Origin of the sequence: Streptomyces sp. NPDC093261, from assembly GCF_044753645.1 — a bacterium.
Taxonomy (GTDB): domain Bacteria; phylum Actinomycetota; class Actinomycetes; order Streptomycetales; family Streptomycetaceae; genus Streptomyces.
This window is the reverse complement of the sequence record NZ_JBIVNO010000001.1, coordinates 622,770-678,392: the sequence shown is the minus strand read 5'-3', so window position 1 is coordinate 678,392 and position 55,623 is coordinate 622,770. Positions and strand designations below refer to the sequence as shown.

At 70.7% G+C, this 55,623-nt stretch carries 53 protein-coding genes, 1 tRNA gene and 2 pseudogenes (2 of these 56 running past the window's edge); 31 read left to right on the top strand and 25 right to left on the bottom strand.

Features of this window, described 5'->3' with window-relative positions:
• Together ACIP94_RS03150 and ACIP94_RS03145 are read right to left on the bottom strand one after the other, a co-directional pair.
• Positions 1-996: the 5' portion of a zinc-binding dehydrogenase gene (locus ACIP94_RS03150; protein WP_402418706.1), read on the bottom strand. The gene continues 9 nt to the left of window position 1, outside the view; the window shows 996 of its 1,005 coding nt (coding positions 1-996); it begins with the start codon at positions 994-996; the stop codon falls past the left edge of the window.
• On the bottom strand, positions 993-2,150 hold the full coding sequence (locus ACIP94_RS03145; RefSeq protein ID WP_402418703.1) for a mandelate racemase/muconate lactonizing enzyme family protein: 1,158 nt from the start codon (positions 2,148-2,150) through the stop codon (positions 993-995). The genes ACIP94_RS03150 and ACIP94_RS03145 overlap by 4 nt, the downstream gene beginning before the upstream one ends.
• 200 nt (positions 2,151-2,350) lie before the next feature.
• On the opposite strand from ACIP94_RS03145, the gene ACIP94_RS03140 reads away from it, so the two are divergent.
• A complete protein-coding gene (locus ACIP94_RS03140; protein WP_402418700.1) occupies positions 2,351-3,136 on the top strand; it encodes a hypothetical protein in 786 nt (261 codons plus the stop codon).
• A 153-nt stretch (positions 3,137-3,289) separates the two neighbouring features.
• On the opposite strand, the gene ACIP94_RS03135 is transcribed toward ACIP94_RS03140, so the two are convergent.
• A complete protein-coding gene (locus tag ACIP94_RS03135; protein WP_402418697.1) occupies positions 3,290-3,742 on the bottom strand; it encodes a MarR family winged helix-turn-helix transcriptional regulator in 453 nt (150 codons plus the stop codon).
• Positions 3,743-3,837: 95 nt separating this feature from the next.
• Between ACIP94_RS03135 and ACIP94_RS03130 the strand changes: the two genes are divergently transcribed.
• The gene (locus ACIP94_RS03130) at positions 3,838-4,860 is read left to right on the top strand and encodes an NADP-dependent oxidoreductase (protein WP_402418694.1); all 1,023 of its coding nucleotides are present in this window, start codon (positions 3,838-3,840) and stop codon (positions 4,858-4,860) included.
• 133 nt (positions 4,861-4,993) lie between these two features.
• Positions 4,994-5,797 (top strand): EI24 domain-containing protein, encoded by an 804-nt coding sequence (locus ACIP94_RS03125; RefSeq protein WP_402418691.1) that lies wholly within the window; start codon positions 4,994-4,996, stop codon positions 5,795-5,797.
• Here the strand turns inward: ACIP94_RS03125 and ACIP94_RS03120 are convergent.
• Entirely contained in the window at positions 5,784-7,049 is a 1,266-nt protein-coding gene (locus tag ACIP94_RS03120; protein WP_402418689.1) for a pyroglutamyl peptidase, read from the bottom strand. The genes ACIP94_RS03125 and ACIP94_RS03120 overlap by 14 nt on opposite strands.
• Before the next feature lie 95 nt (positions 7,050-7,144).
• Here ACIP94_RS03120 and ACIP94_RS03115 point away from each other — a divergent pair.
• Positions 7,145-7,405, top strand: a pseudogene (locus ACIP94_RS03115) (fibronectin type III-like domain-contianing protein); the annotation flags it as partial.
• 71 nt (positions 7,406-7,476) lie between these two features.
• On the opposite strand, the gene ACIP94_RS03110 reads toward ACIP94_RS03115, so the two are convergent.
• Positions 7,477-8,448 carry an aldose epimerase family protein gene (locus ACIP94_RS03110; RefSeq protein ID WP_402418687.1) on the bottom strand — a complete coding sequence of 324 codons (972 nt, stop codon included), beginning with the start codon at positions 8,446-8,448 and terminating at the stop codon, positions 7,477-7,479.
• A 71-nt stretch (positions 8,449-8,519) separates the two neighbouring features.
• Positions 8,520-9,422 carry an SGNH/GDSL hydrolase family protein gene (locus tag ACIP94_RS03105; protein WP_402420343.1) on the bottom strand — a complete coding sequence of 301 codons (903 nt, stop codon included), beginning with the start codon at positions 9,420-9,422 and terminating at the stop codon, positions 8,520-8,522.
• 248 nt (positions 9,423-9,670) lie between these two features.
• Here ACIP94_RS03105 and ACIP94_RS03100 point away from each other — a divergent pair, with 248 nt between their 5' ends.
• Positions 9,671-10,165: a DUF3145 domain-containing protein gene (locus tag ACIP94_RS03100; protein ID WP_311698275.1), complete on the top strand. Its 495-nt coding sequence runs from the start codon at positions 9,671-9,673 to the stop codon at positions 10,163-10,165.
• Between the two features lie 131 nt (positions 10,166-10,296).
• Here the strand turns inward: ACIP94_RS03100 and fabF are convergent, their stop codons facing one another.
• The 5 genes from fabF to fasR form a co-directional block, all read right to left on the bottom strand.
• Entirely contained in the window at positions 10,297-11,568 is a 1,272-nt protein-coding gene (gene fabF / locus ACIP94_RS03095; protein ID WP_402418684.1) for a beta-ketoacyl-ACP synthase II, read from the bottom strand.
• Between the two features lie 121 nt (positions 11,569-11,689).
• Positions 11,690-11,938 carry an acyl carrier protein gene (locus tag ACIP94_RS03090; protein WP_043440034.1) on the bottom strand — a complete coding sequence of 83 codons (249 nt, stop codon included), beginning with the start codon at positions 11,936-11,938 and terminating at the stop codon, positions 11,690-11,692.
• A gap of 103 nt (positions 11,939-12,041) precedes the next feature.
• Positions 12,042-13,106, bottom strand: a complete 1,065-nt coding sequence (locus tag ACIP94_RS03085; protein ID WP_402418681.1) for a ketoacyl-ACP synthase III — start codon at positions 13,104-13,106, stop codon at positions 12,042-12,044.
• A 16-nt stretch (positions 13,107-13,122) separates the two neighbouring features.
• Complete coding sequence (locus tag ACIP94_RS03080; RefSeq protein WP_402418678.1) at positions 13,123-14,037, bottom strand: ACP S-malonyltransferase; 915 nt, start codon at positions 14,035-14,037, stop codon at positions 13,123-13,125.
• An 89-nt stretch (positions 14,038-14,126) separates the two neighbouring features.
• Positions 14,127-15,332, bottom strand: a complete 1,206-nt coding sequence (gene fasR / locus ACIP94_RS03075; RefSeq protein WP_402418675.1) for a fatty acid biosynthesis transcriptional regulator FasR — start codon at positions 15,330-15,332, stop codon at positions 14,127-14,129.
• 85 nt (positions 15,333-15,417) lie between these two features.
• On the opposite strand from fasR, the gene ACIP94_RS03070 reads away from it, so the two are divergent.
• Complete coding sequence (locus ACIP94_RS03070) at positions 15,418-16,074, top strand: pirin family protein (RefSeq protein WP_402418672.1); 657 nt, start codon at positions 15,418-15,420, stop codon at positions 16,072-16,074.
• Positions 16,075-16,090: 16 nt separating this feature from the next.
• Here the strand turns inward: ACIP94_RS03070 and ACIP94_RS03065 are convergent, their stop codons facing one another.
• Positions 16,091-16,912 (bottom strand): serine hydrolase domain-containing protein, encoded by an 822-nt coding sequence (locus ACIP94_RS03065; protein ID WP_402418669.1) that lies wholly within the window; start codon positions 16,910-16,912, stop codon positions 16,091-16,093.
• A gap of 19 nt (positions 16,913-16,931) precedes the next feature.
• Positions 16,932-17,402, bottom strand: a complete 471-nt coding sequence (locus tag ACIP94_RS03060) for a GNAT family N-acetyltransferase (protein ID WP_402418666.1) — start codon at positions 17,400-17,402, stop codon at positions 16,932-16,934.
• A gap of 95 nt (positions 17,403-17,497) precedes the next feature.
• Between ACIP94_RS03060 and ACIP94_RS03055 the strand changes: the two genes are divergently transcribed.
• Both ACIP94_RS03055 and ACIP94_RS03050 read left to right on the top strand, forming a co-directional pair.
• Positions 17,498-17,974, top strand: a complete 477-nt coding sequence (locus ACIP94_RS03055; RefSeq protein WP_402418663.1) for a MerR family transcriptional regulator — start codon at positions 17,498-17,500, stop codon at positions 17,972-17,974.
• Positions 17,971-18,987 (top strand): aldo/keto reductase, encoded by a 1,017-nt coding sequence (locus ACIP94_RS03050; RefSeq protein ID WP_402418660.1) that lies wholly within the window; start codon positions 17,971-17,973, stop codon positions 18,985-18,987. The genes ACIP94_RS03055 and ACIP94_RS03050 overlap by 4 nt, the downstream gene beginning before the upstream one ends.
• A gap of 12 nt (positions 18,988-18,999) precedes the next feature.
• On the opposite strand, the gene ACIP94_RS03045 is transcribed toward ACIP94_RS03050, so the two are convergent.
• From ACIP94_RS03045 to ACIP94_RS03035, 3 genes are all read right to left on the bottom strand, one after another.
• Positions 19,000-19,860, bottom strand: a complete 861-nt coding sequence (locus tag ACIP94_RS03045; RefSeq protein WP_402418657.1) for a DUF4429 domain-containing protein — start codon at positions 19,858-19,860, stop codon at positions 19,000-19,002.
• A gap of 66 nt (positions 19,861-19,926) precedes the next feature.
• Complete coding sequence (locus tag ACIP94_RS03040) at positions 19,927-21,144, bottom strand: alpha/beta hydrolase (protein WP_402418654.1); 1,218 nt, start codon at positions 21,142-21,144, stop codon at positions 19,927-19,929.
• Between the two features lie 240 nt (positions 21,145-21,384).
• The gene (locus ACIP94_RS03035) at positions 21,385-22,026 is read right to left on the bottom strand and encodes a TetR family transcriptional regulator (protein WP_402418651.1); all 642 of its coding nucleotides are present in this window, start codon (positions 22,024-22,026) and stop codon (positions 21,385-21,387) included.
• Between the two features lie 111 nt (positions 22,027-22,137).
• On the opposite strand from ACIP94_RS03035, the gene ACIP94_RS03030 reads away from it, so the two are divergent.
• The gene (locus ACIP94_RS03030) at positions 22,138-23,766 is read left to right on the top strand and encodes an MFS transporter (RefSeq protein ID WP_402418648.1); all 1,629 of its coding nucleotides are present in this window, start codon (positions 22,138-22,140) and stop codon (positions 23,764-23,766) included.
• A 235-nt stretch (positions 23,767-24,001) separates the two neighbouring features.
• Positions 24,002-24,301 carry a small hydrophobic protein gene (locus tag ACIP94_RS03025; protein ID WP_402418645.1) on the top strand — a complete coding sequence of 100 codons (300 nt, stop codon included), beginning with the start codon at positions 24,002-24,004 and terminating at the stop codon, positions 24,299-24,301.
• A 406-nt stretch (positions 24,302-24,707) separates the two neighbouring features.
• Here the strand turns inward: ACIP94_RS03025 and aceE are convergent, their stop codons facing one another.
• A complete protein-coding gene (gene aceE / locus ACIP94_RS03020) occupies positions 24,708-27,455 on the bottom strand; it encodes a pyruvate dehydrogenase (acetyl-transferring), homodimeric type (protein WP_402418642.1) in 2,748 nt (915 codons plus the stop codon).
• Positions 27,456-27,881: 426 nt separating this feature from the next.
• On the opposite strand from aceE, the gene ACIP94_RS03015 reads away from it, so the two are divergent.
• The 6 genes from ACIP94_RS03015 to ACIP94_RS02990 all read left to right on the top strand — a co-directional run bounded on the left by ACIP94_RS03015 (position 27,882) and on the right by ACIP94_RS02990 (position 33,298).
• A complete protein-coding gene (locus tag ACIP94_RS03015) occupies positions 27,882-28,319 on the top strand; it encodes a DUF3052 domain-containing protein (RefSeq protein WP_402418639.1) in 438 nt (145 codons plus the stop codon).
• 196 nt (positions 28,320-28,515) lie between these two features.
• Positions 28,516-28,974: a peroxiredoxin gene (locus tag ACIP94_RS03010; RefSeq protein WP_402418637.1), complete on the top strand. Its 459-nt coding sequence runs from the start codon at positions 28,516-28,518 to the stop codon at positions 28,972-28,974.
• Between the two features lie 113 nt (positions 28,975-29,087).
• Positions 29,088-29,663, top strand: coding sequence for a TerD family protein (locus ACIP94_RS03005; protein WP_402418634.1), 576 nt, complete (start codon positions 29,088-29,090; stop codon positions 29,661-29,663).
• A gap of 942 nt (positions 29,664-30,605) precedes the next feature.
• Complete coding sequence (locus ACIP94_RS03000) at positions 30,606-31,181, top strand: TerD family protein (protein ID WP_402418631.1); 576 nt, start codon at positions 30,606-30,608, stop codon at positions 31,179-31,181.
• Between the two features lie 51 nt (positions 31,182-31,232).
• Positions 31,233-32,381, top strand: a complete 1,149-nt coding sequence (locus ACIP94_RS02995) for a DUF475 domain-containing protein (protein WP_402418628.1) — start codon at positions 31,233-31,235, stop codon at positions 32,379-32,381.
• Between the two features lie 185 nt (positions 32,382-32,566).
• Positions 32,567-33,298 carry a Tellurium resistance gene (locus tag ACIP94_RS02990; protein ID WP_402418625.1) on the top strand — a complete coding sequence of 244 codons (732 nt, stop codon included), beginning with the start codon at positions 32,567-32,569 and terminating at the stop codon, positions 33,296-33,298.
• A 66-nt stretch (positions 33,299-33,364) separates the two neighbouring features.
• Here the strand turns inward: ACIP94_RS02990 and ACIP94_RS02985 are convergent, their stop codons facing one another.
• Positions 33,365-34,246 carry a TerD family protein gene (locus ACIP94_RS02985; protein WP_402418622.1) on the bottom strand — a complete coding sequence of 294 codons (882 nt, stop codon included), beginning with the start codon at positions 34,244-34,246 and terminating at the stop codon, positions 33,365-33,367.
• A 233-nt stretch (positions 34,247-34,479) separates the two neighbouring features.
• Here ACIP94_RS02985 and ACIP94_RS02980 point away from each other — a divergent pair, with 233 nt between their 5' ends.
• The 3 genes from ACIP94_RS02980 to ACIP94_RS02970 are packed head-to-tail and all read left to right on the top strand — an operon-like array spanning position 34,480 to position 38,927.
• Positions 34,480-35,646 (top strand): HpcH/HpaI aldolase/citrate lyase family protein, encoded by a 1,167-nt coding sequence (locus ACIP94_RS02980; protein ID WP_402418619.1) that lies wholly within the window; start codon positions 34,480-34,482, stop codon positions 35,644-35,646.
• Positions 35,647-35,694: 48 nt separating this feature from the next.
• A complete protein-coding gene (locus tag ACIP94_RS02975; protein ID WP_402418616.1) occupies positions 35,695-38,118 on the top strand; it encodes a phosphoribosyltransferase in 2,424 nt (807 codons plus the stop codon).
• A complete protein-coding gene (locus tag ACIP94_RS02970) occupies positions 38,115-38,927 on the top strand; it encodes an HAD family hydrolase (protein WP_402418614.1) in 813 nt (270 codons plus the stop codon). The genes ACIP94_RS02975 and ACIP94_RS02970 overlap by 4 nt, the downstream gene beginning before the upstream one ends.
• Before the next feature lie 93 nt (positions 38,928-39,020).
• Here ACIP94_RS02970 and ACIP94_RS02965 read toward each other — a convergent pair whose 3' ends face one another.
• Entirely contained in the window at positions 39,021-39,254 is a 234-nt protein-coding gene (locus ACIP94_RS02965) for a zinc ribbon domain-containing protein (protein ID WP_402418611.1), read from the bottom strand.
• A gap of 652 nt (positions 39,255-39,906) precedes the next feature.
• On the opposite strand from ACIP94_RS02965, the gene ACIP94_RS02960 reads away from it, so the two are divergent.
• The 3 genes from ACIP94_RS02960 to ACIP94_RS02950 all read left to right on the top strand — a co-directional run bounded on the left by ACIP94_RS02960 (position 39,907) and on the right by ACIP94_RS02950 (position 44,614).
• Positions 39,907-41,964, top strand: coding sequence for a transglycosylase domain-containing protein (locus ACIP94_RS02960; protein WP_402420340.1), 2,058 nt, complete (start codon positions 39,907-39,909; stop codon positions 41,962-41,964).
• 56 nt (positions 41,965-42,020) lie between these two features.
• Entirely contained in the window at positions 42,021-43,316 is a 1,296-nt protein-coding gene (locus ACIP94_RS02955; protein WP_402418608.1) for a hypothetical protein, read from the top strand.
• A gap of 176 nt (positions 43,317-43,492) precedes the next feature.
• Entirely contained in the window at positions 43,493-44,614 is a 1,122-nt protein-coding gene (locus tag ACIP94_RS02950) for an amidase domain-containing protein (RefSeq protein WP_402420337.1), read from the top strand.
• A gap of 69 nt (positions 44,615-44,683) precedes the next feature.
• Here the strand turns inward: ACIP94_RS02950 and ACIP94_RS02945 are convergent, their stop codons facing one another.
• Positions 44,684-46,048, bottom strand: a complete 1,365-nt coding sequence (locus ACIP94_RS02945) for a hypothetical protein (RefSeq protein WP_402418606.1) — start codon at positions 46,046-46,048, stop codon at positions 44,684-44,686.
• A gap of 436 nt (positions 46,049-46,484) precedes the next feature.
• Positions 46,485-47,270 (bottom strand): DUF4097 family beta strand repeat-containing protein, encoded by a 786-nt coding sequence (locus tag ACIP94_RS02940; protein WP_402418604.1) that lies wholly within the window; start codon positions 47,268-47,270, stop codon positions 46,485-46,487.
• Between the two features lie 174 nt (positions 47,271-47,444).
• Between ACIP94_RS02940 and ACIP94_RS02935 the strand changes: the two genes are divergently transcribed.
• A tRNA-Val gene (locus ACIP94_RS02935) sits at positions 47,445-47,519 on the top strand.
• Positions 47,520-47,611: 92 nt separating this feature from the next.
• On the opposite strand, the gene ACIP94_RS02930 is transcribed toward ACIP94_RS02935, so the two are convergent.
• Positions 47,612-47,926 carry a tyrosine-type recombinase/integrase gene (locus ACIP94_RS02930; protein ID WP_402418601.1) on the bottom strand — a complete coding sequence of 105 codons (315 nt, stop codon included), beginning with the start codon at positions 47,924-47,926 and terminating at the stop codon, positions 47,612-47,614.
• A gap of 92 nt (positions 47,927-48,018) precedes the next feature.
• Here ACIP94_RS02930 and ACIP94_RS02925 point away from each other — a divergent pair, with 92 nt between their 5' ends.
• Positions 48,019-48,504: an NUDIX domain-containing protein gene (locus ACIP94_RS02925; protein ID WP_402418598.1), complete on the top strand. Its 486-nt coding sequence runs from the start codon at positions 48,019-48,021 to the stop codon at positions 48,502-48,504.
• A 14-nt stretch (positions 48,505-48,518) separates the two neighbouring features.
• A complete protein-coding gene (locus ACIP94_RS02920; RefSeq protein WP_402418595.1) occupies positions 48,519-48,728 on the top strand; it encodes an e9imm peptide in 210 nt (69 codons plus the stop codon).
• Between the two features lie 599 nt (positions 48,729-49,327).
• On the opposite strand, the pseudogene ACIP94_RS02915 reads toward ACIP94_RS02920, so the two are convergent.
• Positions 49,328-49,549: pseudogene (locus ACIP94_RS02915) on the bottom strand (site-specific integrase); the annotation flags it as partial.
• A 254-nt stretch (positions 49,550-49,803) separates the two neighbouring features.
• Here ACIP94_RS02915 and ACIP94_RS02910 point away from each other — a divergent pair.
• On the top strand, positions 49,804-50,013 hold the full coding sequence (locus ACIP94_RS02910; protein WP_402418592.1) for a hypothetical protein: 210 nt from the start codon (positions 49,804-49,806) through the stop codon (positions 50,011-50,013).
• A gap of 421 nt (positions 50,014-50,434) precedes the next feature.
• Positions 50,435-50,659, top strand: a complete 225-nt coding sequence (locus tag ACIP94_RS02905) for a cold shock domain-containing protein (protein ID WP_402418589.1) — start codon at positions 50,435-50,437, stop codon at positions 50,657-50,659.
• A 127-nt stretch (positions 50,660-50,786) separates the two neighbouring features.
• Here the strand turns inward: ACIP94_RS02905 and ACIP94_RS02900 are convergent, their stop codons facing one another.
• Positions 50,787-51,173 (bottom strand): VOC family protein, encoded by a 387-nt coding sequence (locus tag ACIP94_RS02900; protein WP_402418587.1) that lies wholly within the window; start codon positions 51,171-51,173, stop codon positions 50,787-50,789.
• Between the two features lie 470 nt (positions 51,174-51,643).
• On the opposite strand from ACIP94_RS02900, the gene ACIP94_RS02895 reads away from it, so the two are divergent.
• Positions 51,644-52,636: a DUF5937 family protein gene (locus ACIP94_RS02895; RefSeq protein ID WP_402418584.1), complete on the top strand. Its 993-nt coding sequence runs from the start codon at positions 51,644-51,646 to the stop codon at positions 52,634-52,636.
• A gap of 140 nt (positions 52,637-52,776) precedes the next feature.
• Here the strand turns inward: ACIP94_RS02895 and ACIP94_RS02890 are convergent, their stop codons facing one another.
• Positions 52,777-53,130: a hypothetical protein gene (locus ACIP94_RS02890; RefSeq protein ID WP_402418581.1), complete on the bottom strand. Its 354-nt coding sequence runs from the start codon at positions 53,128-53,130 to the stop codon at positions 52,777-52,779.
• A gap of 185 nt (positions 53,131-53,315) precedes the next feature.
• On the opposite strand from ACIP94_RS02890, the gene ACIP94_RS02885 reads away from it, so the two are divergent.
• The 3 genes in view from ACIP94_RS02885 to ACIP94_RS02875 are tightly spaced (at most 3 nt apart) and all read left to right on the top strand, a layout consistent with a single transcriptional unit that may run on beyond the window.
• Positions 53,316-53,765 (top strand): MarR family winged helix-turn-helix transcriptional regulator, encoded by a 450-nt coding sequence (locus tag ACIP94_RS02885; protein WP_402418579.1) that lies wholly within the window; start codon positions 53,316-53,318, stop codon positions 53,763-53,765.
• Complete coding sequence (locus tag ACIP94_RS02880; RefSeq protein WP_402418576.1) at positions 53,762-55,165, top strand: MFS transporter; 1,404 nt, start codon at positions 53,762-53,764, stop codon at positions 55,163-55,165. Before ACIP94_RS02885 ends, ACIP94_RS02880 begins: the two co-directional genes overlap by 4 nt.
• 3 nt (positions 55,166-55,168) lie before the next feature.
• A protein-coding gene (locus tag ACIP94_RS02875; protein ID WP_402418573.1) for a hydrolase crosses the window boundary here: on the top strand, positions 55,169-55,623 show its 5' portion. It continues 133 nt past the right edge of the window; 455 of the gene's 588 nt are visible here — the first part of the coding sequence; the start codon lies at positions 55,169-55,171; its stop codon lies beyond the right edge, outside the window.

Here is a 55,623-nt window from a genome sequence, read left to right as displayed (position 1 = left end):
CAGCAGGACCTTGCCGACCTTCGGATCCCCGGCCCCCACCAGCTCGATGGCCTCCGGGAACCGGGTGAGCGGCAGCTCGTGCGTGACCAGCGGCAGCGGATCGAGCAGCCCGGCGCCGAAGACCCGCACCGCGTGCGCCCAGGCGTGAGGCGGCGCCCCGAACACGGTGTGCACCTCCAGTTGCCGTACGACGAGACCGGTGGGGTCGAGCCCCTCGGCGCCCGGCGCCGGGATGCCCGTCAGCACAAGGCGTCCGCCGCGCCTGAGCAGACCGGCGGCGGTGCGCGCGGCGGACGCCGACCCGGCGGTCTCGATGACGACGTCGACGTCGTCGGGGAGCGTCTGGTCCCGGGTGCGGAAGCCGGTGGCGCCGAACTGCCGGGACAGGGCCTCGCGGTCCCGCCCGGTGCCGACGACCAGCAGCTCGGCCGGGGAGACGGCGGCCAGGAACCGCACGGCGAACATGCCGAGCGTGCCGGTGCCGACCACCGCGACGCGCTCACCGGGTCGTGCGTTCGCCTTCAGCGCGGCGGCCGCGACACAGGCGGCGGGCTCCAGCAGTGCGGCGGCGGTGAGGTCGGCGTCGTCCGGCAGGACGTGCAGCAGCCGGGCCGGCAGGGTCAGTGTGGCGGCCATCGCGCCGGGCTGGGTGAAGCCGGTCTCCTCGTACCCCGAAGTGCACAGCGTGCTCTCGCCCGCGTGGCAGCGGTCGCAGACCTGGCAGTTGCGGAAGCCCTCCCCGACCACCTTGCGGCCGACGAGCGACCCCGGCACTCCGGCGCCGACCGACCGGACCGTGCCGGACCACTCATGGCCCGGAACGAGCGGGTAACGGACGTATCCCTCGGGCCGGTTGCCCTGGTACACCTCGCGGTCGCTGCCGCAGATGCCGACGGCGTGCACCGCCACCAGCGCCTCGCCGGGGCCCGGATCGCGCGGCGTGTGCGCCACGAGCCGGTGCTCGCCGGGCGCCTCGACGACGACCGCGGTGCTCACTTGGTGCCCTTCGGCCGGCGCTGCTCCCAGCCCTCGGCCCACAGGTCGAACCGGGCCTGCTGCTGCGGGAACTCGGCCGCCGCGTCGGTGTCCAGCTCGACCCCGAGGCCGGGGGCGTCGGAGAGGTGGAAGTAGCCGTCGACGACCTGCGGCGCGCCCTTGACCACCTTTTTGATCTCCGCGTCGGCGAAGTCGTTGAAGTGCTCCAGGATCTTGAAGTTCGGCGAGGTGAAGCCGACCTGGAGGGAGGCCGCGGTGAGCACGGAACCACCCACGTTGTGCGGGGCGACCAGCATGTAGTGCGTCTCTGCGGTGGCGGCCAGCTTCCGGGTCTCCCAGATGCCGCCGATATGGCCGACGTCGGGCTGGAGGATGTCGGCGGCCTGGTTCTCGAACAGCTCCCGGAACTCGATCCGGTCGTGGATGCGCTCCCCGGTGGCGATCGGCAGGTCCACCTTCTCGGCGACCTTCTTCAGCGCCTTGAGGTTCTCCGGCGGCACCGGCTCCTCCAGCCAGGCCGGCCGGAAGGGCGCCATCTCCCTGGCCAGCCGGACGGCGGTGGCGGGGGAGAAGCGCCCGTGCATCTCCAGCATCAGCTCGGTGTCGGCCCCGATCGCGTCCCGTACGGCCTCGATGAGGGAGACGGAAGTACGGGTCTGCTCCTGGTCCAGTTCGAAGTGCCCGGTGCCGAATGGATCGATCTTGAGGGCCCGGTAGCCGCGGGCGACGACCTCCGTGGCGGCCTTGTGGTACGCCTCCGGGGTCCGCTCGGTGGTGTACCACCCGTTGGCGTAGGCCTTGACCCGGTCGGTGACCTTGCCGCCGAGCAACTGCCAGACGGGGACGCCGAGGGCCTTGCCCTTGATGTCCCAGCAGGCCATCTCGACGACCGCGATGCCGGACATCACGATCTCACCCGCGCGGCCGTAGTCGCCGTACTTCATGCGGCGGACAAGCTCCTCCACCGCGAACGGGTCCGCACCGAGGAGGTGATTGGCCTCCGCCTCCCGCAGATAGCCGATCAGCGCGTCGGTGCGGCCCAGCATCCGGGTCTCGCCGACTCCGGTGAGTCCCTCGTCGGTGTGCACCTGAACGTATGTCAGGTTGCGCCACGGCGTACCGACCACGTGTGTGCTGATTCCGGTGATGCGCACGGCAGTTGCCCCTCGATTGTTCGAGATTTCGTCACACGTTCGAAATGCTGGCGTGACAGTAAGGAGGGGCTGTGGGGAGTGTCAATGGGGCGCACTGGTAACGGTTTCGGCAAGACTTTCGAGAGTTTTTTCGGTTCACCACAGAACCTTCACCGTGGGGCCTAGGAACGTGCGCCTGCGGAACTTAGTCTTCCCGCGTCATGGACTACTGCCACCCGTGCCGAAGGCACCTCAACGGCGCCCTCGCCTGCCCGGGGTGCGGCACTCCGGTCGAGGAACTGCGCGCGTACGCCGACGACGGCGACGCGCGCCCCTTCGAGCACACCCCCGACGGTGACCTGGGCCCCGACGACACGAACGGGTCCGGCGATGCCGAGGCGCCCTCCGAGGACCGCGCCGCGCGTTCCGGGCGGGCGCAGAACCGCAGGCGCGCCCAGGGGCGCGGCGCGGCCGGTGACCGTGACGACGGCCGCGGGACGCGGTCCGGCCGTCGCGACCGCAAGGCCGCCGCGCACCGGCGGCGACGGCGGCGGGTGCTGTTCGTGGGTGCCGGGCTGCTGCTGGCGGCGGGCGGGCTGAGCCTCGCCGAACTCGGCGTCGAGGCGCCGGGATCCACCCCGAAGACGGCGACCGCCGGGGACGAGACCGTGGACGGCGGGGCCTCCCCCGGGGAGACGACCGGGCCGTCCGGTGGCGCCCACCACGCGGGCATCGCCGCTGCGGCCTCCGTGTCGGCCTCGTCCTCCGCGTCCCCGTCGGCGTCCGCGTCCGCGAAGGACGGGAAGTCCGGCAAGGACAAGGAGACGGGCGGGGTGACCCCGTCGGCGACCCCGACCGCGCTGCCGGGCCGTCCGGACCCGACCCCGACGGCGACGGCGACCACGGCCCCGAGCGCTACGGCGCCGGCGCATCCGGCACCGACGAGCCCGCATCCCACCCCGTCGCCGACGAAAACGTGCAATCGGTTCCTTTGGTGGTGCACCTAGGTCCCAGTGCTCGGCGGGGCCTGCCGTCCGGCATCCGGAGGTGAAGCCTGCGGGCGGGGCGGGGCGGGGCGGCGGCGGTCGTGGGGGCGGTCGTGGGAGTGCTCGTGGGGGCGGTCGTGGGACTGCTCGTGGGAGTGCTCGTGGGACTGCTCGTCACGCGTCGTCCCGAGGGGACTGCCCCAGCATCCGCCGCAGCAGATCCCGCAGGGCCAGCCGTTCCTCCGGTGACAGTCCCGCGAGGGGCGCGCGGGCGAAGTCGAGGGAGTCCCGCAGGCTGCGGGCCACCCGGCGGCCCTCCTCCGTCGGCGCCGCGAGCTTCACCCGGCGGTCCGCCGGGTCCGGGCGGCGCTCCACCAGCCCCCGCGCCTCCAGCCGGTCCACGATGCCGGTGACGTTGGACGGCTCGCACTTCAGCCTCTGCGCCACCCGCCGCATCGGCAGCGGCTCCAGCGACAGCAGGCTCAGCAGCCGCGCCTGCGCCCCGGTGAGCGCGTGCTCGGCCGCCGCCTCCTCGTACTCCTCGTGGTAGCGGGCCACGACCGATCCGATGAGGTCCACGACCTCCAGCGCCAGGGGGTCCATGCGGGGTGTCTTCTGCGCGGCCATGCCCTCCAGGTTACCCGTTTACTTGACATCCTGAAATATTCAGGAGCATGGTTGTTTCAGGTTCTTAAGTATTCGCGTACGTGAGGAAAGCCCCCATGCCCGAGACCCCCGCCCTCCCCGCCGCCGGCCGTGAATGGCACCTGCTCAGCCGCCCGGTCGGCTGGCCCAAGCCCGAGGACTTCGCCCTCGTCGAGGCGGAGGTACCGCAGCCGGGCGAGGGTCAGCTGCTGGTGCGCAACGAGTACGTCTCCGTCGACCCGTACATGCGCGGCCGGATGAGTGCCGCCAAGTCGTACGCCGCCCCGTACGAGCTGAACCGGCCCATGCAGGGCGGCGCGGTCGGCGAGGTGGTCGTCTCCAACGTCGAGGGCATCGAGCCCGGCGACCACGTGCTGCACTTCCTCGGCTGGCGCGAGTACGCGGTCGTGGACGCCAAGACCGCCGTCAAGGTGGACCCGGAGGCGGCGCCGCTGTCGACGTACCTCGGCGTCCTGGGCATGACCGGTCTCACGGCCTACGCCGGCCTGCTGCGCACCGCCGCCTTCAAGGAGGGCGACTCCGTCTTCGTGTCGGGTGCCGCGGGCGCCGTCGGCAGCCAGGTCGGGCAGATCGCGAAGCTGAAGGGCGCCTCCCGGGTCATCGGCTCCGCCGGCTCGGACGAGAAGGTCAAGCTCCTGATCGAGGAGTACGGCTTCGACGCGGCCTTCAACTACAGGAACGGGCCGGTGAGCGAGCAGCTGCGCGAGGCCGCGCCGGACGGCGTCGACGTCTACTTCGACAACGTCGGCGGCGACCACCTCGAGGCCGCCATCGGCTCCCTCAATCGGGGCGGGCGCATCGCGGTCTGCGGCATGATCTCGGTCTACAACAACACCGAGCCCGCGCCCGGCCCGGGGAACCTCGCCCGGCTCATCCAGACCCGCGGCCGTATCGAGGGCTTCCTCGTCGGCGACCACTACGACCTCCAGCCGCAGTTCGTCCAGGAGGTCGGCCCCTGGGTCGGCTCCGGCGAGCTGAAGTACCGCGAGACCGTCGTCGAGGGCATCGAGAACAACCTGGAGGCGTTTTTCGGGGTCCTGCGCGGCGACAACATCGGCAAGATGATCGTCAAGCTCTGACGAAGCCCGTGACGTGCGCCGACCAGGGTCGTTGCGTACGACGGAGGCCGTGCCCTTGGACGTGGGGCGCGGCCTTCGCCTCTGTCCGGCCCGGGCCGCGGGCGGTGCGCACCGGCTCGGTAAAGTCTCCCCCATGCGTGATCTCGGGGTGGGATTCGGTCGTCTTCTCGCGGGCCAGCGGTGGATGGCCCGGCACGGCAGGCAGTACGGCTTCGGCCTGCTGCCCGGACTGATAACCCTGGTGCTCTACGCGGCCGCGCTCATCGCCCTGGCCGTCTGGGGCGAGGACGCCGTCACCTGGGCCACCCCCTTCGCCGACGGCTGGCCGAGCCCCTGGCCCGGCCTCTTCCGCGGTCTGCTCACCGTCGTCCTGTTCGCCCTCGCCCTGCTCCTCGCCGTCCTCACCTTCACCGCCGTCACCCTCCTCGTCGGCCAGCCCTTCTACGAGAGCCTCTCGGAGCGGGTCGACCGTGATGTCTCCCCGGACGGCACCGCCCCGCAGTCGGGCCTGCCCCTCCACCGCGAACTGTGGATATCGGCCCGCGACAGCCTGCGCATCCTCATCCGCGCCACGCTCTGGGGCCTGCTGCTCTTCGCACTCGGTCTCCTTCCCTTCGTCGGCCAGACCGTCGTCCCGGTGGCCGGGTTCTTCGTCACCGGCTTCTTCCTCGCCGAGGAACTCACCGCCGTCGCCCTCCAGCGCCGGGGCGTCGAACTCCGCGCGCGCCTTTCGCTGCTGCGCTCCCGCAAGCTGCTCGTCTGGGGCTTCGGCACCCCCCTCGGCATCGCCTTCCTCGTCCCCGTCGTCGCCGTCTTCCTGATGCCGGGCGCGGTCGCGGGCGCCACCCTGCTGGCCCGCGACCTGCTGGGCGAGGAGACGGCCGAGGACGCCGACGACGCCGACGCCCCCGAGGGCGAGCGGGTCAGCGGCTCCTGACCCCGGCGCCGGACGTCGCGTTCGCCGCCGCCGTCAGGATCGCCCGCACCTGCGCGATGATGTCGAGCCGGTTCCGCACGAACACGGGGTCGGTGACGGTCCCGGTCGCCGGGTCCGTGTTCCCCGCCCCGAACTCCAGGACCGGTGTGTGGACATGCCCGCCCGGCAGCCGGTCGTGCAGTCCGAGCCGGTCCCGCAGCAGCGTCGCGCGGTACGCGATCTCGTTGGAGAGGTAGTTGCCGCCGCCCCCGGCCCGGGCCGTCGACCCGGGAGTCGGGCCGTCCGGCCGTACGACGGGATCGCCGCCCCCCGCCGGGACCTCGGTGACCTCCGTGTGGTCGAAGACGGGGAAGCGCCCGGTGTCCGCCGAGGTGATCGCACGGTACGGGAGGGTCGTCGTCGTCCACTGCGGCTGGGTGGCCGGGTCGGGGACCGGGATCGTCTCCGTCCGGCCGATGCCGTCGTTGTCCGGGAACCCGCCCCGCCATGCCCCGTTGGTCCGCTCCACGTCGAAGCGGCCCACGCGTCCCTGGCTCACCGTCGTGAAGAGGTCCACCCTGGGCAGCCATCGCCGCAGCGTGCGCTCCACGCTCCCGTCGGCGAAGTCCTGCCAGCGCACCGGGAAGACGACGGCCTCGATGCGCGCCGGGCCGTCCGCCGTTCGGATCGTGGTGCCGTCGAGCGCCAGCGCGGTCGCCCCGGACGGGTTGGAGATACGGATGTCCCGGTCCAGGGTGAACGGGTCGAAACCGGTGACCAGTATCCGCTTCACGGCCCTGCCGTGGGGATAGCGGACGGCGTCCTGCCCGCGCGAGGTCGTCTCCAACTCCGACAGCAGCCGGGCCCGTTGGCCGTCGGACAGACCGAACCCGGGCTGCCAGGCCCGCACTTCCCGGGTCATCCCGAGACGGGCCCAGTACAGCGGCCGGTCGTCGTCGCGGCTCAGGTCACCGCCGGCCGGGCCCCGTCCCTGCGCCCGGTCCACCGCGCGCCGCCATAACCGGGACCCCTGACGGGCGACGGCGCGCTCGGCCTGCTCGTACGAGTGGGCCTGCGCGAGCGCGCGCGCCAGCCGCGGTGCCGCCGAGTCGAAGCCGGAACGGCCGAGGATCTCCTGGGGCACGGCCCCGTCGAGGCGCTGCTCCTCGACGGTCGCCGTGGGAGCCGTGTCCGCCGTCGCGGTGCCCGGGGCCGAGAGTCCCGCCAGCAGGGCCAGTCCGAGAATGCCGATCCGAACGCGTAAAGCATGCACGGGAGTTGCCGTCCTTCCGTCGCCGTGGGGTGCGTGGTGCCGGACGCCTCGCAGTATCGCGTGACGGAAGGGGCAGGGACCATGGGGCGTGGCCCCGCCCGGGCCGGGAGGTCGTCCAGGTGTATCCGGCGCCCGCCGAACCCGACGCGGAGCGCCCGGCCCACCTGCCGGCCGGGTTCGCGGGAGTCGAGGCGGCGCCGGGCGAACGGGTCGAGGCCGTCATCGAGCTGGAGCGCCGGGCCTTCGAGATCTGGGACGAGACGGCGGACTCGTGGGTGTTTGTGAAGGGTTCGTACGAGGTCGCGGCCGGACGCTCGATCGCCGACCGTCGCGTCACCACGACGATTAACGTCTGACCCGGGAGGGGCCTCCCCACGAGCAGCCCCGGTCCGGACCTGACCCTGGACCGGGGCTCGTGCCGTGTCGGCTAACGCACCGAGAAGCGGTACACCGTCTCCGACGTGTACACCCCGCCCGGCCTGAGTTCCGTGCTCGGGAAGTCCGGGCGGTTCGGGGAGTCGGGAAAGGCCTGTGTCTCCAGGGCGATCCCGGCGCCCGGGGTGAGCGGGGCGCCGAGGTGGTCCGCGGTGTAGAGCTGGAGGCCGGGCGCGGTGGTGGCCACCGTGAGCACCCGCCCGGACCCCGGATCACTCAGCTCGGCGACCTCGACCGGGGCGTCGGTCGTGCCCTTGTCGAGGACGAGGTTGTGGTCGTAGCCCGAGCCGACGCCGCGCGCCGTCCGGAAGTCCAGACGCGTGCCGTCCACGTCCGCCGGCGCGCCGACCGGGATCAGCTCCGCGTCCACCGGGGTGTACCGGGATGCGGCGATCCGCAGCTCGTGCCCGCCCGCGTGCCCCGAACCGGCCAGATTCCAGTACGAGTGGTTCGTCAGGTTCACCACGGTCGGCGCGTCCGTGACGGCCTCGTAGGCGATCCGCAGCGCGCCCCGCGCGTCGAGGGTGTAGGTCGCCGAGACCTCGAGCCGGCCCGGGAAACCCTCCTCGCCGTCCGGGCTCACCCGGGACAGCCGTATGCCGTGCTCGACCGGGTCCACATGCCACACCCGCTTGTCGAAGCCCTGGCGGCCGCCGTGCAGCGAGTTCCGCCCATCGTTCGCCTCGAGTGCGCAGGTCCGCCCGTCCAGCGCGAAGCGGGCCCCCGCGATGCGATTGGCGTACCGGCCGACCAACGCCCCGAGATACGGCTCGGGATGGCGCAGATACCCCTCCAGATCCCCGAAGCCCAGCACCACGTCCGCCCGGTTCCCCGCGCGGTCCGGGACCTCGACCGACTGCACGACCCCGCCGTACGACAGCACCCGCACCCGCACTCCGCCCCGCTCCAGGGTCCAGCGGTGGACCGGGGTGCCGTCGGAAAGTGTGCCGAAAGGTTCGCTCATGTGGGAGACACTAGGGCCTTCCGTCACACTCGCGTCGTCGCGCGAGGGCGGCGGGAGCCTGACGGCAGGTCCTAGGCCACCGGGTTCTTCGCGGTGATGGTGCGGTAGGCGATCTCGGCCAGCCGCGCCTGCCCGTCCCGGCTCGGGTGGAACCAGTCCCACTGGCTCAACTGTCCGGTCCCGAAGCGGTAGTCGAAGACCGCGTTGCCGTCGAAGCGGCACCGCCGGTCCTTGGCGCACACCTCCCGCAGGACCCGGTTGTACGCCTCCACCCGCGACTGCACCGCATCGCGCCGCTGGGTCGCCCTCGCGTCCAGCGCGTCCGCGTCCCCCAGCATCGACGGGCAGATGCCCAGCTTCCACACCTGCTTGCCGAGCTGGCTGGTGCGGCCCTGCGACCACAGCCGCTTCAGATTCGGCACGCTGGAGACGTACACCTGCGTCTTCGGCAGCGCCGCGCGCAGGGAATCCAGCGCCGTCTGGAACTGCTTGCGGAAGCCGGCCACCGGGGTCATCGCGGAGACGGTGGAACGGCAGGCGTCGTTGGCACCCACCATCACCGTCACCAGCTCCGGCTTCTGCGGTACGGCCTGGGCGATCTGGGCGGGCAGATCCGCCATCCGGGCCCCGGTCACCGCGTAGTTCCAGCTGCGCTCCGCGGCCCCGGTCACCCCGAGCAGCCGTACGGCGAGACTGTCCACGGTGGTGTCACTGCCCGTCGCCCAGGAGACCTGGGGGCAGTCGGACAGCACGGTGCAGGCGTCGAAGCCGCGCGTGATGGAGTCGCCCACGGCGGCGATCGAGTCGGGGGAGCGGTTCCAGACCGGGGTGGGCCTGGGCGACGGGTGCGCCTGCGCGGTACTGCCCTGCGGAGCGGCCCCGCCGCCACCGGAGGCGTCACAGCCGGCGAGCCCCACCACGGCCGCCGCCGCCATCCCCACGACGGCCCGAGAGCCACGGCCCCGTTTCCGCATCCCCTGGTCCCCTCGTTCGTCGTACCCGGCGGTCGGTCCGTGCACGGTTTCCCGCGCTCGTTCGGCAGCGCTTCGAACACGCTGGGTCAGCCCCGCGTCCCCTTGGGTGAAACCTCGGAGTTTGGGAGCACCGGGACCGACGGTACGTCACACTCCTTGCGCCGCCGCACGGTAGCCTCGCCCCGTGGCCGCCCTGCCACGCCCGTTCCGTAAAGTTACAAGATGTCGCGGTCTGCCCGGAGGTTCAGGTGACGACACGTGGAGTCCTGTACGTGCACTCCGCGCCACGCGCACTGTGCCCGCACGTCGAGTGGGCAGTCGCGGGCGTGCTGGGGACGCGCGTCAACCTCGACTGGATCCGGCAGCCCGCCGCGCCCGGCACCTGGAGATCCGAGTTCTCCTGGCAGGGAGAGGCCGGTACCGCCTCCAAGCTCGCCTCCGCGCTGCGCGGCTGGCATCTGCTGCGCTTCGAGGTCACCGCGGAACCGTGCCCGACCGCCGAGGGCGAGCGCTACAGCTGCACCCCCGACCTCGGGATCTTCCACGCGGTCACCGGCATCCACGGCGACATCCTGATCCCCGAGGACCGGCTGCGCGCCGCCCTGGTGCGCTCCCAGCGCGGCGAGAGCGAGCTGGAGGCAGAACTCGCCAAGCTGCTCGGCAAGCCATGGGACGACGAGCTGGAGCCGTTCCGCTACGCGGGCGAGGGCGCTCCCGTGCGGTGGCTGCACCAGGTCGTCTGACCGGCCGTCACCCCGCCGTACGGCGTCCTGCGGCCCTCCCCCGTCCCTCGTTCGTACGAAAAGGCCCCCACCGAGCTCGGGTTCTACCGGTGGGGGCCCTTTCGCAGGACGGACGGGGCGCGGGCGCAGGATCAGACCGTGCGGAACGCCAGGACCACGTTGTGCCCGCCGAAGCCGAACGAGTCGTTCAGCGCGGCGATACGGCCCTCGACCGGCAGCTTGCGGGCCTCGCCGCGGACGACGTCCGCATTGGCCTCGGCCTCCGGGTCGATGTTCTCGATGTTGATCGTCGGCGGGGCGACACGGTGGTACAGCGCGAGGACGGTCGCCACCGACTCCACACCGCCCGCACCGCCGAGCAGATGACCGGTCATCGACTTGGTCGCGGAGACCGCCATGTGGTCCGCGTCGTCGCCGAAGACCTTGCGCAGCGCCTTCAGCTCGGCGATGTCACCGGCCGGCGTGGAGGTGGCGTGCGCGTTCACATGCACGATCTCCGCCGGGTCCAGGTCGCTGTGGTCCAGCAGGTTCTGGAAGGCGTGCGAGATGCCGCGGCCCTCGGGCTCCGGCTGGACGATGTCGTGGGCGTCGGCGGAGATGCCCTGGCCGACCGCCTCCGCGTAGACGCGGGCGCCGCGCTTGGCGGCGTGCTCGGCCGACTCCAGGACCAGGACGCCCGCGCCCTCGCCGAGGACGAAGCCGTCGCGGTCGACGTCGTAGGGACGCGAGGCGCCCTGCGGGTCGTCGTTGTTCTTGGACATCGCCATCATGTTGCCGAACGCGGCGATCGGCAGCGGGTGGATGGCCGCCTCGGTGCCGCCGGCGACGACGACGTCGGCGCGGCCCGTGCGGATCATCTCGACGGCGTAGCCGATGGCCTCGGCGCCCGACGCGCAGGCGGAGACCGGGGTGTGCACACCGGCGCGGGCGCCCACGAGCAGGCCCACGTTGGCGGACGGGCCGTTCGGCATCAGCATCGGGACCGTGTGCGGGGAGACACGGCGGACGCCCTTCTCCTTCAGCACGTCGTACTGGTCGAGCAGGGTCGTCACACCACCGATGCCGGAGGCGATGACCGCGCCGAGACGGTCGGGGTCGACGCCGGCGTCCTCGCCCGCCTTGTCGGTGAAACCGGCATCCGCCCAGGCCTCCTTGGCCGCGATCAGCGCGAACTGCGCCGAACGGTCCAGACGGCGGGCCTGCGGCCGCGGGATGACCTCCGACGGTTCCACGGCGATCGGCGCGGCGATGCGGACCGCCTGCTCGGCGGCCCAGTCCTGCTCCAGGGGACGGACTCCGGACTTGCCGGCGACCAGGCCTTCCCAGGTAGAGGCCGCGTCGCCACCCAGCGGTGTGGTTGCGCCGATACCGGTGACGACCACGGTGCGATTGGTCGAGCTCACGGGAATTCTTTCTCCAACAGTACGAGGATTAAGCGGCGCCACCGCCGGGTGGCGGGGCAACGGCCCACGTCACCGGGCCGCCGGCCCGGTGCTGGGGCTGTCAGCCCAGGTGATCGGTCGATCAGGCCTGGTGCTTGAGGATGTACTCGGCGGCGTCGCCGACGGTCTTGAGGTTCTTCACGTCGTCGTCCGGGATCTTGACGTCGAAGCGCTCCTCGGCGGCGACGACGACCTCGACCATGGACAGCGAGTCGACGTCCAGGTCGTCGGTGAAGGACTTGTCCAGCTGGACGTCCTCGGTGGGGATCCCGGCGATCTCGTTCACGATCTCGGCGAGACCGGCGACGATCTCTTCCTGGGTGGCGGCCATGTCAGGCGCTCCTTCGTAGATATCCAGAGGGTGTGGCGCCCACCGCGTCAGCGGCAGGTGTTTGCAGATCCCGTACCGGATCGGATGATCCGGCACGGAGTGCCTAGGGGAGGGTAACGACCGTCGCGGCGTACACGAGACCCGCCCCGAAGCCGATGACGAGCGCGGTGTCGCCGCTCTTCGCCTCGCCGGTCGCCAGGAGCCGCTCCATCGCGAGCGGGATCGAGGCGGCCGAGGTGTTGCCGGTGGTGCGCACATCACGAGCGACCGTCACGTGCTCCGGCAGCTTGAGAGTCTTCACCATCGAGTCGATGATCCGCACATTGGCCTGGTGCGGGATGAAGACGTCCAGGTCGTCCGCGGTGATCCCGGCCGCGTCCAGCGCCTGCTGGGCGACCTTCGCCATCTCGAACACGGCCCAGCGGAACACCGCCTGGCCCTCCTGCGTGATGGCCGGGAACTTGACGTTGCCCTCGCTGTCGACCGGGAGCTTGGAGACATCGCCGGTGGGGGTGGCCCCGCTCGAGCCTCGAGAGTGGGGGAGGAAGTCGTTCCACGGCACGGTCTGCTTGATGGTCTCGGCCTTGTCGCCCTCCGAGCCCCAGACGGTGGGGCCGATGTGCGGCTCCTCGGAGGGGCCCACGACGACCGCGCCGGCACCGTCGCCGAACAGGAAGGCGGTGGCCCGGTCCTCCAGGTCCGTCAGGTCCGACAGGCGCTCCACGCCGATGACGAGGACGTACTCGGCGGAGCCCTCCACGATCATGCCCTTGGCGAGGGTGAGGCCGTAGCCGAAGCCCGCGCAGCCGGCCGAGATGTCGAAGGCGGCGGCCTTGTCGGTGCCGAGCTTGTCGGCGATCTCGGTGGCGATGGCCGGGGTCTGGCTGAAGTGCGAGACGGTGGAGACGACGACCGCGCCGATCCGCTCGGCGGTGATCCCGGCGTCGGCGATGGCCTTGCCCGCCGCCTCGATGGACATCGCGGCGACGGTCTCCTCGTCGTTCGCCCAGTGCCGGGTCTCGATGCCGGAGCGGGAGCGGATCCACTCGTCGGAGGAGTCGATCCTCTCCAGGATCACCTCGTTGGGTACGACCCGGACCGGACGGTAACCGCCGACCCCGAGAATGCGCGCGTACGGAGCACCCTTCCGTGCCTTGATCTTCGACATGCTCTCGGGCTCCTAATCAGGCACTGTGCTCGGCGACCAGGTCGCGAGCGGCGTCGAGGTCGTCAGGGGTCTTCAGGGCGAGGGTCTGGACACCCGGCAGCGCGCGCTTGGCGATGCCCGTGAGGGTGCCGCCGGGGCACACCTCGATCAACGCCGTGACGCCCAGCTTCTCGAAGGTCTCCATGCACAGGTCCCAGCGGACCGGGTTGGCGACCTGGCCGATCAGCCGCTGGAGGACCTCGGCACCGGTGGCTACGGCCTGACCGTCCTTGTTCGAGACGTAGGTGATGCGCGGGTCGGCCGGCGTGAGGGCCTCGGCCGCCTCCGCGAGACGGTCCACCGCGGGCGCCATATGGTGCGTGTGGAACGCACCGGCCACCTTCAACGGCACCACGCGGCGCACACCCTCGGGCTTGTCCTCCGCGAGTGCGGCGAGCTGCTCCAGGGTGCCGGCGGCGACGATCTGCCCGGCACCGTTCACATTCGCCGGGGTCAGGCCCAGCTTGTCCAGGTGGGGGAGCGTCGTCGCGGGCTCGCCGCCGAGCAGCGCCGACATGCCCGTCGGCGTGATGGCGGCGGCCTCGGCCATGGCCAGGCCCCGCTTGCGGACGAGCATCAGCGCGGCCGTGTCGTCGAGGACACCGGCGAAGCCGGCCGCGGTGATCTCGCCGACGCTGTGGCCGGCGACGGCGCCGGGGGTGATGTCACCCAGTGCCGCGGCGGACAGCAGACCCGCGGCGACCAGCAGCGGCTGGGCGACGGCGGTGTCACGGATGGCGTCGGCGTCGGCCTGCGTGCCGTAGTGGGCGAGGTCGAGCCCGATGGCGTCCGACCATGCCGCGACGCGGTCGGCGGCGCCGGGGAGGTCGAGCCAGGGAGTCAGGAAGCCAGGCGTCTGGGCGCCCTGGCCGGGAGCGACGAGTACGAGCACTCTCACACTCTCTCTTGGGGACGGCCGGGGCCGCCCGTGGGGACAAGGACGAAGAACAGCAGGGGGATTTGTTGGCCCCCGACAAAAGGCTAGGTCTGGGGATCTCCTTCGGCCAGACGCCCCAGGATCAACGCGATCCGCAACGTGAACGCGGAGCGTACATCAGAAGGCGACCATCCGGTGACGTCAGTCACACGTCGGAGCCGGTAGCGCACGGTGTTCGGGTGAACGAAGAGCATGCGGGCGGCACCCTCGAGACTGGACGCCTGCTCCAGATACACGCTGAGGGTCTCCAGGAGCGCGGATCCGGCCTCCTCCAGCGGTCTGTAGATCTCCTCCACCAGTTGCTCGCGCGCGCTGGGATCACCGGCGATCGCGCGCTCCGGCAGCAGATCGTCGGCCAGCACCGGGCGCGGCGCGTCCTGCCAGGCGGAACACGCCTTGAGGCCCGCCGCCGCGGCCTGCGCGGACCGGGTCGCGGCCTGCAGATCCGGCACGATCGGCCCGGCGACGACGGGCCCGGCGGCGAACGGGCCGATCAGCGACTTGGCGACGGCGAGCGGGTTGTCGCTGCCCCCCGCGACCACGACGAGCCGGTCGCCGAGCACGCCCGTGAGGACCTGGAGCTTGGCGTGCCGGGCGGCCCGCCGGATGGCCTCGACCGTCAGCTCGCTGTCACCGTCGGGTGCCGTGCCCAGCACCACGCACACATGCTCGGGCGAGTTCCAGCCGAGCGCGGCGGCCCGGCTGACGGCCCCCTCGTCGGCCTCCCCGCTGAGCACGGCGTTGACCACGAGTGATTCGAGCCGGGCGTCCCAGGCACCGCGTGCCTCGGCGGCCTGGGCGTAGACCTGGGCGGTGGCGAAGGCGATCTCCCGGGCGTACACGAGAAGCGCCTCGCGCAGCACGGACTCGTCGCCGGGAGCGGCCACCTCGTCGATGGCGGACTCCATGACCTCGATGGTCGTCCGCACCATCTCCACGGTCTGCCGCAGGGTGATGGCCCGGGTCAGCTCGCGCGGCGCGGTTCCGAAGACATCGGTGGAGATGGCCTGCGGGGCGTCCGGGTGCCGGAACCACTCGGTGAACGCGGCGATGCCCGCCTGCGCCACCAGGCCGATCCAGGACCGGTTCTCCGGCGGCATCGCCCGATACCACGGGAGCGTCTCGTCCATGCGCGCGATGGCCTGCGCGGCGAGGCTTCCGGACGATTTCTCCAGCCGCTTCAGGGTCGCGGCGTGCGAATGGACGGAGTGCGCAGCGGGCTCGGGGTGGATGGCTTCTGGTTCGGGCACGGGGACAAGACTGCCTTATCGGGACGGGGCAGTGCGGCGCCGGGTCCCGGAGGGCGGGACGGGCGGGGCTACGGTGGAGGCTGTGATGGACGTACGGCGCGCCGGTGAGCGCTACCGCGGAGGGGACCCGGCCGCGGGGATCGAGTCCCTGCACGCCTTCAGCTTCGGCCCGCACTACGACCCGGACAACCTCCGGTTCGGCGCGGTGATCGCGTGCAACGAGGAGCGGCTGGCACCGGGTGCGGGCTTCGACGAGCACCCGCACAGCCACACCGAGATCGTCACATGGGTGGTGGAGGGAGAGCTGACCCACCGCGACTCGACGGGCCGCCGGTCGGTGGTCCGCCCCGGCGACGTCCAGCGGCTGAGCGCGGCGGGCGGTGTCCGCCATGTGGAGCGCAACGACGCCGAGGTCCCCTTGATCTTCGTGCAGATGTGGCTGGCTCCCCGGGAGCCGGGCGGCGACCCCGCCTACGAGGTGGTCCACGGCATCGCGGACTCCACGCCGTACGCGGTCCCCGAGTCGGGAGCGATGCTCCATGTCCGCCGGCTGGCACCGGGGGAGCGCACGGCGGTGCCGGACGCGGCGTCCGTGTATGTGCACGTCGTGCGCGGCGGCGTACGGCTGGACGGGGAGGAGCTGGGCCCGGGGGACTCGGCCCGGATCACGGACGCGAAGGACCTGGAGGCGGTGGGGGCGCCGGCGGGGGCGGAGCTGCTGGTGTGGGAGATGGCGGGGTGACCGCCGCGGCGGCTCCTCAGCCCCGCACCTCCGCCAGCACCGCGTCCGTGAACGGCGTCCACGCCTCGATCGCCCACGGCCCGAACGCCCGGTCCGTCAGCGCGACGCACGCCACGCCCGCGTCCGGGTCGACCCACAGGAACGTGCCCGACTGCCCGAAGTGGCCGAAGGTCCTGGGCGAGGACGAACGTCCCGTCCAGTGCGGCGACTTGGCGCCGCGGATCTCGAGGCCGAGGCCCCAGTCGTTGGGGTTCTGGTGCCCGTAGCCCGGCAGGACGCCCTTGGTGCCCGGGTACTGCACGGTCATCGCCTCGGCGACCGTGCGGGGGTCGAGCAGCCGGGGCGCCTGGACCTCGGCGGCGAAGCGCACGAGATCGGCGACCGTCGAGACGCCGTCCTTGGCCGGGGAGCCGTCGAGGGCCGTCGAGGCCATGCCGAGCGGCTCCAGGACCGCCTGACGCGCGTACTCGAAGAACCTGATGTCCGTCGCCTTCGCCACATGGTCGCCCAGCACCTCGAAACCGGCGTTCGAGTACAGCCGCCGCTCCCCGGGCGCCGACATGACCCGGTGCTCGTCGAACGCGAGACCGGAGGTGTGTGCGAGCAGGTGGCGCACCGTCGAGCCGGCCGGCCCCGCGGGCTCGTCCAGCTCGATGGCCCCCTCCTCGTAGGCGACGAGCACCGCGTAGGCGGCGAGCGGCTTGGTGACCGAGGCCAGCGGGAAGCGGTGGTCGACCGGTCCGTGCGTGCCGAGCACGGTGCCGTCCGCGCGGACGACCGCCGCCGCGGCGGTGGGGACGGGCCAGTTCTCGATCAGCGCCAGGCTCTGCAGGGACATGTGAACGAGCCTATGCGGCTCACAGCTCAAGCCGCATCGAGGGGTCCGGCTTGCGGACGAAGCCCAGCGCCGCGTACAGCGGCTCCGCCTGCGCGGACGCGTTCAGGTCGACCTGGCGGACGCCCTGCTCACGGAACCAGTCGAGGAGCGTCTCCATGCAGGCGCGGGCGTAGCCCCGGCGGCGTGTGTCCGGATCGGTGGCGACGCTGAAGACATGGCCCACCCGGCCGTGCGGGTTGCCCGCCCGCCCGATCCGGTACTCGACCGTGCCCACCGCGACCGCGGCGAGCGCCCCGGGCTGCTCGGGGTGGTCGACCACGAACGCCGCGAGGCCGCCGTCCGGGCCGCCGAGCCGGCCGCGCAGGGTCGGCAGGGACTCCGCGTGCCAGTGGGTGGAGGAATCGGCGGAGAACAGGGAATCCAGCATCACCTGGCGCAGGCGCAGCAGTTCCCCGGCATCTTCGGGCTCGGCCCGGCGTACGAGACTCATGGCGCGCACGCTACTCACCGAAGCCGCGCGGGTCTTTGTGTTTTCGCCGGGTTCCGCTTGCTTGGAGTGCACTCCAGCGTTTTAGCGTGGAGGTCATGACGGTGATGGAGACCATGGCCGAGGCGGCCGACCACGAGACCGACGTCTGCTCCGTACCGCCCAAGCGGCATCCCCGTCCCGACGGACAGGACAGCTACACGATCAGCGAGGTGGTGGCCTTCACCGGCCTCACCGCGCACACCCTGCGCTGGTACGAGCGGATCGGGCTGATGCCCCACATCGACCGTTCCCACACCGGACAGCGCCGCTACTGCAACGCCGACCTCGACTGGCTCGATCTGGTCGGCAAGCTCCGGCTCACCGGCATGCCCGTCGCCGACATGGTGCGCTACGCCGGACTGGTGCGGGCCGGAGACCACACCTACAGCGAACGCCGCGACCTGCTGGAGGCCACCCGCCGGGACGTGCTCGCCCGGATCACGGAACTCCAGGACACGCTCGCTGTGCTCAATCGCAAGATCGATTTCTACACGGACGCCGGGCGCGCCCTGGCGTCGGAGAGGCCCCGATGACGGACAGCAGGATCGCGACGGTGCAACTGGGCGACGACGGCCCCGAGGTGGGCGTACAGGGTCTCGGTTGCATGGGGATGAGCTGGGCGTACGGCCCCTCGGACGCCGGGGAGTCGCGGGCCGCCCTGGAGCGGGCGCTGGAGCTGGGCGTCACGCTCTACGACACCGCGGACGCCTACGGCGGCGGGGAGAACGAGAAGTTCCTGTCGCCGTTCTTCAGGGCGCACCGGGACGAGGTCGTCATCGCCACCAAGTTCGCGATCTCGACGCCGCCGGACGACCCCATGAAGCGGATCATCCGCAACGACGCGCCGTACATCCGCAGTTGTGTCGAGGCCAGCCTGAAGCGCCTGGACGTCGAGGTGATCGACCTCTACTACATGCACCGCCGTGATGAGAGGGTGCCGATCGAGGAGACCGTCGGCACCATGGCGGAGCTGGTGCGCGAGGGCAAGGTGAAGCACCTCGGGCTGAGCGAGGTCACGGCCGGTGAGCTGCGCGCGGCCCGGGCCGTTCACCCGATCGCCGCCGTGCAGTCGGAGTGGTCCCTGTTCAGCCGGGACATCGAGGCGAATGTGGTGCCGGCCGCCAGGGAACTGGGTGTGGCCCTGGTGCCGTACTCGCCGCTGGGCCGCGGATTCCTCACCGGCTCCTTCTCCAACGCCGACACGGACCTCACCGACCAGGACTTCCGCCGTACGATGCCGCGCTTCACCGGCGAGAACGCGGCCGCCAACCACAGGCTCCTGGAGCCGGTCCGCACGGTCGCCGAGGCGCACGGCGTCTCCCTGGCCCAGATCGCCCTGGCCTGGGTGCAGCAGCAGACCGCGGTGCACGGCTTCCCGGTGGTCCCGATCCCGGGTACGACCAGGCGTTCACGTGTGGAGGAGAACGTGGCGGCGACCCGGATCGTCCTGACGGAAGAGGAACTGGCGCTTCTGGAACCGATCGCGGCCCAGGTGGCGGGCGACCGTTACCCGGACATGACGTTCGCGTCGGCGGGCCGGGAGTAAGGGTCCGGAGCTCTACAGCTCCGCCAGCAGCTCCGCCTTCTTCATGGAGAACTCCTCGTCCGTGACGAGCCCTGCCTCGTGCAGCTCCCCGAGGTGCCGGATCCGCTCCGCGATGTCCGCCGGGTCGCGGCGTGCCGCCGGTATCGAGGCGGCGGGGCCGGCCGAGGGCCCGGCGGCCCGCGTCGCGGCCAGCACCGCCGCGGCGAACGGCAGCGACTCGTGCACCGGGCCGTAGCCGAGGCCGAAGACGACGGCGGCCGGGTCCTGGTCCGGCTGCACCGGCCTCCCGGCGTCCGCCTCCCGCCGCAGCAGCCGCAGATGGCCCTCCAGGGCCTCGGGGGAGCGCCACTCGACCCCGCTCAGCGCGGAGACCGGGAAGTTCTGGTCGCCGGCCTTCCACTTGGCGGAGGACGCGCCCGTCCAGGACCAGCGGAAGGACACCACCCGGCCGTCGAAGGACGCCTTCCCGTCGTACGCCTTGAAGTGCAGCGGTGCCTCGGGCGGCGCCACCAGGAACCGCTCGGCCGGGGTGTCGTCCTCGCTGATCAGGGCCCGCAACTCGGCGGCGTGGTACTCGGCGAGGGTGTGGCGGCCGGCGGGCAGCACCAGACGGTAGGGGTCCGCGGCCTCCTTGAGCTGTCCGGCCGCCGCCTCCATCAGCGGATCGGCGCCGGGCCTCGGCACCGCCCGCAGGACGGTGGTTCCGCGTCTGCCCCGGGTCAGCGTCACCCCCGCGATCGCCTCCAGGGGAACACGGCGTTCGCCGAGCGCCTGGAACAGCTTCGGTGCACGGATCCCCCGTTCGTAGCGGATGAGCACGGAGTCGGACTCGAACTCCCAGACGGCATGAAATCCGGCCAGTACGTCACCCATGCGGCTCATCGTATGCGGCACGCGCTCCTCCGTCGCCTCCCCGGGCAGACCGCAGTTCCTTTTTCTCTACGCGCGTCCGGCCGCCGCCGCGCCGGACAAACCCGCCCGGCAGGTGTCGGTGTCGTGGGCGCAGTGCACCGCGTCGTACGCGCCGACCCCGATCTCGGCGAAGTTGCGCAGGCTCTCCGTACCCGGCTCGAAATAACCGGCATGCCCCTTCGCCCCCAGCGCGGACAGCACCCGCGCCCCGAAGCCGCGGGAGACCGGATCGGCGCCGTGGCCGAGGCCCCCGACCTCCATGTACGGCACGTCCTGGATCCAGTCGTCGGTGTCCCGCATCGCCCAGACCCGGGCCGTGGTGCGCAGCCCGGCGGCCGACTCGGCGCGCATGCCGGGGCTGCCCGCCACGGCGATGTCGGACACCCGGGACGGCAGGGTGTGCGCGGCCACACCGCAGAGCACCGAGCCGTAGCTGTGGCAGTACAGCTGGACGGGCGTCCGGCCGGGCAGGGCGCGGACGAGGGCGTTGAGCCGTACGGCCCCCTCCTCGGCGCGCATCGCGGTGGCCGCCTCCACGCCGAGGCCCCCGGGCGCGGTGTAGTCGGCCCAGGCGATCACGGCCGTGGCAGTGCGGGGGCTCGCCGCGCGCTCCGCCGCGTAGAGCGACCGGGCCATGCCGGCCGGCGCCGAGTACATGCGGTAGGTGCGCTGGAAGGTGAGCAGATCGGTGTCGACGCCGGGCACGACGACCGAGACACGCCGTGCGGTGTCCAGATCACCGACGACCTCGGCGATCCGGCCCGAACCCTCCGGGTCGAAGGCGAGGATCTGCCGGCCTCCGGCCATCAGCGCCTCGAAGCGGTGCATGAGGCGGCCCGCCTCCTGCTGCCCGACCGACGACAGCCGGTCGTCGTGCATCCGGGCGCGCTCGACCTTGCGCTGCTGGTCGAGGGCGATGTGGTTGGCCTCGTAGCGCAGCCGTACCGGCGCCCCGTTCATGTTGCCGACCGCGAGCGGATAGCGGTGGACGAGCCGGGAACGCTGGTGGGCGCTGAGCGAGGCGAAGAAGTGGGCCAGCCGCGCGGGCGGCCCCTCGGGGTCCGGCAGCTCGCGTCCGGCGATCCTGCCGTGCTCCCACGCGGAGCGCGACGCCGCCAGGGGCGTGGCGCCGGGGTGGCTGCGCACGGCGGTCCAGCCGGTCGTCGCGAGCATCACGAAGACCACGGCCAGCGCGAGCAGTGCGCGCCAGACGTTGAGTTGCGGGGAGGTGTCGAAGGAAGTCACTGGAAGGACACACTAGGAGAACGAGAGTGTCTCGCGTTAACCGAGTGACGCGTCTCACGTTTCGCACCCATCAATTCCGACAAAACGGGCGCCGCTTGGGGTTGATCGTCACACTGCGTCGATGAGATGCACGCCACCTCGCACGCCGTGTCACCATGTCTTCACTCCATCGGCCGTGGCATGCGTCCTGTCTGACGGGAATTCACTTGACGCGTACGGGATGAGCAGGTGTGAACGGCGTCAGTCCGTGCGCCACTTGTCCGCCAAGGCCGGGCGCACGGCGTCGAGATGCCAGGCGGTCAACTCCCGGAGCGCGGCCACGCTGATGTCCTGGCCCGCGCACCACAGCCGCTCCGTGACGCGCATCACCCCGCCGAACAGGGCCACCGCGACACGCGGGCGCGGGTCCGCGTTCACGTCGAGACCCTCGCGCTCGGCGATGATGCGGGCGATGTCCTCCTCCAACTCCGCCGAGCGACGCAGATGGGTGGCGAACAGGGCCGGCGTCGACTCGATCAACCGGCAGGCGCGCAGATGCAGTTCGGACGGGATGATCTCCTCGACGGCCTCGCCGATGCTGTCCCAGCCCTCCAGGATCGCCTGCCGCAGCGCCTCCAGCGGCGCCTCGTGGTGCGGACGCGCGCGCACCGCCTCGACGAAGTGTGACTCCGCCAGGGACTGGACGAAGAAGACGGCGTCCTCCTTGCCGGCGAAATAGCGGAAGAAGGTGCGCTGCGAGACATCGGCGGCCTCGGCGATCTCGTCGACGGTCGTGGCCTCGTAGCCCTTGGTGGTGAACAGCTCCAGGGCGGCCCGCAGCAGTGCGTCCCGGGTGCGCTGTTTCTTGCGTTCTCGCAGCCCCGGCCGCGGCGCCGTCTCCATCTGTCCTCTTTCCGCTCATCCGCCCCGTTCGGGCTGTCAGTACATGACATGACAGTTACTGACTTGTGAATTGGTTTGTCAACTGTCTGTGACTGTCACTAGCCTCGAAACATGACTAGTCAGACCACCGTCGACGCGACGGAACCGGGGGACAGGACATCCGGTCCGTCGGCAGCACCGCAGGAGCGGGCCCCGGACCGCGGCCTGCGCGGACATCCGTGGCTCACCCTCGTCTCGGTCGCCATCGGCGTGATGATGGTCGCGCTGGACGGCACGATCGTGGCCATCGCCAACCCGGCCATCGCCAAGGACCTCGGCGCCAGCTTCTCCGACGTCCAGTGGATCACCAACGCCTACTTCCTCGCCCTCGCGGTCACCCTGATCACCGCGGGCAAGCTCGGCGACCGCTTCGGCCACCGGCAGACGTTCCTGATCGGCGTCGTCGGCTTCGCCAGTGCCTCCGGCGCCATCGGCCTGTCCGACAGCATCGCCCTCGTCGTGACCTTCCGCGTCTTCCAGGGCCTGTTCGGGGCGCTGCTGATGCCGGCCGCGCTCGGCCTGCTGCGGGCCACCTTCCCGGCCGAGAAGCTGAACATGGCGATCGGCATCTGGGGCATGGTCATCGGCGCCTCCACGGCGGGCGGCCCGATCCTCGGCGGCCTGCTCGTCCAGCACGTCAGCTGGCAGTCCGTCTTCTTCGTCAACGTGCCGGTCGGCGCGCTCGCGCTCGTCCTCGGTCTGTTCATCCTCAGGGACCACCGGGCCGAGAACGCGCCGCGCTCCTTCGACCTGCTGGGCATCGCGCTGCTGTCGGGCGCCATGTTCTGCCTGGTCTGGGCGCTCATCAAGGCGCCGGCATGGGGCTGGGGCGACGGCAAGACCTGGCTGTTCATCGGTGCGTCCGTCCTGGGCTTCGCCCTCTTCTCCCTCTGGGAGACGAAGGTGCGGGAGCCGCTGATCCCGCTCGGGCTGTTCCGCTCGCTGCCGCTGTCGGCGGGCGTCGTCCTGATGGTCCTCATGGCGATCGCCTTCATGGGCGGTCTGTTCTTCGTCACCTTCTATCTCCAGAACGTGCACGGGATGAGCCCGGTCAACGCGGGCCTGCATCTGCTGCCCCTGACCGGCATGATGATCGTCGGCTCTCCCCTCGCGGGCCTTGTGATCACCAAGGCCGGCCCGCGCATCCCGCTGGCCGGCGGCATGCTCCTCACCGCGATCGCCATGTTCGGCATGTCGAAGCTTCAGGCGGGCACGGGCAGCGGCGTCATGTCCATCTGGTTCGCGCTCCTGGGCCTCGGCCTCGCCCCCGTGATGGTCGGCGCCACCGAGGTGATCGTGGGCAACGCGCCGATGGAGCTGTCCGGCGTCGCCGGCGGTCTCCAGCAGGCCGCGATGCAGATCGGCGGAAGCCTCGGCACGGCCGTCCTGGGCGCGGTGATGGCCTCCCGCGTGGACAGCGACCTCCCGGGCAACTGGGCCGCGGCCAAGCTGCCGCCGCTCACCCCCGCCCAGCTCGACCAGGTCTCACAGGTGGTCCAGCAGGGAGTCGCTCCGGTACACAAGGGCACGCCGGCCCCGATCGCCGCGAAGATCGCGGGCGTAGCGCACGACACGTTCATCTCCGGCATGAGCCTGGCCTGCCTGGTCGCCGCGGGCGTCGCGGCCGTCGCCGTGCTGGTCGCGCTGTTCACCAAGCGGGGCGACAACGCGGAGGCGGGCGCGGGAGCCGCGCACATCTGACACGCCGTTCCGGGGGGATTTCGCCCATCAGGGTGAATGCGCTAAAGATCCCTCCCGTCGGCAGCGCGCCGCAGGTCAGAGTGGATCACGTCCTTCGTACCACTGGGCGTACGGACCAAGGACGGCCGGACTGCGGCGCGCTGCCGGAGGGGGGCAGCGCGCAGGCAGGAATCGGCAGGGGAGACGGGGGTACCCGCACATCAGGCCCGAACCAACCGAAGAGTTCAGGGAGTTGATGATGGCGGGCTTTGGACACGGCACGCGCAGGTACCCCCGCTCGCAGGGCCGGATGTGGCCTTGGACCGGGCCGGATCGCGCGACGCTCGGGATCGTCGGAGTCATCTGCGCGATCGCGGGCTTCTTCGCCCTCGGCATCATTCTCGGACCCGTCGCGGTGGCCTGCGGCTGGCTGGCCATGGACCGCAGCCGGGCGGGCAGCCGCCCGCTGCCGGCCGTGGTCGCCCTGGTCCTGGGCGCGATCGACACGCTGCTGGCGATCGTCTGGCTGGCCGGCCCCGGCAACGGACTGCTCTGACCCGAGGGGAGGAGCGGACGGGCCCTCGGCTGTGACCGGGGGCCCGTCTCCTCATGCGCCTGCGGGGGCGGCGCGGACGCCCCCGACAGCGCCGCGACCTCGGCCCGCAGCGGCCGTACCTCCTCCGTCGCCGTGATCTGTTCCGCACGGTCGGCATGGCACAGGCCACGGCGAGCGCCGGCAGCGGCCGCTCGGGGTGGCTCTTCCAACGGGCCTGCGCCGCTTGCCGCTCCATGCCCGCGTCGCGGAAAACGGGCAGGGGCGGCGGGCCGGCCTCCCCGCCGCCCCTGGCCCGCTCGGGGCGGGTGTGTCTCCTCGGGGGCGGGTGTGTCTCCCGCGGCGCGCCCGGCCCTCCTCCACGGTCTCGGCTTCGCTCGAACAGGGGCCCCTCAGGGCTGATGCGGCCTCACGCGTCGCCGCCCGCCGCCCCCGGGTCGGCCGCCGTCACATCGAGCAGCCGGTAGCGGTCGATGGCCTGCTTCAGCGCCGAGCGGTCCAGTTTGCCCGCCCTGGCCAGCTCGGTGAGCACCGCGACCACGATCGACTCGGCGTCGATGTGGAAGTAGCGGCGGGCCGCACCGCGCGTGTCCGCGAAGCCGAAGCCGTCCGCGCCAAGGGACTGGTAGGCCCCCGGCACCCAGCGCGCGATCTGGTCCGGAACCGACCGCATCCAGTCGGACACCGCCACGAACGGGCCCTCGGCGCCGCTGAGCTTCCGCGTCACGTACGGCACCTGCTGCTCCTCCTCCGGGTGCAGCAGGTTGTGCTCCTCGCACGCCACGGCCTCACGCCGCAGCTCGTTCCAGGAGGTCGCCGACCAGACGTCCGCCCGGACGTTCCACTCCTCGGCGAGGATCCGCTGCGCCTGAAGGGCCCACGGCACCGCCACGCCCGACGCCATGATCTGCGCCGCCATCGCGCCCGAGGTGCCCTCGCTGATCCGGTGGATGCCCTTGACGATGCCCTCGACGTCCACGTTCGGGGGCTCGGCCGGCTGCTGGATCGGCTCGTTGTAGACGGTGAGGTAGTAGAAGACGTCCTCGCCGTGCGGGTGCTCCGCCGAGCTGCCGTACATCCGGCGCAGACCGTCCTGCACGATGTGGGCGATCTCGTAGCCGTACGCCGGGTCGTAGGCCACGCACGCCGGGTTGGTCGAGGCGAGCAGCTGAGAGTGCCCGTCCGCGTGCTGGAGCCCCTCACCGGTCAGGGTCGTACGGCCGGCGGTCGCACCCAGGGCGAAACCGCGCGAGAGCTGGTCGGCCATCTGCCAGAACTGATCGCCGGTCCGCTGGAAACCGAACATCGAGTAGAAGACGTACACCGGGATCAGCGGTTCGCCGTGCGTCGCGTACGCCGAACCGGCCGCCATCAGCGAGGCCGTGCAGCCCGCCTCGGAGATGCCGTCATGCAGCATCTGCCCGGTCGGCGACTCCTTGTAGGCGAGCAGCAGATCGCGGTCGACCGCCTCGTACTGCTGGCCGAGCGGGTTGTAGATCTTCGCGGTCGGGAAGAACGAGTCCATGCCGAACGTGCGGTACTCGTCCGGCGCGATCAGCACGAACCGCCTGCCGATCTCCTTGTCCCGCATGAGGTCCTTGAGGAGACGGACAAAGGCCATGGTCGTGGCGATCGACTGCTGGCCCGAGCCCTTCTTCACGGACGCGTACGCCGTGTCGCCCGGCAGCCGGAGCGGCTCGGACCGCACGACACGCGTCGGCACATACCCGCCGAGCGACTTGCGCCGGTCGTGCATGTACTGGATCTCCTCCGTGTCCCGCCCCGGGTGGTAGTACGGCGGCAGGCCGGACTCCAGGTCCTTGTCGGAGATCGGCAGATGCAGACGGTCGCGGAAGTGCTTCAGATCGTCGACCGTCAGCTTCTTCATCTGGTGCGTGGCGTTGCGGCCCTCGAAGTTCGGGCCGAGCGTCCAGCCCTTGATCGTCTTGGCGAGGATCACCGTCGGCTGGCCCTTGTGCTCCTTGGCCGCCTTGAACGCCGCGTAGATCTTGCGGTGGTCGTGACCGCCACGGCCCAGGTGCAGGATCTGGTCGTCGGTCATGTTCTCGACCATCGCGCGCAGCCGGTGGTCGTCGCCGAAGAAGTGGTCGCGGATGTAGGCGCCGGACTCGGTGGCGTACGTCTGGAACTGGCCGTCCGGCGTGGTGTTCATCTTGTTGACCAGGATCCCGTCCCGGTCCTGCGCCAGCAGCGGGTCCCAGGTCCGGTCCCAGATCAGCTTGATCACGTTCCAGCCGGCACCCCGGAAGACCGACTCCAGCTCCTGGATGATCTTGCCGTTGCCGCGCACCGGGCCGTCCAGGCGCTGAAGGTTGCAGTTGACGACGAAGGTCAGGTTGTCCAGGCCCTCACGGGCGGCGATGGTGAGCTGGCCGAGTGACTCCGGCTCGTCCATCTCGCCGTCGCCGAGGAAGGCCCACACATGCGACCGGGAGGTGTCCGCGATGCCCCGCGCCTGCATATAGCGGTTCATCCGGGCCTGGTAGATCGCGGCGATCGGGCCGAGTCCCATGGAGACCGTCGGGAACTCCCAGAAGCCCGGCATCGAGCGCGGGTGGGGGTAGCTGGACAGGCCGTACGGCGCCTTGGACTTCTCCTGGCGGAACCCGTCCAGGTGTTTCTCGCTCAGCCGGTCCAGCAGATACGCGCGGGCGTAGATGCCCGGCGAGGCATGGCCCTGGAAGAAGACCTGGTCGCCGCCGTCGCCCTCGTCCTTGCCGCGGAAGAAGTGGTTGAAGCCCACGTCGTACAGGGAGGCCGAGGAGGCGAACGTCGCGATATGGCCGCCGACCCCGATGCCGGGCCGCTGGGCACGGGAGACCATGACGGCGGCGTTCCACCGCGTGGCGTTGAGGATCTTGCGCTCGATCTCCTCGTTGCCGGGGAAGAACGGCTCGCTCTTGGTGGGGATGGTGTTGACGTAGTCCGTGCTGCGCATCTCGGGCACGGCCACGCGCTTCTCGCGGGCCCGCTCGATCAGACGGAGCATCAGGTAGCGGGCCCGCTCACGGCCACGCTCGTCCACGGCGGCGTCGAGGGAGTCGAGCCACTCCCGGGTTTCCTCGGGATCGAAGTCAGGAACCTGACTCGGAAGGCCGCCAATGATGATCGGATTGCGATCGGATCCGGAAGCCACGCTGTTCCTTACCTGTCAGAGGGCAACTTCTGCATGTGCCTGCGCCGCTCCCCATCGTGTACCTGGGGCGAGTGAAACGTCATCTCTACCGTGAGGTAACCACAAGGGGGGCCGGGCCTTTCCCGGGCGGGCCCGGCCAAAACGCACCGATACACCCGGGGCGTGATCTGTTTCGCAAAGCCATTCGAGTCTCGTACCCACGGAGGGTTCCAGAATGCGCAAACCGGGCAGAACGGTGTGGTGTAGATCACCGTGGGGCGCGATACGGTGCCTGGAGTTGCGGCGACACGGCCAGGATCGTCACCGTTTCGGCGGTCTGAACGGCCGGGTACTTGCGCGATCCGCCCCGCCCGTGTGGACTACGGCCAATGCTTCGCGTACGCGCGTGGCTGAGATACTCACCAAGACATGATCAGGAGGCAACCCGTGAGCGCGACCGCGGACCACGCGGAGGAGCGGACGAACCCTGCCGCGAGGCTGGGGTTCCAGCCCGAGCAGGTGGTCCAGGAGATCGGCTACGACGACGACGTCGACCAGGAGCTCCGCGAGTCCATTGAGGAAGTCATCGGCAGCGAGCTCGTGGACGAGGAGTACGACGACGTCGCCGATGCCGTGGTGCTGTGGTTCCGCGACGAGGACGGCGACCTGACCGATGTGCTGGTGGACGCCACCACCTACATCGAAGAGGGTGGCTCGATCCTGCTCCTCACGCCGAAGACCGGCCGTGCGGGCTACGTGGAGCCGAGCGACATCTCTGAAGCCGCGACGACGGCGGGCCTGTCGGCGTCCAAGAGCGTCAGTGTGGGCAAGGACTGGAGCGGATCGCGTCTGGTGACGCCGAAGGCGGCCAAGTCCAAGCGCTGACACTCCGCCGGCGGTGGCCCCACACCGCGGGCGGCCGCGTCCGGGGCCACTGCCCCCGGACCGTGCCGGCCGCCCGAACGGCCTCGTCCGTGCACACCGGACGGGCTGACATCGCTCAGCCCGTCCGTGAGCCCCGGGTGAGAGCTGCGTAGGGTGGTCTCCACCCGAACAGCCCCTCCGAAGGGATGCAGGACCCATGGCGATCCAGGTCGGCGACAAGGCCCCCGACTTCGAGCTCAGGGACAACCACGGAGCGACCGTGCGGCTCGCGGACTACCGCGGTCACAAGAACGTGGTGCTGCTCTTCTACCCGTTCGCCTTCACCGGCGTGTGCACCGGCGAGCTGTGCGCGCTGCGCGACAACCTGCCACAGTTCGTCAACGAGGACACCCAGCTGCTCGCCGTCTCCAACGACTCCATTCACACCCTGCGTGTCTTCGGCGAGCAGGAGAGCCTGGAGTACCCCCTGCTGTCCGACTTCTGGCCGCATGGCAACACTTCGCGCGCGTACGGCGTCTTCGACGAGGAGAAGGGTTGCGCGGTACGCGGGACCTTCATCATCGACAGGGAGGGCGTGGTGCGGTGGACCGTCGTCAACGACCTGCCGGACGCCCGTGACCTGAACGAGTACGTGAAGGCGCTCGACACCCTGTGATTCTTCGGTTCCAAGGCCTGCAGGGCGTGGGAACCCGTCACTAGGATCGACTCGTTGATCCGACACCAACGCACGACGGGGCTCCCCGCCCCTGGACACCAATGGGAGGACTCGTGGGAGTCAGCCTCAGCAAGGGCGGCAACGTATCGCTGACCAAGGAGGCCCCCGGCCTGACCGCGGTCCTCGTCGGTCTGGGTTGGGACGTCCGCACCACGACCGGCACCGATTTCGACCTGGACGCCAGCGCCCTGCTGCTGAACCCGTCCGGCAAGGTCGTCAGCGACCAGCACTTCGTGTTCTTCAACAACCTCAAGAGCCCCGACGGCTCGGTCGAGCACACCGGCGACAACCTCACCGGTGAGGGCGAGGGCGATGACGAGGTGATCAAGGTCAACCTCGCCACGGTCCCGGCCGACGTCGACAAGATCGTCTTCCCGGTGTCGATCTACGACGCCGAGAACCGCCAGCAGTCCTTCGGCCAGGTGCGCAACGCGTTCATCCGCGTCGTCAACCAGGCCAACCAGCAGGAGATCGCACGGTACGACCTGAGCGAGGACGCCTCCACCGAGACCGCCATGGTCTTCGGCGAGCTGTACCGCCAGGGCGCGGAGTGGAAGTTCCGCGCCATCGGCCAGGGCTACGCCTCGGGACTGCGCGGTATCGCGCAGGACTTCGGCGTGAACGTCTGATCCGGACAGAACACGGATCCGGGCCCGCATGCGCCGGCTTCCGGCGCCGTCCCGCGAGGGTCACGGCGCCGGACGCGGGGGGAGCGGCCGGTTCCGTCCGTCGGGTGGCGGCCGTCTCCGTCAGGGGGTGGCCGTTTCCGGCCTGTGCCGCGCTCGGGGGAGTGGCTGCCTCCGTCTGTCGGGTGGCGGCCGTCTCCGTAAGGGAGGCGGCCGTCTCCGGCCCAAGACTGGGTGCCGGGTGCCTCCGCGTCTTGGGGGCAGCCGTTTCCGGTCTGTCGGCTGGGCTCGGCCGTACCGCCGCAGGACGGGCTCGGCCGTATCGCGCTCCGTAGGACGGGCGTCGGCTGGCCCCGCCCAGGCGGAGTAGCCGTCTTTGTCTGTCGGGCGGTGCCCCTCTCGCCGACCGTGCGTCGGTCGTAGGCGTCCTCGGGTCGTGGGTCGGACGTACGCGTCCTCGGGTCGTGGGTCGGTCGTAGGCGCCCTCGGTCCGTGGGCCGGTCCGCCCTCGCCTCGGGGCCGGGAGCCGTCCGCCCTGGGCGCGACGGGAGTGCCTGCCCCCGTCGCGACCGGGAGGCGTCCGCCCCGCCCCGACCGGGAGGCGTCCGCCCGTCGCGACCGGGAGCCGGCCGACCCCACGCCAGACGTGGCGTCGCCGGCCTCGCTCACCGGGAGTCGGCGGCCCTCGCACAACGGTGCGTCGGCCGCCCTCGCCCAAAGGGAGGGGCCGGCTCCGCCCAACGGGCGGTTTGCGTCTCCGATCGTCGGAGATGAGCCGCTCGGGCTCGTCGGGGGGTTTCCGCCTCGGATGCCCGGGGGAACCACCCCCCGACCGCCGAGGGTTCCGCCCTCATGCAGCAGGATGACCACCGGGGGATACGACCCCCGGCCGCCGGGGGTCTCCGCCCCCGGGGATGACGCAGTATCTCGGGGAGGACCAGCACCATGGGCGTCACGCTCGCCAAGGGAGGCAATGTCTCCCTCTCCAAGGCCGCGCCGAACCTCACACATGTGATGATCGGCCTCGGCTGGGACGCGCGCTCCACCACCGGAGCCCCCTTCGACCTCGACGCCAGCGCGCTGCTGTGCAGCGGCGGCCGGGTCCTCGGCGACGAGTGGTTCGTCTTCTACAACCAGCTCAAGAGCCCCGACGGCTCGGTCGAGCACACCGGCGACAATCTCACGGGTGACGGCGAGGGTGACGACGAGACCATCCTGGTCGATCTCGCCAAGGTGCCGGCCCAGTGCGACAAGATCGTCTTTCCGGTCTCCATCCATCTCGCGGACGAGCGCGGCCAGACCTTCGGCCAGGTCAGCAATGCCTTCATCCGTGTCGTCAACCAGGCCGACGGCCAGGAGCTCGCCCGCTACGACCTGAGCGAGGACGCCTCCTCGGAAACCGCCATGATCTTCGGCGAGGTCTACCGCTACGGGGCCGAATGGAAGTTCCGGGCCGTGGGGCAGGGGTACGCGTCCGGCCTTCGCGGGATCGCTCTAGACTTCGGAGTCAACGTTTCGTAAAGCCGGGTACGGCGACGGGGGAGCCCCCTACATATACGGATTGGGTAGCCAGTGCTTCTGAAAACCTTCGGCTGGTCGTTCGTGGTCACCGCGATCGGCCTCGCCGCAGCGGTCCTCTACGGGGGGTGGACCGCCTTTGGCATCGTGGCGATCCTGTCCGTCCTCGAGATCTCGCTGTCCTTCGACAATGCCGTGGTCAACGCCGGAATCCTGAAGAAGATGAACGCCTTCTGGCAGAAGATCTTCCTCACGGTGGGCGTGCTGATCGCAGTCTTCGGCATGCGACTGGTCTTCCCTGTCGTGATCGTCGCCATCACCGCGAAGAAGAGCCCCATAGACGCGGTCAATCTGGCGCTGACCGACAAGGACCAGTACCAGCAGCTCGTGACCGACGCGCATCCCGCGATCGCCGCGTTCGGCGGGATGTTCCTGCTGATGATCTTCCTGGACTTCATCTTCGAGGACCGGGACATCCAGTGGCTGCGCTGGATCGAGCGCCCGCTCGCCAAGCTCGGCAAGGTCGACATGCTGTCGGTCTGCATCTCGCTGATCGTCCTGCTGATCACCTCCTTCACCTTCGCCACCCACGCCCACCAGCACGGCGGCGCGCACGTCGACAAGGCGCAGACGGTTCTGATCTCCGGCATCGCCGGCCTGATCACCTACCTGATCGTCGGTGGCCTGTCCGGCTTCTTCGAGGACCGGCTGGAGGAAGAGGAGGAGCGCGAGCACGAGGAGGAGGAAGAGGCCCGGCGCACCGGCAAGGACCGCTCGGCGGTGGTGCTCGCGGGCAAGGCCGCGTTCTTCATGTTCCTCTACCTGGAGGTGCTGGACGCGTCCTTCTCCTTCGACGGCGTGATCGGCGCCTTCGCCATCACCAACGACATCATCCTGATGGCGCTCGGCCTCGGTATCGGCGCGATGTACGTGCGGTCGCTGACCGTCTACCTCGTCCGCCAGGGCACCCTCGACGACTACGTCTACCTGGAGCACGGCGCGCACTACGCGATCGGCGCGCTGGCCGTGATCCTCATGGTCACCATCCAGTACCAGATCAACGAGGTGATCACCGGTCTCGTCGGTGTCGTCCTGATCGGCTGGTCCTTCTGGTCCTCGGTGCGCCGCAACCAGGCGCTCGCCGCGGCCGAGGGAAAAGGCACGGCCTCGGACGAGCGGGCTGAGGTCTCGTCCGGCGTCTAGCACCCTCTTTCCCGGGTCCCGGTGCGCCTCCGGGGCGCCCCTTCGGCTCACTCGCCGATTGCGGCTGCCGCGTGGTGTGGACCGGGTCCCGATGAGGAACGCTCTGTTCGGGGCGGCCGTGAGGACTCGTCGTCCTCGGCGGCCGCCCCGCGGCTGTTGAACCGTAAGGCGCCTGGGGGGCGGACATGGGCTTCTGGGACGGCGTGTGGCGCGGGCGCGCGACCGACTTCGACTCGGGCAGCGCTGCGACCAACGCGATCGAGCTGACCAAGCGGCACCACCGGGTCTCGCTCACCAAGCAGGGGGCGGCGACCGGCAATCTGCGCATCAACCTGTCGTGGCAGATGCGGACCTCTGACATCGGCGGCCCCGAGCGGGGCAGTCTGCTGCGCCACCCCCTGCGGCTGTTCACCCCGGAGGTGGTGCAGGCCCACACCCAGAGCATGGTCAACGTGGACCTCGACCTGGGCTGCATGTACGAGCTGAGCGACGGCACCAAGGGTGTGGTGCAGCCGCTGGGCAACTTCTTCGGGGAGCTGAACGACCCGCCCTACATCAAGCTCAGCGGCGACGACCGCTTCGGCTCCGGCACCGGTGAGACGATCTTCGTCAACCTTGACCACCGGGACGACTTCAAGCGGCTGCTGATCTTCGTCTACATCTACGACCAGACGCCGGCGTTCGACCGTACGCACGCCGTCGTCACGCTGTATCCCAGCAACGGCCCGCGCATCGAGATCGGTCTCGACGAACGCCACCCGCAGGCCCGCTCCTGCGCCGTCGTCCTGATAGAGAACGTCAAGGGGGAGCTGGTCGTCCGCCGCGAGGTGAAGTTCGTGTACGGCTTCCAGGCGGAACTGGACCGGCTGTACGGATGGGGACTTCAGTGGGGCCGGGGCTACAAGGCCAAGGCGTGACGGGTGGCTGCTCCCCGCCCCAGCGCCCCGCCGCCCGGCCTGTCGCCCCTCTCGCCCGCTGCGGCTCTACCGCCGGATGAACTGCGGCCCCTGCGGCGGCAGCTCGAAGTCCGGGTCGGGCACGGGCGCCGCCGTGGGGGGATAGCCGTAGGCGGGCGCGGACACCGCCGCGGCGGACTCCGGCTGCGGGTACCCGTACGCCGGCTGACCGGTCTGCTGGGGGTAGCCGTAGGCCGGCTGGGTCGCCGGCTCCGGCGGATAGCCGTAGGAGGGCTGCCGCACCACCGGCTGCTCCGGCGGCAGCGGCGCCGACACCTCGGGCGGCGCGGGGACGGCCGCCGTGGCCGCGGCGGGGACCGAGGCCGTCGCCGCCGGCAGCTGCCCGGTGGCGGCCGGCGGGGCCTCCGAGTCGTCGACCGAGATGCCGAAGTCGTTCGCGAGGCCCTTGAGCCCGTTGGAGTAGCCCTCGCCGAGCGCCCGGAACTTCCAGCCCTCGCCCCGCCGGTACAGCTCCCCGCAGATCAGTGCCGTCTCCGCGCCCGTCTCGGGCTTGATGTCGAAGTACGCGAGCGGTTCGGCGTCGGCGACCGCCGCGTCGTACAGCAGGACGCACAGGGCCCGCACCTGGTCGAAGGGAACGTCGTCCGCCGAGGCGACCAGCAGGATCTGGCCCACGTCGGGCTCGATCCCCGTCAGATCCGTCTGGATCGTGTCGGTCAGCCCCTCCGCCTCCCGCTTCTTGCCGAGCAGCCGCACCGCCCCCGACGGATGCCGGGGCTGGTTGTAGAAGACGAAGTCCTCGTCGGAGCGCACCCGTCCGTCAGGGCCGAGGAGCAGCGCCGAGGCGTCGACGTCCGGGGCGCCCTGTCCCGGCGCCCAGCGCAGCACCGCCCGTACCGCGTCGGCCTCGAGCGGTACGTTCGACCCCTTCAGCATCGCGTGCGTCATGGCGTCATCCTGCCCTCTCGGTCCTGGTCACGACAACGCGGGGGTGGCGCCCCCGGCGTGGTGCCGCGCACACCCCCGCATACCACCGACCTGTCACCGACACAGCCGAGTTACCTGAACTTCATGCCCGATGGGAACCCACGCCATGGAGTTCTACGTACTATTACCGGCCACCTCTTTTCGGGTCGTCCAGCACCATTGTCCGGGTCGTCCAATCACCACGGGGGAGTCTCATGCGTCATTTCGGGCATATCGCCCCTGGGGAGCGGCAGCGTCTCTTCCACCGGGAGCCGGCCGTCTTCACCGCCGAATCGCCCGCTCCCGTGCTCGCGGCGGCCCTCGGCGCCACCCTGTACAGCCCGGCGACCCGGCCGTACCTCGCGGACGACGTGCTCAAGCAGGCGGCCCGCGGGGTCGTCTCCATGGTGCTGTGCCTGGAGGACTCCATCGACGACGCGGACGTCCTGGACGCCGAGGAGAACCTGGTCCGGCAGCTCACGGCCCTCGCCGCCCTCCCCGGCGCGGAACTGCCGCTGCTGTTCATACGAGTTCGCGCCCCCGGCCAGATCCCCGATCTGGTGGCCCGGCTGGGCCCGGCCGTGCGGCTGCTGTCCGGCTTCGTGCTGCCGAAGTTCACCGAGGAGCGGGGCGTGCCGTTCCTGGAGGCCCTGACCGCGGCGGAGACGGCGAGCGGGCGCAGGCTGTTCGCCATGCCGGTCCTCGAGTCCCCCGACCTGCTCTACCTGGAGACGCGCCGGGAGACCCTGGACGGCATCTTCCGCACCGTCGACAAGTGGCGCGACCGGGTCCTCGCACTGCGCCTCGGCGTCACCGACTTCTGCTCCTCCTACGGCCTGCGCAGAGCGCCCGACATGACGGCCTACGACGTCCAGATCGTGGCCTCCGTGATCGCCGACGTCGTCAACGTGCTGGGGCGCGCCGACGGCACCGGGTTCACGGTGACGGGGCCGGTGTGGGAGTACTTCCGGGTCCAGGAGCGGATGTTCAAACCGCAGCTGCGCCGCAGCCCGTTCCTGGAGGGCGAGGTCGAGGAACTGCGCGAGGCGCTGATCGAGCACGACATGGACGGCCTGCTGCGCGAGATCGCCCTCGACCGCGCCAACGGCCTGCTCGGCAAGACCTGCATCCACCCCTCGCATGTGATGCCCGTGCACGCGCTGTCCGTGGTCAGCCACGAGGAGTACAGCGACGCCCAGGACATCCTGCGGCCCGAGCGCCTGGGCGGGGGCGTACTGCGCTCCGCGTACACGAACAAGATGAACGAGGTGAAGCCGCACCGCGCCTGGGCCGAGCGCACCCTCCGGCGCGCCGAGGTCTTCGGCGTCGCGAACGAGGACATCGGCTTCGTGGAGCTGCTGGCCGCCGGGGTGCCGCACTGAGTGTCCGAGCCGCCGAACCGCCGTACTGACAAGGAACCGAGGAAAAAAGTGGTCTGGTCCGGGACCTGGGTCGCAGAGCGGCTCGGGGTGGAGCTCGTCGGTGACGAGCAGCTGACGGAGCTGCTGGGACTCGCGCTCCGGCGCAACCCCAAGCGGGCACATCTGCTGGTCTCCAATGTGCTGGGCAAGCATGTCCCGCAGTCCCCGTCCGTCGTCCACGACCACGGGCTCACGCTCGGCCGCCGGGTGAGGGATCTGCTGGGCGCCGACGAGGCCGGGCGCGCGGTCGTGCTCGGGTACGCGGAGACGGCCACCGGCCTCGGCCACTGTGTGGCGGACGGCCTCGGTCTCGCGCCCTATCTGCACTCCACCCGCCGCCCCGTCGAGGGCGTCGCGCGCGCGGGCGGCTTCGAGGAGTCCCACTCCCACGCCACCTCGCACCTGCTGCTCCCGGAGGACCCGGAGCTGCTGGCGGGCGACGGCCCGCTGGTCCTGGTCGACGACGAGTTCTCCACCGGCAACACCGTCATGAACACGATCCGCGACCTGCACGAGCGCCACCCGAGGAAGCGGTACGTGGTCGTGGCCCTCGTCGACATGCGCTCGCCCGCCGACCTGGGACGGCTCGAGGACTTCGCCCGGGACATCGGCGCCCGGGTGGACCTGGTCACGGCCGCCGCCGGGACCGTCCGGCTGCCGCAGGGCGTCCTGGAGAAGGGCCGGGAGCTGGTGGCCCGGCACGAGTCGGCCGTTCCCGACCGGCCGGCGCACGGCACGGTCACCCGCGTCGCGCTCGACTGGCCCCATGGCCTGCCCGACGGCGGACGGCACGGATTCACCCCCGCGCACCGGGCGCGTCTGGAGCACGCGCTGCCCGCCATGGCCGCGCGGCTCGCCGGTGCGCTGCCCGCCGGCGCCCGGCGCGTGCTCGTGCTCGGCTCCGAGGAGCTGATGTACGCGCCGCTCAGGCTCGCCCGCGAGCTGGAGCGGTGCCAGGCCGCCGAGGTGCGCTACTCCACGACCACCCGCTCGCCCGTCCTCGCGGTCGACGACCCCGGCTACGCGATACGCACCCGGATCGTCTTCCCCGCCCACGACGACCCGGCCGACGGCCCCGGCGAGCGCTACGCCTACAACGTCGCGGACGCGGGCTTCGACGCCGTCGTCGCCGTGGTGGACTCGGCGGCCGACACCCCCGCACTGCACGCCCCGGGCGGCCTCCTCGACCGGCTCGCCGCCCACACCCCGCATGTCCTGCTCGCGGTCGTCCCGAGCTACGTCCCCGCGCCTCCGCACGACCCCGAAAGGCCCGCCATGCTGTCCGAGCCCCTTCGCGGCCCCGCCTTCTCCTCATATGCGCCCGACGAGGTCGGCTGGCTGCTCCAGGACCTCTCGGACGTCACCCTGGAGGCGCCCACGGAGGAACGCGAGGAGGCGATCCAGAGCGGCGGCGCGCACTACGCCGAGTCGCTGCCGGTGGAGTACCAGCCCAGCGCGCAGTACCAGAAGCTGTTCCACGCTGCCCTGGACGCCTCGGCCGCGCGGCTCGCGCGGGCCGTCGGAGTGGTCACGGAGACCGTGCTCACCGAGCGGTCACCGCGGCCGGTCCTCGTCTCGCTCGCCCGGGCCGGCACCCCCGTCGGTGTGCTGATGCGCCGGTGGGCGAAGCACCGGCACGGCCTCGATCTGCCGCACTACGCCGTGTCGATCGTCCGCGGCCGGGGCATCGACGCCAACGCCCTGCGCTATCTGGCCCACCATCACAACCCCTCGGACGTCGTCTTCGTCGACGGCTGGACCGGCAAGGGCGCCATCACCCGGGAACTCGCCGAGGCCATCCGCCGTTTCGAGGAAGCCGAAGGCGTCACCGGCTTCGACCCGGAGATCGCGGTGCTCGCCGACCCGGGCTCGTGCGTGCGGACCTACGGCACCCGGGAGGACTTCCTCATCCCGTCCGCCTGCCTCAACTCGACGGTCTCCGGACTGATCTCGCGCACCGTGCTCCGCGCCGACCTGGTCGGACCGCACGACTACCACGGCGCCAAGTTCTACCGCGAACTCGCCGCCGCGGACGTCTCCGTCCCCTTCCTGGACGCCGTCTCCGCCTGCTTCGCCGAGGTCGAGGAGGCCGTCGACGCGCAGGTCAAGGACCTGCTCTCCGCCGATCGCACCCCGACCTGGGAGGGCTGGGCGGCGGTGGAACGCATCAGCGAGGAGTACGGCATCCACGATGTGAACCTCGTGAAGCCGGGCGTCGGCGAGACCACGCGTGTGCTGCTCCGCCGGGTGCCCTGGAAGATCCTGGCCCGGTCGGGGGCCGGCGCCGACCTCGAGCATGTACGCCTGCTGGCCGAGCAGCGGGGCGTGCCCGTGGAGGAGGTCGACGGGCTTCCGTACACCTGCGTGGGCCTGATCCACCCCCAGTACACGCGGGGCGCCACCGGCGCCGACGGCCGGGCGGTGGCGGTATGAACCCCGTGCTCGTCGCCAGCGACCTCGACCGTACGCTGATCTACTCGTCCGCGGCGCTCGCGCTCACCATGCCGGACGCGAGGGCGCCCCGGCTGCTGTGCGTCGAGGTGCACGAGAGCAAGCCGCTGTCGTACATGACCGAGACCGCGGCGGAGCTGCTCGTCGAACTCGGCGACCGGGCCGTGTTCGTGCCGACCACGACCCGCACCCGCAGGCAGTACCAGCGCGTCAATCTGCCAGGCCCCACCCCGCCGTACGCGATCTGCGCCAACGGCGGGCATCTGCTCGTCGACGGCGTCTCCGACCCCGGCTGGCACACGGCGGTGCTCGCCCGGCTCGCGGACGAGTGTGCGCCGCTGGCCGAGGTGCGGGACCATATGGCGGCGTTCGCGGACCCGGCCTGGGTGCGCAAGCACCGGGTGGCCGAGGACCTGTTCGTCTATCTCGTCGTGGAGCGTGAGCTGCTGCCCGAGGGGTGGGTCAAGGAGCTGGCGGTCTGGGCGGAGAACCGCGGCTGGACGGTGTCCTTGCAGGGCCGGAAGATCTACGCCGTGCCGAAGCCGCTCACCAAGAGCGCGGCCATGCGTGAGGTCGCCCGCCGCACCGGCGCCTCGCTGACGCTGGCCGCCGGGGACTCCCTGCTGGACGCGGACCTGCTGCTCGCGGCGGACCTCGGCTGGCGTCCGGGCCACGGCGAACTCGCCGACGCCGACTGGACGGCGCCGGGGATCAGCGCCCTGCCCGAGCGGGGCGTGGCGGCCGGGGAGCGGATCCTGCGGGAGTTCCTCAGGGCTGCGCGTCAGGCGTAGGGCGTCGCCCGCCGCGGACCGGCGTCCGGGACGGGCGGAGGCGAGGCGGCCGGGAGCCGTCGGCCGGGCGTGTTTCGGACAAATCCGCGCGGCTCAGCCGCAGCAGCCCCCGCCGCAGCATCCGCCGCCCGAGCCGCCCGCCCGGGGGGCCGCGGCGGGGGCGGCGGCGGGGGCGGCGGCCGTGCCGCCGACCGCCACCGTGGACAGCAGCTTCACCGTGTCGTCGTGGCCCGAGGGGCAGGACGCGGGGGCCGAGGACTCCGCCATGGGACGGCTCAGTTCGAACGTGTCGCCGCAGGTACGGCAGCGGTACTCATAGCGAGGCATGCGCACAGACTAACCGGCGGTCCCCGGTGGCCACAGGACGATGAAGGAGCGTGTGCGCCTGCGTCGCGACCGGAGAATCTCCTTAAGATCTCCTCAATATTTGCGACATGGCCACTTCGGTGCCTCTCCTGACCCGAGACATCACATAGGTCGCTGATAATTTATATGAGCCGCGATGAGCCGCAAGGTCGTGAGGGGGGCTCGCAGCCACAGACGTGGCCGCCGTTTCTACCCGCGCGCGCAACACCGAGTGCGGAGGGAGACGTAGTCGTGACCAAGGCATGGCAGCGAATAGGGGGCCGGTGTTCCCGGGCCCGTGTGTACACCGGGGGGTTGCGTGGCTAGCGAGGGCGGCGACCGTCCGCACCGCCGCAGGGCGACGCCGCCTCGGCCCGGCCAACGCCCCACCGAGGGCGAGGCCCGGTCCGAGGGGTCCTTCGATCCGGACACCACCATGCAGTTGAAAGCCGGGGAACCCCTGCCTCCGGACACCACCATGCAGCTGAAGGCGGGGGTGCCCCTGCCCCCGGACGCCACCATGCAGCTGAAGGCCGTGACGCCACCGGGCCGGGACGCCACGACACGCGGGACGGCGGATGAGACCACGCCACCGCCCGACGCCACCATGCAACTGCGCGTTTTCAAGCCGGAGATGTCCGGCCGACGCGCCGCCCGCAAGAAGGCCGCGCGGCCGCTGGCCCTCACTCGTGTCACCACCGCCCTCGCGCCGCTTACCGAGAAGCTCGCGCCCGTCACCCGGAAACTCGCGCCCTACGCCCGCAAGCTCAAGCCGGTGTATCCGCGCAAGGGCCGCGTCGGCTGGCGGCGCTGGGTGCCCTCCTGGCGCCAGTGGATCGGGGCCGTGCTGACGTCGATCGGGCTCAGCGGCGTGTTCCTCGTCATCGCCTACGCCGCCACGGACATACCGGACAACCTCAACTCGTACGCCACCCAGCAGGACAACGTCTACTTCTGGTCCGACGGCACCCCCATGGCCCGTACCGGCTGGGTACAGCGGCAGGCGATGCCGCTGAAGGACATACCGGTGCAGGTGCGTTGGGCGGTGCTCGCGGCGGAGAACGAGAGCTTCTACACGGACCCGGGTATTTCCGTCAGAGGCATCACCCGCGCTCTGTACCGCACGGTCGGCGAGGGCGACACCCAGGGTGGCTCCACCATCACCCAGCAGTACGTCAAGAACGTCTATCTGACCCAGAACCAGACGGTCAGCCGCAAGCTCACCGAGGCGATGATCGCCCTCAAGCTCGACAACAGGATGAGCAAGGACAAGATCCTCGAGGGCTATCTCAACACCAGCTGGTTCGGCCGCGGCACCTACGGCATCCAGCGCGCCTCCCAGGCCTACTACGGCAAGGACGTCAGCCAGCTCAACGCGAGCGAGGCCGCCTTCCTCGCCTCCCTGCTGAAGGGCGCCGGCCTCTACGACCCCACGCTCAGCAAGGCGAACCACCACCGGGCCGTGGAGCGCTGGTCCTGGATCCTCGACCGCATGGTCAAGATCGGCAAACTGTCGCCGGCCGAGCGGGCGAAGTACAGGACGTTTCCCGAGCCGCTCAAGCAGAACCCGCTCTACGACACCGGCAAGCAGAGCGACTATCTGGTCGAACTGGCCTCGCAGTACGCGAAGAAGGCCGCGCACCTCTCGGACAAGCAGTTCGACCTGGGCGGCTACCAGATCTACACGACCTTCGACCGCAAGCGGGAGGACGCGCTCACCGACGCCGTGACCAAGGCCCGCAAGCAGGTCGGGCGGAACCACGCCGCCCTGGCGAAGACCGCCCACTACGGCGCCGCCTCGGTGGCCGACGACGGACGGATCCTCGCCGTCTACGGCGGCCCCGACCACCGTACGCAGGGCTACAACGAGTCCAACGCGGCCACCGTCCCGGCCGGTTCCGCGTTCCTGCCGTTCGTCTACGCCGCCGGCCTGGAGCACGGAGTCCACAGGGTCCGCGGTGGCCCCGCGACCCCGGTCACCCCGGAGTCGGTCTACGACGGCAACGACGCCGTCCCCGTCACCACGCCGGAGGGACCGTACTGGGACCGCAGCGGCCGTAAGGTCTCCGCCCACAACGACGGCAACAAGTCCTATGGGCAGATCACTCTGGGCCAGGCGCTCGCCCGGTCCGTGAACACACCGTTCATGCAGCTCGGGATGGACACCGGACTGACCCAGGTGCGCCAGACCGCGGAGGCGGCCGGGCTGCTCCCCTCCAGCATGGGCTCCCAGGTGCCCGCGCTGTCCCTCGGCAACTCCACGCCCAGCGCCATCCGCATGGCGAGCGGGTACGCCACCTTCGCCGCGGACGGTATGCACACCGAGCCCTACTCGGTGCGCCGTATCACCCGCAACGGTGCCACCGTAGCCCTGAACACGCCGGAGGCCCGGCGAGCGGTCGGCTCCACGGTGGCCGGCCAGGTCACCGAGGCGCTCACCGAGTCCTTCCGCCTCGCCCATCCGAACGCGGCCTCCGCCTCGGCCCAGGTGGCCGGGAAGGCCGGCACGACGCAGGACGACACCGCCTCCTGGTACGTCGGAACGGCCGCGTCCGTGTCCACCGCGGTCGTCGTCTACCGCATGGACCTGACCAAGAGCCTCCAACCACTGCCGCTGAAGGGACTCGACGGCACCGCCGCCGACCCGGTCCCCTACGGCATCTGGTCGAACGCCCTGAGACCGCTCGGCTGACCCCGACGGCCGACACACCGTACGCGCCCGCCCCCTCCTCGCAGAACGAGCCGCCCATGACCACGAGAAACGCTCGTCGCCGCCGAGCACGTCCGTCCCGCTTCTCCCGTATCAACGGCCGGATCAACGGTCGTGTGACCCTGGCGGTGCTCCTCGCCGTCGCCTCCGTCACGATCACCTTCCTCGCGGTGTCCCGGCCGGACAGCACCGCCGCGACCGCCTCCGCCGGTTCCGGCAAGGACGTGGGCAAGGGCGGCGCCAAGGCCACCGCGGAGCCCAAGTGGGACGGCAAGACGAAGATCCTCGGGGACGGCTCCACCTCGTACACCGGCCCGCAGAAGGGCGAGTTGAAGCCGGTGCCGCTCAAGCCCGGTGAGAAACCGCCCCAGTTCGTCGTCTTCTCCTGGGACGGCGCCCTGGAGGGCGACGACCATCTCTTCTCCCACTACCGCGAGATGGCGAAGCAGTACAACGCCCATATGACGTTCTTCCTCACGGGCATCTACCTGCTGCCCAAGGACAAGAAGCACCTCTACCACCCGCCGCAGCACCCGGTGGGCGCCGCAGCGATCGACTACGCCACCAACGAGCACATCCGCACCACGCTGGCGCAGCTCCGCGAGGCGTACGACGAGGGCAACGAGATCGGTACCCACTTCAACGGCCACTTCTGCGGCGCCAAGGGTGGCGGCGACTGGAGCGTCGAGGAGTGGAAGAGCGAGATCGACCAGTTCTACTCGTTCGTCGAGAACTGGAAGACCAACACCGGCTACAAGGACATCCCGGCCCTGCCCTTCGACTTCAAGAAGGAGGTCACCGGCGGGCGCGCGCCCTGCCTGGAGGGCCAGCCGAACCTGCTGAAGGCCATCAGGAGCTACGGCTGGCGCTACGACGCCAGCTCCCCGGGCGACTTCCAGATATGGCCTGCGAAGAAGAACGGCATCTGGGACTTCCCGCTCCAGTTGCTCCCGTACACGGACAAGGTCCAGGCGCTGTCGATGGACTTCAACTTCCTCTACAACCAGTCCAACGGCGAGGTCCACGGCGACCCCACGAAGTACGCCCAGTGGGAGCAGATGGCCGTCAACTCGTATATGAACGGATTCAACCGCGTGTACTTCGGCAGCCGCGCGCCGCTGTTCATCGGCAACCACTTCGAGGACTGGAACGGCGGCATCTATATGAAGGCCGTCGACCAGGTTGTGAAGAACGTGTGCACGAAGAAGGGTGTCAAGTGCGTGTCCTTCAAGGAGCTGGCCGACTGGCTCGACGTGCAGAGGCCCGAGACCCTTCAGCGGCTGCGCGCCCTGGACCCGGCGCAGTCGCCGGACTGGTCGACGGTGGTCAAGTGACCCCTGTAATACCTTGGTTCCACTTGTGCATCCCCTCTTCACAACCGCCGCATGCACCGTGCGAAGATGCCGTCCACCGGTAGGTGTACCGGCGTAGAGGGGAAACACCATTGAAATCAAGAAGATTGAGCCGTAAGCGGAGCCGGACCACGATAGTCACCGCGGCCGCCGCCTCGGTGGTCGCAGGAGTGGCCCTGCTGCCCAACTGGAGCGCGGGCGCGGCGGTGACCGACGATCCGACGGTGGACCCGGCGACCAAGGCCACCTTCCAGCGGCTGGCCGACGCGGTCTTCACCGACCGCACCAACGCTCTGGTGGACGCCAAGAGCGGGCAGGAGGAGGGGCGCCGGCAGCTGACCTCCGGCTTCTCCGGCAAGGTGCGCCTGTCCGGCACCCAGTCGCACGAGCAGGACTCCGCGCTGTCCGAGCTGCGCGGCCGCAAGTCCCGCCTCGCGAAGCTGGGCGAGAAGTACAGCGCGGGCACCACCAGCGTCAAGCTGGACGCGACGCAGGTGAAGGGCCGCCGCGCCACGGTCGACGTCACCGAGACCACGACCCTGACGTACGCGAAGACCAAGGGCACCGAGCCGAAGACCACTGGTTTCCAGGCCCACCACGAGCTGACCTTCAAAGCCGACCGCCACGGCGACTGGCAGCTGACCGGTATTCGTGACACCGACGACGGCTACCTCGCGGTGAACCAGGTGGCCAAGCCGGCCGTCGCGGCGCCGCAGACCGCCGCCGACGCCGGTCCGCCCGAGGCGCCCCGCTCGGCCACCTCGTGGCCCGCGCCCGCCAAGCCGAAGAACTTCTCCGGCACCGGCTACGACTACAAGGCCATGGCGGCGTACGCGCAGAAGTACTGGAACCACTACAACCCCGACTACCCGAACTTCAACGGGGAAGCCGACGGCGGCGACTGCACCAACTTCGTCAGCCAGTCCCTGAAGGCCGGCGGCTGGAAGCACGTCCCCGGCGACGGGACGGACTTCCACAAGTGGTTCGGCAACTCCGAGATCCAGTCGGACTCGTTCGTCGGCGTCAACGAGTTCTCCTGGTTCGCCCTGTCCTCCAAGCGGGTCACCAGCCTCGCCAACGTCTACCAGCTGGACGTCGGTGACGTGCTGCAGATGGACTTCAACAAGGACGGGTCGAAGGACCACTCCATGATCGTCACCTACCGCAGCCCCCAGGGCGTGCCGTACGTGACGTATCACTCCACCAACACCTACAACAGGTCGGTGGCGAGCATCATCGCGTCGTACCCGAACGCGGCGTACTACGCCTACCGCACCTGACCGGTGCCTCCCGGAGCGGGGGCCGGCCCCGAGCGGTGACGGCCCCCCGCTCCCTTCGGGGGGACGGCCTCAGTGACCGGCCCCCCGCTCCTCCCGGATCTGCGTGACCACCCGGGCCACGGTCTGCCGCACCGCCTCGGTCTCCGTCAGGAAGTGCCAGTAGTCGGGGTGACGGCCCTCCAGTGTGGCGACCGCGCGGTCCAGCCGGGCCACGGAGTCGTCCAGCGGGCGGGCGTGACGCGGGTCGGGCGTCGTCCGGCCCGCCATGGCCAGCCGCTGAGCGTCCCGGACCGCGAACCGGGTCCGCTCGATCTCCTGCTGCGGATCCTTCTGCACCGCGTTCAGCCTCGCCAGACGGTCCCCGGCGGCGGACACGGCCTCGTCCGTCGTGTTCAGCAGCGCCCGTACGGTCGACAGCAGCGACGCCGCGTCCGCCCAGCGCTGGGCGTCCCGCGCCGCCTGTGCCTCGTTCAGCTTCTGCTCCGCCTGCCGCACGGCCCCGGCGGCCTGCTCCGGCACCTGCTGGAGGTCCTGCCAGCAGGCGGCCGTGAACCGCCGCCGCAGCTCGCTCAGCACGGGCTCCACCTGCCCGGCGCGCGTGGTGAGCGCCTGCGCCCGGGTGCGCAGGGACACCAGTCGATGATCGATCTCGGCGGCCCGCTCCGGCAGCCGCGCCGCCTCCACCCGTACGGTCTCGGCTTCCCGTGTGACCCGTTCGGCGCGCTCCAGGGTCTGCGCCACGCCATGCTGTCCCGCGCCCTGGTTGAGCTTGGTCAGCTCCGGGGCGAGGGCGGCCAGCCGGGCCGCGAGGTCGTCGGCCCTGAGCCCGGCGGCCCGGGTGCCGTCCAGGGCGTTGCCGGCGGCGATCAGCGCCTGGCGGGCGCGCTCCACGGCCGGCGCGATCCGGGCCAGCTGGGTCTCGGCCTTGCCGAGCAGCGGCCCGAGGCTCTCGCCGAAACGATCCAGCTCCTGCTTGACCCGGCCGAGTTGGTCCTTGGCCGCGACAAGATCGGCCCGGGCGCGGGAGGCCGCGGAGGCTTCGAGATCGACCCGGTCGAGATCGTGCGCGTCAACGGCCTCGATGTACCGGTGGCTGACCTCGTCGATGCGCCGTCCGAGGGCCTCGAAGTCGGCGATGATGCGGCGGGCGGCGGGGGAGTCGTCGACGGCGGTGATGGTCTCGATGGAGATCCTCAGATCCCGCTGGGCGGTGTCGAGCTCGTAGAACGCGGCCGCCGCGGCGTCCTTGGCGGCCTGCGCCTCGGCCCGCAGCCCCTCGGCCCGTCCCCCGAACCACCGCCGCGTCCCGCCCCCGGCGAACGCCGCGGGAAGCACCAGCGCGGCCACGAGGGGAAGGGCGAGAAGAGCGAGGGCGTCACGAACGGCGGTGGCAGCGCCGACAGGGCCGCCGGCACGGACCGCGGACGCGACCACCGGACGCGTGGCCCGGCCCCGGACCGGCCGGGACGTGACAGCACAACCGGCGGCCGGCTTCGCGCCCGACGACGGGGTGGGCGACGGCACCGCGCCCGACGACGGGGTGGGCGACGGCGAGGTACGTGACGACAAGGTGCCCGACGGCGAGATGCGGGACGACGGGGTGGGCGACGGCACCGCGCCCGACGACGGGGTGGGCGACGGCAAGGTGCTGGGGTCACCGGTGGTGGAACGGTCAGCCCCGCATGGCGCAAAAGGCGTGCACGGCTGTGGTGGTGTGGCCCGTGGTGGTGTGGCCGTCACATCCCTCTCCCGTGCTGTCATCCGCCCTGCCGGTGTCATTCTCCCACCGGTTGAGGACGAACACACGGGCCGGTCGGTTCACGGTACGTCCGAATCCTTGCCCTTTCCCTCCTCGCTGCTCCCCGCCGGGCTACTCCGCCTCCCGCACGCTGACGGACCCGTCCGACGTCCGTGCCTCGATCACATGCGAGCTGGCCGGATCTCGCGGTAGCGACACGTGGACCGAGCCGTCCCGGGAGCCCGTGGTCACGCGGTACCTGTCGGGCGGCAGCGTGATGGTCACCGAGCCGTCCTGGCTGCTGGACCGCACCAGGTCGGGCACAGCGCTCAGTTCCAGGCGGACCGAGCCGTCCCTCGTCGTGGCGTCCACACGTCGCGAGTCCACGCCCGTCGCGCGGATCGACCCGTCGCCGCTCCGCAGCGTCAGCGGCCCGGAGGAGTCGGTCACCCGCACCGAACCGTCGCGCGTCCGGATGCTCAGCGCCTCCCGGAAGCCCTGTGCCCGCACACTGCCGTCGTCCTCCTCGACATGGACGGCGACCCCGCGCGGCACCTGTATCAGGTGTCTGGCGGAGCAGTCCGCGAGCAGGCCGGAGCACTTCAGCCGCAGCACGAGCCGGTCGTCCCGCATGGCCCAGGTCACCCGAGGGTCCCCACCGGCCACGACCGTGCCCCGGAACCACCGCGTGACCTCGACCTTGTCCACGTCGGCCGGAACGATCTCCAGCGTCGAGTCGTCGGAATCCACGGTGAGCGTCCGACCTCGGAGCGCGAAGGAACGGTGGTCCGGGTGCGGGTCGTACCCGGCGTCGTCCCCGCACGCGCCCACCGTCGTGACGAGCGCCGCCACGACACCGGCGAGGACGACCGCCCGAGCACACCGCGTACGTCCCCTGTGCATCACCGTACGAGCCATGGCACTGTCCCCCTGAGAGCCGAAAACCGAATGCCCTACGACCGTACGCACCCGCGGTCGCCGGGAGGATGCGGCGGACCACCGGATCGTTACTGGGGCTAGCCCCCCGGTCGCCCCCCGGAATACGGGTTTGCGGGGTATCCCCCAGGGCAAGGTAGGCTGTCGACTCGTCCTGGGCGCGTAGCTCAGCGGTAGAGCGCCGCCCTTACAAGGCGGATGTCGGCGGTTCGAAACCGTCCGCGCCCACCAGTCTCAGGACCCATTGAAGGCCCAGGTCAGCGGGGGAGATCCCGGCGACCTGGGCCTTGATCTTTCCCGGCCGTTCGCAGCCGTCGTGCCACTTACGTGCCAGATAGGCCGTGAGGGGGCTGCTTCTCCCTCCTGATCCGACCGTCGACGTAGTCGGCGATCTGGTGGTCGCGGCCGTTCACGAGGTGCTGATAGATCAGCGCTGCTCGCACGGACGAGTGGCCCATGCGATGCATCAGCTCCCGGGTGGCCGCGCCACCGGTCGCGGCCAGGGTGTTGCCGGTGTGCCGCAGATCATGGAAGCGGACGCCATCGAGGCCGGTCGCTGCGAGGGCACGGAGCCAGATCCGCCGGAAGTTGTTCCGCCGCAGGACACCACCCCGGGTGGCACGTGAGCCCGTCCTCACCTGGGTCCGGAACCAGCGAGGCCGGCCGAGCCGCAATCTGGCGGATCTGGCGAAGAGGCTGCATGTCGTCTGAGCTGGGTACTCTCGGCTGCATGGCGCCGGATGCACACGGAGCGAAGATGGCGCACCCGCGTATGGCAGCGGGTGCGCTCTTCTTTGATGCCGCCGGGCGGGTCCTCATGGTGGAGTCCTCCTACAAGGACTACTGGGAGATCCCCGGCGGGTACGTCGAGACCGGCGAGTCCCCGTTGCATGCCGCCATTCGTGAGGTCCGGGAGGAGCTGGGGATCACACCGCCCGTCGGGCGCCTGCTCGCGGTCGACTGGGCCCCCAACGAGACCGAGAGCGACAAGGTGCTCTACCTGTTCGACGGCGGCCAGCTCAGCCAGGACGACCTGGCAGCGATCACCTTGCAGCCCGAGGAGCTGAAGAGCTTCGCGTTCGTCTCTTCGGAGCAGATCGCCGAGCGCACGATCCCGCGACTGGCCCGACGCATCCTCGCAGCTGCCGAAGCCCGAAACGAAGCAGCACCGGTCTACCTCGAACACGGGCAGAAGCCCGGCAGCGAGGCGGCATGACGACACCGCGGAACATGAGCCGGGAGGAAGGCATCGTCCTCGTTCAGCGGCTCATGGATGCCGACTACGCCGACGAGGCAGAAGCCGCCCAGATCATCGCAGCACTCAAACGCGGACTCAGCTGCCCACACATCAGTGACTACGTCTTCTGGGACTTCGATCCGCAACTGACGGCCCAGAAGGTTGTGGACCGAGCACTGGCCTACGAGCCGTTCGCTCTGTGATCACTCGCTCTGTGATCAAAGGTCTAGCTTCAGATGAGGCTTGACGGATCTGTGTCAGTTGATGCTTTCCGGTTCCTAGTGGGGCGGTCGGCTCCGCGACTTTAGCCAGCCACTTTGGCGCGAGCCGAACTCCTAATGCGGTGGTCACGCGCCGTCGGCGACGGCAGTGATGGCAACGCTGAGGGCAACGACGGTGGACGCCAACGCTGAGGGCAACGACGGTGGACGCCAACGCTGAGGGCAACGACGGTGGACGCCAACGGCACTCAGTAGCCCGGCACGGCGCTAGAGGCAGGTTGGCTGACCGCCACACCAACATGTGCCCGCGTCTTCCAAGCGCCTGGGCTCCCAATGCATGCCACAGTCGTGCCAGACAGAGCGGTCAACCACGGTCAACAGCGGCTCACATCAGTCGAGATGCGCCGGTGGCCTGCGAGCTCTTCAGAGCCGGAGTGACCTGCGCGCCAGGGTCGGTCCATGCCCCCGCCCTCACAAAGCGGATGTCGGCGGTTCGAAACCGTGCGCGCCCACCAGGACAAAGACCCCCAGTCGATCACGGCTGGGGGTCTTTGACATCCGGATCCGACATCTGCGCCGGTCTACTCGCGCTGGAGACGCCTCGTGAGCAGCCGGTCCATGTGGCTGACGGCCTCGCGCTGCGTGTCCTGGACGACGTGGGGTTACACATTCGTCGTGACAGCGATCTGGCTGTGCCCCAGGATCTCTCCATCACGACGCGGGGCGCCACGCCGGCCGCGGTGAGCAGGGTCGCGCAGCCGTGCCGGGCGCAGTCGGATGACCCGTAGGTCCGCGCTCTTGGCGCCGTCTCCACCGACGCTGTGAACACAAAGCCGACCGCTTTCTGGCTTTCGCCAGCATCGCCTGCACTCTCATCTGCCACCGCCGTTCGAACACGTGAACGCACACCTGGTTCACCGTCGGTTGCAGCAAGATGGTGCAGGTGAGCAGATCATCCGAGCAGGTATAGAACGCAGCTCCTCTCTGGCGCGAACACCGCCACGCCCCCTTCCCGGCCTGCCTGCGAGGTGCCGAGTTCGGGGGCACGGACATGGTCATGCTCGATGCGGACACCGCTGGCTGCGTTCTTACGTGGCTGAACAACGGTGGCACCCTCGACCCAGAACGCAGCCGCATCCTGCAAAGCTGCGTCGAGGACCTGGACCGGGTCATCCCTGAGATCACCGATCCCGCAGGAATCCAGTACTACCAGCGCTTGCGCCGGCTTGCCCTACTCGTCACAACGGGCCTCAGCGACGCCACATGAGATGTCCTCTAGAGTGCCGCTCGAGGCAGGGGCGAGATGACAGACAAGCACAGTCGGTGGAATCACCCGCACTGGCACCTAGCTGTCGTGATACCGCTTCTGAGCTTCCTGATCACCGATGACGACACAATCACGCGATGCTTCCTGGCTTCAGGGCTCACGCTGGCGGCTGTCCGCTACGGGCGTGAGTCGGCAAGGTGGGCCCGTGTCAAGACTGCCCCCGATCCTGACACCGGGTGAACAAGGCCGTGGGCGACCTTGATCGGCCGTCGCCGACTGCAACAAGGCCGTGCCCGTGCTCAAGGGCGAGAACCTGGAGGGTCGCTGAGGTTCTCTCAGCCGAGGCTGCCGTGCCGCTCCATGGCATGGTCGACGTCGTGGCCGGATTCGACGGCGCAGACAGGCCCGTAGGCTTTCGCCCATGGTGACTGCGACAGTTCGCGAATGGCGCGACGAGGAGGGGTGGGGCGTGCTCGACTCGCCCGAGACTCCCGGCGGCTGCTGGGGGCACTACTCCCACATCCAGATGAGCGGGTTCCACACACTGTCGTCCGGGCAGCAGGTAGACCTCATATGGGAAGCCCCCGGCTTCAAACAGGACGGATACGACTACCGTGCGGTGAGCATCGTGCCCCGGCCTGCCTGACTCCTGGGACGACGCACGGCGCGGTCCCCCACACCCTCGGGCCCGTGCATGCGGAGTCGTGGTCCGAGCACTGCCCTGGGCGCGGGGTCACCCGAGGGCCTCCGGCCCCTGGCACCGCTTCGGCGTCTCAGTCCTCTCCGCTGCCGTACGGCCTGGTGAGTATCTCCAGGTTGTGTCCGTTCGGGTCGTCGAAGTATGCCCCGCGGCCGCCGTCCCTGTGGTTGATCTCGCCGGGGCGGTGGTGATGTGGGTCCGCCCAGTACGTCAGGCCCGCCTCGTGGACCCGGCCGAAGATCGCGTCGAAGTCGTCCTCGGAGACGAGGAACGCATAGTGCTGTGGGGCGATCGCATCGTCCGTGTCCATGTAGTCCAGCGTCACGCCGTTCGGCATCTGCACCGGGACGAACGGACCGTACTCGGGTGCCACCTCCAAACCCAGCAGATCCGCGAGGAACTGTGCGGACGCCGTCTTGTCGTGCGCGGCGACGATGGTGTGGTTGAGTTCGACTGCCATCGGTCGGCCTCCTTCCCCCTGGGCGCCAGAACCACTTTCCACGCTAGCAACCGCCCGGGCCGGCGCCATCCGTCTGTGGTCCCGTCCTGCTCCGACCTGCGACCGAGACCGGAAACCAGTCGACGAGCCGGTCGCAGCGGGAGGTGCCGGGGTCCTTCGGCTGCGCCGACTGCCCTGTGCCCCCGTGGATTCGGCATGATCAGCCGCCGGTGCGCGGAAAGGCCGCCGGGGTCGCCGAGACAGGCGCCGGCCTGCATCGGTCCCCCGGGCAGACAGACCGTGGCGGGGCCGTCCCCGAGCACGTGGCAGCCCGGTTTCGTTCCGTCGTACGCGCTGAGGAATTCCCTGCCGGGCAGCCTGGGGACGGCGAGGGACGGTGGCCTACCGTTCAGCTACGGCTACACGATGGGCGGCTCCGCCACGGCTACTTGACGGGCCCTCAGCCATGGCTACACGAAGGGGCGTCCTGGGTGGCGGTCGAGATCAGATTCACCGCGGCGTCGGTCGCGAGGGTGCGGTTCGCCGTGTCACCGCTGGGCGAGACGGTGCTGGCGCTGCGGGTTCTGCTGGGCACGGGCGGGCACGCCGCGCACCGGCCGTGGGTGCGCAGGGCACGGCCGTTGCTGGCGGGCGAGCGCGAACTGCCGGTGCTGCGGGCGCTGCTCGCCGGGCCGCTGCCGTCGTTCCTGTTCCCGGTGCCGCAGGAGCGGCTGCCGTCGATGGCGACGGAGCTGGACCTGCTGCGCGCCACGGAAGAGACGTTCTTCCGACGGGAGTACGGCGCGGTTCTGGGCGTACCGGGTGAGGAGGTCCCCGCTCCGGCGGCGGTGCTGCCACGGCTCGCCGGGGCACTCCACCGCTGCCACGAACTGCTGGTCGCCCCGTACTGGGCCCGGATGCGCGCGATACTGGAGGCCGATGTCGGCAGGCGCGCGCTCACCCTGGTGGACGGCGGCGTTCAGGCGCTGTTCTCCGAGCTGCACCGCGACATCGCCTGGGACGACGGTCAGTTGGTGGTGCACGGCCGGCGCACCCCGCACTCGGCCGGCCGGCACACCCCGCACTCGGTCCGCACGGTGGACTCCGGTGGGCATGGCCTGGTCCTGCTGCCCAGCGTCTTCAACTGGCCCCATGTGGGCGTCGACGAGTCCCCGGTCACGACCGCGTCGATCCGCTATCCGGCGGTCGGCATCGGTCTGCTCTGGGAGGACCGGCCCCCGTCGCCGCCGACCGCTCTCGCCCCCGTACTGGGCTACACGAGAACGGCACTGCTCACGGCCCTGGCCGAACCCCTGACGACGGCGGCTCTGGCCGTCCGCCTCGGCATCACCCCGAGCGCGGTCTCGCAACACCTGGGGACACTGCGCGGGGCGGGTCTGGTGTCGACCCAACGCAGGGGCCGCACGGCGCTCCATCTGCGCACGGAACGGGCCGACCACCTGCTGGGAACCTCGGCCTCGTAGGACGGTTGGATCGCCGGGTCGTGGCTTCACCCGGTGCGTCGCGGTTATCCGCGTCGCGCGGGGCGGAGGCGGCAGGGCGGGCGCCAGGCAACCCGCCGGTCGCAGGGTGCCTCGATTCGGCTACGGCTTCCTCGTGCCGTTCATCCGGGCTCGGAGCTGGAGTCGGGGTCGGCCTCGTGGGCGTGCTTCAGGCGCATGCGTGCGTCCACCGTGTTCTCGGCGGCCACCTCTGACCAGAAGCGGTGGCAGGAGACGAAGACCGCGAGTTCCCGCTCCCGTTGGCGTAGCTTTTCCACCTCTGCCTGTTCGTCGGCGGTCCAGCCCGGGGAGGCGGGGCGCTCCACCTTGCGCCAGCCGTTGTCGTCGCTGAACGCGTCCAGCGGTTCCACCGACCAGGGGAGTCGTTTCAGCAGGGCCAGGAGCTCTGCCCGGACCTGGTGCAGCTCCTCCTGGCCGGCAAGGAGGTCACTCGGAAAGTCATAGCTCGCAGCCACGGCTCAATGCTACGCCTGTTCGATTTTGCGATGCGAGCCGCTTCCCTCTCTTCACTCGAACGGAGGTCTGCCCCGTTGATTACGGGTGACGGCCCCACGTGATTGCGGGTGACGGCCCCACTTCAGCAGGTGAAACTGCTCAGGTGAAACTGGACAGGCTTACCTGAAGTATTTATGGTGGCGGCATGGACCAGAACCCCGAAGGCGTCTCCGAGTCCGCCGCTCGCGCAGCCCGTGACCTGCGGGTGGTGTTCAGCCGGCTGCGGCGCCGTATCCGCGAGGTCGCCGGGGACGAGGACCTGACGCCGTCCCAGGTGTCCGCGCTCACCCTGGTCGGCAAGGGCGGCGCCGCCACCGCCAGCACGCTGGCGTCCGCCGAGGGTGTGCGTCCCCAGTCGATGGCCGCCACCCTCGCCGTCCTCGAACAGCACGGCCTCATCCGGCGCAGCCCCGACCCCGCCGACGGCCGCCGCCAGCTCATCACCCTCACCGACGCCGGGCACGAGCGCGTCGAGGGCGACCGGCAGGCGCGACAGGAGTGGCTGACCCGCGCCCTGGAGGACCGCTACACGGAGGACGAGCGGCGCACCGTCCTCGAGGCGCTTTCCCTGCTGGAACGGCTCACGCGCCCGTGACGTCCCACCTCGACCGCGCGGCCGCCCGGAACCGGCGGCCCGCCCCGCCCGGCTTCGACCGCCGGCTGATCGCCCCGATGATCCTGGGTTCCATACTGAACCCGATCAACTCGTCGATGATCGCCGTGGCGCTCGTCCCGATCGGCGTGGCCTTCGGGGCGCCCCCCGCCGAGACCGCCTGGCTGGTGTCGGCCCTCTACCTCGCCACCGCCGTGGGACAGCCCGTGATCGGGCGGCTCGTCGACATGTACGGGCCGCGCCGGCTGTATCTGACCGGTACGGCACTGGTGGGCGCCGCCGGGCTGATGGGCGCCCTCGCGCCCTCCCTCGGTGTCCTGATCGCCGCCCGGGTGCTGCTCGGCCTCGGGACCTCGGCCGCGTACCCGGCGTCGATGCAGCTGACCCGGAACGAGGCCGAACGCACCGGCCGGGACAGCCCGGCCGGGGTGCTCACCGCGCTCTCCGTCGCCAACCAGACCGTCGCCGTCGTGGGCCCCGCGCTCGGCGGTTTCCTGATCGGCGTGGGCGGCTGGCGCACGATCTTCACGGTCAATGTGCCGCTGTCCGCGGCCTGTCTGGTCCTCGGCGCGCTGTGGTTGCCCAGGGCGGGGGCCCGCGATCGGGCGCGGCGCCCCGTCGACCTCCCCGGCATGGCGCTCTTCGCCGCCACGCTCCTGTCCCTCATGGTCTTCCTGATGAGCCCGCGGCTCGCCCACTGGTGGCTGCCGGCGACCGCCGCCGTCGCCGCCGCCGGGTTCGCCCTGCGGGAGGTGCGGACCGAGGACCCCTTCGTCGATCTACGGGTGCTCGGCGGCAATGTCCCGCTGCTCGCCACGTATCTGCGCCAGTTCCTCGGCTTCACCACCGCGTACGGGTTCATGTACGGCTTCACCCAGTGGCTGGAGCAGGGCCGCGGGCTGCACGCGGCCGGCGCCGGTCTGGTGCTGCTGCCGCTGTCGCTGAGCGCGCTCACCGTCTCCTGGATGACGGGGCGCCGCGAGGCGGTCCGCACCAAGCTGCTGGTGGGTGGCGTCGTGCAGGTCGCGGCCTGTGCCGGGCTGCTCCTGCTGAACTCCGGCAGCGCGGTGTGGCTGCTGCTCGCCGTCGGCGCCGTCATGGGCGTACCGCAGGGCCTGATAGGGCTCGCGAACCAGAACGCCCTCTATCGGCAGGCCGCTCCCGAGCGGATCGCCTCCGCCGCCGGGCTGCTGCGCACCTTCATGTACCTCGGCGCGCTGGGCGCCTCCGCCGCCGACGCGGCGTTCTTCGCCCACGGCGCCGGTACGGCCGGGCTGCACGAACTGGCCCTGTTCATGGCGGCGGGATCCGCAGTGCTCCTGCTGGTCAGTCTGCTCGACCGTTCCCTGTCCACCCTCACCCCCACGTCCCGAAAGGCCTGAGCCATGGCTCTCACCACGCTCGAACCGCGCACCGCGCTGGTCGTGATCGACCTCCAGAACGGCATCGCGGGTATGCCCACGCAGCCCCACAGTGGCCCCGAGGTGGTGGCCCGCACCGCCGAACTGGCGGACGCCTTCCGGGCCCGGGACCTCCCGGTCGTCCTGGTCCGGGTCTCCTTCGCCCCCGACGGGTCCGATGCCGTGCCGGGCCGCACCGAGCAGCAGCGCGGCGCCCACTCCTTTCCCGAGGGCTGGGACGTCATCGTCGACGAACTGTCCGGCCATCCGGGCGACATTCACATCACCAAGCGCAACTGGGGCGCCTTCCACGGCACCGGCCTCGACGTCCAGCTACGCCGGCGCGGGGTCACGCAGATCGTGCTGACCGGCATCGCCACCAGCATCGGCGTCGAGTCCACGGCGCGGGCCGCCTACGAGCACGGCTACCACGTCACGCT

What these genes read in the sequence shown, in the direction of transcription:
- ACIP94_RS02940 (WP_402418604.1), bottom strand. Translation starts at nt 47,270, where the DNA reads ATGGCTCGTACGGTGATGCACAGGGGACGTACGCGGTGTGCTCGGGCG.
- ACIP94_RS03045 (WP_402418657.1), bottom strand. Translation starts at nt 19,860, where the DNA reads ATGGGTGACGTACTGGCCGGATTTCATGCCGTCTGGGAGTTCGAGTCC.
- ACIP94_RS03010 (WP_402418637.1), top strand. Translation starts at nt 28,516, where the DNA reads ATGGCGATCCAGGTCGGCGACAAGGCCCCCGACTTCGAGCTCAGGGAC.
- ACIP94_RS03000 (WP_402418631.1), top strand. Translation starts at nt 30,606, where the DNA reads ATGGGCGTCACGCTCGCCAAGGGAGGCAATGTCTCCCTCTCCAAGGCC.
- ACIP94_RS02885 (WP_402418579.1), top strand. Translation starts at nt 53,316, where the DNA reads ATGGACCAGAACCCCGAAGGCGTCTCCGAGTCCGCCGCTCGCGCAGCC.
- ACIP94_RS02905 (WP_402418589.1), top strand. Translation starts at nt 50,435, where the DNA reads ATGGTGACTGCGACAGTTCGCGAATGGCGCGACGAGGAGGGGTGGGGC.
- ACIP94_RS03070 (WP_402418672.1), top strand. Translation starts at nt 15,418, where the DNA reads ATGGACGTACGGCGCGCCGGTGAGCGCTACCGCGGAGGGGACCCGGCC.
- ACIP94_RS03025 (WP_402418645.1), top strand. Translation starts at nt 24,002, where the DNA reads ATGATGGCGGGCTTTGGACACGGCACGCGCAGGTACCCCCGCTCGCAG.
- ACIP94_RS02960 (WP_402420340.1), top strand. Translation starts at nt 39,907, where the DNA reads ATGTCCGGCCGACGCGCCGCCCGCAAGAAGGCCGCGCGGCCGCTGGCC.
- ACIP94_RS03140 (WP_402418700.1), top strand. Translation starts at nt 2,351, where the DNA reads ATGGACTACTGCCACCCGTGCCGAAGGCACCTCAACGGCGCCCTCGCC.
- ACIP94_RS02990 (WP_402418625.1), top strand. Translation starts at nt 32,567, where the DNA reads ATGGGCTTCTGGGACGGCGTGTGGCGCGGGCGCGCGACCGACTTCGAC.
- ACIP94_RS03060 (WP_402418666.1), bottom strand. Translation starts at nt 17,402, where the DNA reads ATGAGTCTCGTACGCCGGGCCGAGCCCGAAGATGCCGGGGAACTGCTG.
- ACIP94_RS03105 (WP_402420343.1), bottom strand. Translation starts at nt 9,422, where the DNA reads ATGCGGAAACGGGGCCGTGGCTCTCGGGCCGTCGTGGGGATGGCGGCG.
- ACIP94_RS02925 (WP_402418598.1), top strand. Translation starts at nt 48,019, where the DNA reads ATGGCGCCGGATGCACACGGAGCGAAGATGGCGCACCCGCGTATGGCA.
- ACIP94_RS03090 (WP_043440034.1), bottom strand. Translation starts at nt 11,938, where the DNA reads ATGGCCGCCACCCAGGAAGAGATCGTCGCCGGTCTCGCCGAGATCGTG.
- ACIP94_RS02980 (WP_402418619.1), top strand. Translation starts at nt 34,480, where the DNA reads ATGCGTCATTTCGGGCATATCGCCCCTGGGGAGCGGCAGCGTCTCTTC.
- ACIP94_RS03135 (WP_402418697.1), bottom strand. Translation starts at nt 3,742, where the DNA reads ATGGCCGCGCAGAAGACACCCCGCATGGACCCCCTGGCGCTGGAGGTC.
- ACIP94_RS03065 (WP_402418669.1), bottom strand. Translation starts at nt 16,912, where the DNA reads ATGTCCCTGCAGAGCCTGGCGCTGATCGAGAACTGGCCCGTCCCCACC.
- ACIP94_RS02985 (WP_402418622.1), bottom strand. Translation starts at nt 34,246, where the DNA reads ATGACGCACGCGATGCTGAAGGGGTCGAACGTACCGCTCGAGGCCGAC.
- ACIP94_RS02955 (WP_402418608.1), top strand. Translation starts at nt 42,021, where the DNA reads ATGACCACGAGAAACGCTCGTCGCCGCCGAGCACGTCCGTCCCGCTTC.
- ACIP94_RS02910 (WP_402418592.1), top strand. Translation starts at nt 49,804, where the DNA reads ATGCTCGATGCGGACACCGCTGGCTGCGTTCTTACGTGGCTGAACAAC.
- ACIP94_RS03035 (WP_402418651.1), bottom strand. Translation starts at nt 22,026, where the DNA reads ATGGAGACGGCGCCGCGGCCGGGGCTGCGAGAACGCAAGAAACAGCGC.
- ACIP94_RS02965 (WP_402418611.1), bottom strand. Translation starts at nt 39,254, where the DNA reads ATGCCTCGCTATGAGTACCGCTGCCGTACCTGCGGCGACACGTTCGAA.
- ACIP94_RS03125 (WP_402418691.1), top strand. Translation starts at nt 4,994, where the DNA reads ATGCGTGATCTCGGGGTGGGATTCGGTCGTCTTCTCGCGGGCCAGCGG.
- ACIP94_RS03085 (WP_402418681.1), bottom strand. Translation starts at nt 13,106, where the DNA reads ATGTCGAAGATCAAGGCACGGAAGGGTGCTCCGTACGCGCGCATTCTC.
- ACIP94_RS03130 (WP_402418694.1), top strand. Translation starts at nt 3,838, where the DNA reads ATGCCCGAGACCCCCGCCCTCCCCGCCGCCGGCCGTGAATGGCACCTG.
- ACIP94_RS03030 (WP_402418648.1), top strand. Translation starts at nt 22,138, where the DNA reads ATGACTAGTCAGACCACCGTCGACGCGACGGAACCGGGGGACAGGACA.
- ACIP94_RS02970 (WP_402418614.1), top strand. Translation starts at nt 38,115, where the DNA reads ATGAACCCCGTGCTCGTCGCCAGCGACCTCGACCGTACGCTGATCTAC.
- ACIP94_RS03055 (WP_402418663.1), top strand. Translation starts at nt 17,498, where the DNA reads ATGACGGTGATGGAGACCATGGCCGAGGCGGCCGACCACGAGACCGAC.
- ACIP94_RS02920 (WP_402418595.1), top strand. Translation starts at nt 48,519, where the DNA reads ATGAGCCGGGAGGAAGGCATCGTCCTCGTTCAGCGGCTCATGGATGCC.
- ACIP94_RS03050 (WP_402418660.1), top strand. Translation starts at nt 17,971, where the DNA reads ATGACGGACAGCAGGATCGCGACGGTGCAACTGGGCGACGACGGCCCC.
- ACIP94_RS03110 (WP_402418687.1), bottom strand. Translation starts at nt 8,448, where the DNA reads ATGAGCGAACCTTTCGGCACACTTTCCGACGGCACCCCGGTCCACCGC.
- ACIP94_RS02900 (WP_402418587.1), bottom strand. Translation starts at nt 51,173, where the DNA reads ATGGCAGTCGAACTCAACCACACCATCGTCGCCGCGCACGACAAGACG.